At 35.7% G+C, this 57671-nt stretch carries 40 protein-coding genes, 1 tRNA gene, 1 pseudogene and 1 other annotated feature (2 of these 43 running past the window's edge); of the genes and pseudogenes, 5 read left to right on the forward strand and 37 right to left on the reverse strand.

Annotated features, from left to right (window positions below; genetic code table 11):
• The 10 genes from AC4BC3_RS08715 to AC4BC3_RS08760 form a co-directional block, all read right to left on the reverse strand.
• A protein-coding gene (locus AC4BC3_RS08715; protein WP_206909915.1) for a 4'-phosphopantetheinyl transferase family protein crosses the window boundary here: on the reverse strand, window positions 1-299 show its 5' end (the start). 358 nt of this gene lie to the left of the window's left edge; the window shows 299 of its 657 coding nt (coding positions 1-299); the start codon lies at window positions 297-299; its stop codon lies beyond the left edge, outside the window.
• Window positions 296-2722: a non-ribosomal peptide synthetase family protein gene (locus AC4BC3_RS08720; RefSeq protein WP_490466290.1), complete on the reverse strand. Its 2427-nt coding sequence runs from the start codon at window positions 2720-2722 to the stop codon at window positions 296-298. The genes AC4BC3_RS08715 and AC4BC3_RS08720 overlap by 4 nt, the downstream gene beginning before the upstream one ends.
• Before the next feature lie 63 nt (window positions 2723-2785).
• Window positions 2786-3697 carry a bis(5'-nucleosyl)-tetraphosphatase (symmetrical) YqeK gene (gene yqeK, locus AC4BC3_RS08725; protein ID WP_490466291.1) on the reverse strand — a complete coding sequence of 304 codons (912 nt, stop codon included), beginning with the start codon at window positions 3695-3697 and terminating at the stop codon, window positions 2786-2788.
• 2 nt (window positions 3698-3699) lie between these two features.
• On the reverse strand, window positions 3700-4095 hold the full coding sequence (gene panD / locus AC4BC3_RS08730) for an aspartate 1-decarboxylase (protein ID WP_206909918.1): 396 nt from the start codon (window positions 4093-4095) through the stop codon (window positions 3700-3702).
• A complete protein-coding gene (locus tag AC4BC3_RS08735; protein ID WP_490466292.1) occupies window positions 4096-19983 on the reverse strand; it encodes an amino acid adenylation domain-containing protein in 15888 nt (5295 codons plus the stop codon).
• A gap of 68 nt (window positions 19984-20051) precedes the next feature.
• Complete coding sequence (locus AC4BC3_RS08740; protein ID WP_067480490.1) at window positions 20052-20966, reverse strand: PTS system mannose/fructose/sorbose family transporter subunit IID; 915 nt, start codon at window positions 20964-20966, stop codon at window positions 20052-20054.
• Between the two features lie 17 nt (window positions 20967-20983).
• Window positions 20984-21793 (reverse strand): PTS mannose/fructose/sorbose transporter subunit IIC, encoded by an 810-nt coding sequence (locus AC4BC3_RS08745; RefSeq protein ID WP_206909920.1) that lies wholly within the window; start codon window positions 21791-21793, stop codon window positions 20984-20986.
• A 48-nt stretch (window positions 21794-21841) separates the two neighbouring features.
• A complete protein-coding gene (locus AC4BC3_RS08750) occupies window positions 21842-22807 on the reverse strand; it encodes a mannose/fructose/sorbose PTS transporter subunit IIA (protein ID WP_206909922.1) in 966 nt (321 codons plus the stop codon).
• Between the two features lie 97 nt (window positions 22808-22904).
• Window positions 22905-23396: a mannose/fructose/sorbose PTS transporter subunit IIB gene (locus tag AC4BC3_RS08755; RefSeq protein ID WP_206909924.1), complete on the reverse strand. Its 492-nt coding sequence runs from the start codon at window positions 23394-23396 to the stop codon at window positions 22905-22907.
• A gap of 205 nt (window positions 23397-23601) precedes the next feature.
• Window positions 23602-26415, reverse strand: coding sequence for a sigma-54-dependent transcriptional regulator (locus tag AC4BC3_RS08760; protein ID WP_490466293.1), 2814 nt, complete (start codon window positions 26413-26415; stop codon window positions 23602-23604).
• A 324-nt stretch (window positions 26416-26739) separates the two neighbouring features.
• Here AC4BC3_RS08760 and AC4BC3_RS08765 point away from each other — a divergent pair, with 324 nt between their 5' ends.
• Both AC4BC3_RS08765 and AC4BC3_RS08770 read left to right on the forward strand, forming a co-directional pair.
• A complete protein-coding gene (locus AC4BC3_RS08765; RefSeq protein WP_490466294.1) occupies window positions 26740-27603 on the forward strand; it encodes a leucine-rich repeat domain-containing protein in 864 nt (287 codons plus the stop codon).
• A 12-nt stretch (window positions 27604-27615) separates the two neighbouring features.
• A pseudogene (locus AC4BC3_RS08770) lies at window positions 27616-28248 on the forward strand (leucine-rich repeat domain-containing protein); the annotation flags it as partial.
• Window positions 28249-28328: 80 nt separating this feature from the next.
• Here the strand turns inward: AC4BC3_RS08770 and AC4BC3_RS08775 are convergent.
• Both AC4BC3_RS08775 and AC4BC3_RS08780 read right to left on the reverse strand, forming a co-directional pair.
• Complete coding sequence (locus AC4BC3_RS08775; RefSeq protein ID WP_490466295.1) at window positions 28329-28484, reverse strand: hypothetical protein; 156 nt, start codon at window positions 28482-28484, stop codon at window positions 28329-28331.
• A gap of 134 nt (window positions 28485-28618) precedes the next feature.
• On the reverse strand, window positions 28619-28846 hold the full coding sequence (locus AC4BC3_RS08780; RefSeq protein WP_206907649.1) for a helix-turn-helix domain-containing protein: 228 nt from the start codon (window positions 28844-28846) through the stop codon (window positions 28619-28621).
• Window positions 28847-29096: 250 nt separating this feature from the next.
• Here AC4BC3_RS08780 and AC4BC3_RS08785 point away from each other — a divergent pair, with 250 nt between their 5' ends.
• Entirely contained in the window at window positions 29097-29804 is a 708-nt protein-coding gene (locus AC4BC3_RS08785) for a GntR family transcriptional regulator (RefSeq protein WP_490466296.1), read from the forward strand.
• Window positions 29805-29882: 78 nt separating this feature from the next.
• Here the strand turns inward: AC4BC3_RS08785 and AC4BC3_RS08790 are convergent, their stop codons facing one another.
• The 8 genes from AC4BC3_RS08790 to rplU all read right to left on the reverse strand — a co-directional run bounded on the left by AC4BC3_RS08790 (window position 29883) and on the right by rplU (window position 38326).
• Window positions 29883-31961 carry a beta-galactosidase gene (locus AC4BC3_RS08790; protein WP_490466297.1) on the reverse strand — a complete coding sequence of 693 codons (2079 nt, stop codon included), beginning with the start codon at window positions 31959-31961 and terminating at the stop codon, window positions 29883-29885.
• The gene (locus AC4BC3_RS08795) at window positions 31958-34195 is read right to left on the reverse strand and encodes an alpha-galactosidase (protein ID WP_490466298.1); all 2238 of its coding nucleotides are present in this window, start codon (window positions 34193-34195) and stop codon (window positions 31958-31960) included. Before AC4BC3_RS08795 ends, AC4BC3_RS08790 begins: the two co-directional genes overlap by 4 nt.
• Before the next feature lie 22 nt (window positions 34196-34217).
• The gene (locus AC4BC3_RS08800) at window positions 34218-34664 is read right to left on the reverse strand and encodes a DUF3284 domain-containing protein (protein WP_206907640.1); all 447 of its coding nucleotides are present in this window, start codon (window positions 34662-34664) and stop codon (window positions 34218-34220) included.
• A 12-nt stretch (window positions 34665-34676) separates the two neighbouring features.
• Complete coding sequence (locus tag AC4BC3_RS08805) at window positions 34677-36008, reverse strand: PTS sugar transporter subunit IIC (protein ID WP_490466299.1); 1332 nt, start codon at window positions 36006-36008, stop codon at window positions 34677-34679.
• A gap of 126 nt (window positions 36009-36134) precedes the next feature.
• On the reverse strand, window positions 36135-37154 hold the full coding sequence (locus AC4BC3_RS08810; RefSeq protein WP_490466300.1) for a LacI family DNA-binding transcriptional regulator: 1020 nt from the start codon (window positions 37152-37154) through the stop codon (window positions 36135-36137).
• Between the two features lie 184 nt (window positions 37155-37338).
• Complete coding sequence (gene rpmA / locus AC4BC3_RS08815) at window positions 37339-37632, reverse strand: 50S ribosomal protein L27 (protein WP_010751514.1); 294 nt, start codon at window positions 37630-37632, stop codon at window positions 37339-37341.
• Window positions 37633-37644: 12 nt separating this feature from the next.
• A complete protein-coding gene (locus tag AC4BC3_RS08820; protein ID WP_206907657.1) occupies window positions 37645-37989 on the reverse strand; it encodes a ribosomal-processing cysteine protease Prp in 345 nt (114 codons plus the stop codon).
• Between the two features lie 28 nt (window positions 37990-38017).
• Window positions 38018-38326, reverse strand: coding sequence for a 50S ribosomal protein L21 (rplU, locus tag AC4BC3_RS08825; protein ID WP_206899971.1), 309 nt, complete (start codon window positions 38324-38326; stop codon window positions 38018-38020).
• 19 nt (window positions 38327-38345) lie between these two features.
• Window positions 38346-38421: a sequence feature (ribosomal protein L21 leader region), on the reverse strand.
• 149 nt (window positions 38422-38570) lie between these two features.
• Between rplU and AC4BC3_RS08830 the strand changes: the two genes are divergently transcribed.
• Entirely contained in the window at window positions 38571-39230 is a 660-nt protein-coding gene (locus AC4BC3_RS08830; RefSeq protein WP_206907636.1) for a uracil-DNA glycosylase, read from the forward strand.
• 43 nt (window positions 39231-39273) lie between these two features.
• Here AC4BC3_RS08830 and AC4BC3_RS08835 read toward each other — a convergent pair whose 3' ends face one another.
• From AC4BC3_RS08835 to AC4BC3_RS08860, 6 genes are all read right to left on the reverse strand, one after another.
• The gene (locus AC4BC3_RS08835; protein ID WP_206907634.1) at window positions 39274-40902 is read right to left on the reverse strand and encodes a SulP family inorganic anion transporter; all 1629 of its coding nucleotides are present in this window, start codon (window positions 40900-40902) and stop codon (window positions 39274-39276) included.
• 288 nt (window positions 40903-41190) lie between these two features.
• Complete coding sequence (locus tag AC4BC3_RS08840; RefSeq protein WP_490466301.1) at window positions 41191-41577, reverse strand: DUF1697 domain-containing protein; 387 nt, start codon at window positions 41575-41577, stop codon at window positions 41191-41193.
• On the reverse strand, window positions 41570-42013 hold the full coding sequence (locus AC4BC3_RS08845; protein WP_206907630.1) for a GNAT family N-acetyltransferase: 444 nt from the start codon (window positions 42011-42013) through the stop codon (window positions 41570-41572). Before AC4BC3_RS08845 ends, AC4BC3_RS08840 begins: the two co-directional genes overlap by 8 nt.
• 269 nt (window positions 42014-42282) lie before the next feature.
• Window positions 42283-42356: transfer RNA gene (locus tag AC4BC3_RS08850), tRNA-Arg, on the reverse strand.
• 273 nt (window positions 42357-42629) lie between these two features.
• Window positions 42630-43325 carry an O-methyltransferase gene (locus tag AC4BC3_RS08855; RefSeq protein WP_490466302.1) on the reverse strand — a complete coding sequence of 232 codons (696 nt, stop codon included), beginning with the start codon at window positions 43323-43325 and terminating at the stop codon, window positions 42630-42632.
• Window positions 43326-43437: 112 nt separating this feature from the next.
• Window positions 43438-43950, reverse strand: coding sequence for a signal peptidase I (locus AC4BC3_RS08860; RefSeq protein WP_347401433.1), 513 nt, complete (start codon window positions 43948-43950; stop codon window positions 43438-43440).
• A gap of 213 nt (window positions 43951-44163) precedes the next feature.
• Here AC4BC3_RS08860 and AC4BC3_RS08865 point away from each other — a divergent pair, with 213 nt between their 5' ends.
• Window positions 44164-45996 (forward strand): ATP-binding protein, encoded by a 1833-nt coding sequence (locus tag AC4BC3_RS08865; protein ID WP_206907624.1) that lies wholly within the window; start codon window positions 44164-44166, stop codon window positions 45994-45996.
• Between the two features lie 67 nt (window positions 45997-46063).
• Here AC4BC3_RS08865 and lplA read toward each other — a convergent pair whose 3' ends face one another.
• The 11 genes from lplA to AC4BC3_RS08920 all read right to left on the reverse strand — a co-directional run.
• Window positions 46064-47068, reverse strand: coding sequence for a lipoate--protein ligase (gene lplA / locus AC4BC3_RS08870; protein WP_490466303.1), 1005 nt, complete (start codon window positions 47066-47068; stop codon window positions 46064-46066).
• Between the two features lie 10 nt (window positions 47069-47078).
• Complete coding sequence (locus AC4BC3_RS08875) at window positions 47079-47819, reverse strand: MBL fold metallo-hydrolase (RefSeq protein ID WP_490466304.1); 741 nt, start codon at window positions 47817-47819, stop codon at window positions 47079-47081.
• A gap of 62 nt (window positions 47820-47881) precedes the next feature.
• On the reverse strand, window positions 47882-48694 hold the full coding sequence (locus tag AC4BC3_RS08880; RefSeq protein ID WP_490466305.1) for a DUF975 family protein: 813 nt from the start codon (window positions 48692-48694) through the stop codon (window positions 47882-47884).
• Window positions 48695-48697: 3 nt separating this feature from the next.
• Window positions 48698-49777, reverse strand: a complete 1080-nt coding sequence (locus tag AC4BC3_RS08885; protein WP_206907615.1) for a M42 family metallopeptidase — start codon at window positions 49775-49777, stop codon at window positions 48698-48700.
• A gap of 392 nt (window positions 49778-50169) precedes the next feature.
• On the reverse strand, window positions 50170-51429 hold the full coding sequence (gene dltD, locus AC4BC3_RS08890; RefSeq protein WP_206907614.1) for a D-alanyl-lipoteichoic acid biosynthesis protein DltD: 1260 nt from the start codon (window positions 51427-51429) through the stop codon (window positions 50170-50172).
• 2 nt (window positions 51430-51431) lie between these two features.
• The gene (gene dltC, locus AC4BC3_RS08895) at window positions 51432-51665 is read right to left on the reverse strand and encodes a D-alanine--poly(phosphoribitol) ligase subunit DltC (protein ID WP_206907612.1); all 234 of its coding nucleotides are present in this window, start codon (window positions 51663-51665) and stop codon (window positions 51432-51434) included.
• A gap of 50 nt (window positions 51666-51715) precedes the next feature.
• The gene (gene dltB, locus AC4BC3_RS08900; protein ID WP_490466306.1) at window positions 51716-52921 is read right to left on the reverse strand and encodes a D-alanyl-lipoteichoic acid biosynthesis protein DltB; all 1206 of its coding nucleotides are present in this window, start codon (window positions 52919-52921) and stop codon (window positions 51716-51718) included.
• Complete coding sequence (gene dltA, locus AC4BC3_RS08905; RefSeq protein WP_490466307.1) at window positions 52918-54432, reverse strand: D-alanine--poly(phosphoribitol) ligase subunit DltA; 1515 nt, start codon at window positions 54430-54432, stop codon at window positions 52918-52920. The genes dltB and dltA overlap by 4 nt, the downstream gene beginning before the upstream one ends.
• A 10-nt stretch (window positions 54433-54442) precedes the next feature.
• Window positions 54443-54592: a teichoic acid D-Ala incorporation-associated protein DltX gene (locus AC4BC3_RS08910; RefSeq protein WP_206907609.1), complete on the reverse strand. Its 150-nt coding sequence runs from the start codon at window positions 54590-54592 to the stop codon at window positions 54443-54445.
• A 317-nt stretch (window positions 54593-54909) separates the two neighbouring features.
• Window positions 54910-56994 carry an ABC transporter permease gene (locus AC4BC3_RS08915; RefSeq protein ID WP_490466308.1) on the reverse strand — a complete coding sequence of 695 codons (2085 nt, stop codon included), beginning with the start codon at window positions 56992-56994 and terminating at the stop codon, window positions 54910-54912.
• Window positions 56984-57671, reverse strand: partial view of an ABC transporter ATP-binding protein gene (locus tag AC4BC3_RS08920; protein WP_490466309.1) — the 3' portion only. The gene runs 80 nt beyond the window's last position; only the last 688 of its 768 coding nucleotides appear in the window; the start codon falls outside the window, past its right edge — the gene reads right to left on this strand; its stop codon occupies window positions 56984-56986. Before AC4BC3_RS08920 ends, AC4BC3_RS08915 begins: the two co-directional genes overlap by 11 nt.

Raw genomic sequence — 57671 nt, forward strand, 5'->3', positions numbered from 1 at the left:
TCGACGCCGATATTTTCATTTGAAATGCCGACACTCACCAATCCATTTGTATGAGAAATTGAAATCTGACAATCTGTCTCTTGCAAATAAGGCTTGCCATTGACACCTCTACTGATTTCACCTACTATTTTTTTATTTGCTAAACAAAGTAATACATAGGCTAACGCCGAACGGTATTGATCTTCTTTTCTATAAAAATGACAGACATAATCATATCGCATAGGTGCAACGACTCTTACAAAAGTCATTACTTCTTCAAACAACATGGTATTAATTGGAGCAATCAATATGCGTTTCATTTTTCAGAGTCTCCTATGGGAGTAAGTTGAAGAAGCTTTTTGATGATCGAAGCAGTCTCTTCCTCAACAAATAAATAATCATGTCTTGAAAAGACATCGATGATACGATTATTACTAAATAGTTGATCGATTTGTTCATCACTTAAAGGACGTTCTTCAACCATACTCCGTATAAAAATAGTTGGCACTGTCAATGCTTTAGGTTTATAGTGAACTAAATCTTGAAACACCTCATGGTTATTTTTAATTAAGCGTTCTGTTGTAATATTTTTTTGATCTTTATTTTTAAAAATGTGGGTTTCTTCAAAATATTTGCGATAATAGCCAGTTTTTTCTCTTGTTCGTGCCAAATCAATATCTTCTTGGCTTAAATAGAATGGCGAATCTAAAATAATCAACTCAGTAACTTCTTTATGATTTTTATTTTCCATCATTTGGTGACAAATTTCACTTGCAACCACACCACCGTAGCTCCATCCCATCAGTTTAATCTGACCGATCTTTTTTTCTGGAATAAAGGTTGCAATAAGTTCACTGTAGTACTTGGCAATGTTTTCAATTCCATCAATTCGTTCGTCTGAGGTAAGTAAGTTATGAGGTTCAATGACATAGATAGGAAAATCTGGCGCAATAATTTTTTCAAACAAAGGGCGATAGACATCACTACCTGTATTTCCTGAATGAACAATGAATAGGCCCGGATTATCCTTCATTTCAGCTGTTCTAGGTACAAAGGTATAAATCGATTGAAAATTATTTTCCTTTACTAATAATTTAGCCATATCACTGAGCTTACTTTGTTTATGCAATTCAACAAAGTTCACTTTTTGATTTCTATCTTGTAAAATTTTCACGCCTAATTCCATGATTTGTAAGGAACTAGCACCTAATTTTTTAAAGTCGCTTTCAAAACTAATGTTTTCTTCGTCTATATTTAAAATCTGTGCCCAAGCTGTTGTTAAATATGCTTCGATAGTTGCTTGGTTCGTACTAATGTGACGTTGAATGTCCCTGTCTACTCGTTCTGATAGCTCAGAAAAAAGTTGATTTTCGTCTGTTTTTCCATTGCCGTTAAGTGGTAACGAGTCTATTTGAATCAATCTAGTAGGTATCATCACATCAGATAAATATTGATTCAGTTGCTCAAGTATCAATTGTTCATTCTCACATTTTTCACTAGTAATCCAACAGTAAATACGATTCTTTCTGACGGTTACATAACTTTGTTGGAGCTGAGGAAGAACCTTTTGTAAAGCTTCTTCAATTTCTGCTAAGTCAATTCGTACACCATTTATTTTGTATTGTCGGTCGCGTCTACCAAGATAGTCGATTTCACCTGATGGTAAGATTCGTGCAAAGTCTCCTGTACGGTATCCTCTAACTTTTTCATTATTTGAATTTTCTACAGTTATAAATGTTTTTGAAGTAGCATCTGGATTAAAATAATAGCCTTTTGCAACTTGTGGACCATAAATAAAGAGCTCACCAACCTCTCCTATAGCAAGGGATTCATTCTTTTCCCCTAATATCAATGCGTTCATCCGATAGACTGGCTTACCAATCGTGATTTTTTTATCCGTAGATTTCATTTCTTTAATAGTTGCAGCCCCGCATTCAGTATTCCCATAAACATTGAAAATTTTATATGATACCTTACTTAAATCGATATTAGGGAATCTTTGACCTGAAAAAGTTAATATTCTTAAGCTAGGAATCGTCATGCGCTTAACTATTTGTTCCCCAATCACTGCTGTAGTGTTCATAAATGTAATTGAATGTTTGACTAAGTACGCTTCTAGCATATTTAAATCATGACGAATCTGCTCATTCACTACATAAAGTGTGGCACCAGAGTAAAGTGTCGAAAAAAGTTCAATATAACTGATTGCAAATGAATAAGGTGTATATGCTGCTACTCTATCCTTTATACTAATTTCAAATTCATTTTTTTCCCAAATCACTGTATTCATCACATTTTCTCTAGGAATCTCTACAGCTTTTGGGATTCCTGTAGAACCAGACGTAAAATAAATTGCCCAAGCATTGGTGTTTTTTATTTTATTTTGGTCAATTTTTTGGACATGATAGTTTCCGTTTTTTATAGAAATAATTGCTGTTGCTTGCGCTGTTTCAATCATTTGATTAAGTCGTTCTTTAGGTTGGGTGATATCTTGTGGGATAAAAGTCACAGACATTTTTGTTAATGCCAAGACTATAATCGGAAAGTAAACACCTCTTGTTACCTGAAGTGCGACACATTGATCTTCAAGTTGATATTCTTTTAGTAATCGAATCGTCGCTTCTATTTTTTCTTTCATTTCAAGATAAGTAAACTCATTTTCATCATCAACCAAGGCGATTTGATTGGGTATTGTATCTGCATAATCAAATATTTGTTCTAAAAAATCCTTTGATTCGGCCATCATCTATTTCCTCCTACTCGTTCGATCTTAACAAAAAATAGTTTTGGAGCTGATTTTCCCTGATTAGCTTCCGGTATTCATTATCATTTCTAAAATACGTGGATTTTTCACATCAAATTCTGTTTCAGCAAAATAATAATTGATTTGTGCTACTAGATTAGGTGCATTAGGATCTAGTTGTAGCGCAAAAGCCACTTTCGATTTTTCACTGTCAGAAATCGTATTACTTGCGTTCATCAGCGCGGCAGCAATAAACGCTTCATCTGCATCAACATTATTACTTTTGGCTAACTCTAAAGAATGATTTGTCCTGTCAAATATCTTTTCAAATTCGCAAATAATTTCATTTAGAAAATATTTTTTTCGTATTTCTGGTGTAATTTCGACAGTTTCTTCATTCGTTAGTGTATTCCGGTCTAAAAATGGAAAAGTTTGATTCTGTATATAATATCCGTAGCTTCTTCTCAAAAATGGATGGATCACATATAAATCTGATTGCCATAGCCATTCTAGAAAGTACTTGCAACCTTCGTCTAATGATTGTTCAAGTGCTTTTAATAATCCCGTCAAATATGGTGGTTTGCCATTTCGATCCCAATGTATTTTGTCAGCTATAAAAACGATTTTTACTAATGAAGAAGCCTCATCGATACAAGTCGTATGGTAAAGTATGGCATTCAATATTTCTGGATCTTCAATTTGAAATAAATTTCGAGCAAAAAATTCTCCTTGTTTTGCATGAACAAGCATTGGAACCATTTTTTCTTCTTCAAAAAGCGGAATATGATAAAGCTGGGCTATTTCAACTCGATCACTATCAGGAATAGCTCCCCCTAAATCATGGAGAACACCTGCGATAAAAGCACGTTTAGCATCCACTTCATATTTTTTTGCTAACTCATATGAAACTTTCCCCACGCCAATTGCGTGGAGAAAGTTTTCTGTCACTGGGCTCAAAAAACTTCTTTCTTTCATAGTTATTTTAGCTCCTCAGTCAGTAACCCATATTTTTCATATCTAACTTCCCGTTGAATTTTATTCTCTTCATCAACCAAGACAACGTATGGTTTGGCTTCTTTTGCCTCATTGATTTCTAGCTGACAGTAACTCATAATGATTATTTTATCTCCTACAGATACACATCTTGCTGCTGCACCATTCAAACAAATCATTCCTGAATCTCTTGGTCCTGCAATCACATATGTCTCAAATCTTTCACCATTATCAACATCTGCAATTTGTACTTTTTCATATTCAAAAATATGACTGGCTTCCATCAAGGCTTCATCAATCGTTATACTTCCTACATAATCAAGCTCTGCTTGTGTGACTTTAGCTCGATGGATTTTTCCTTTTAACATTTCAACTAACATTTAATTTTCCTCCTGAAAAATATCTTTTATTTGAATCATTGGCTCTTCAATTATTAAGTGAACGATTCTTTGATAAACAGTTATAAATAATTTTATTTGATCGGGTTGGAACAAATCTTTAGCATAATTGAAATCTAATGTTTGTCCCCAAACAAAGAGTGTTAAGTCGCTAAAAGCATCTTTTTGGGCTTGTTGGTTCATTTCTTTTATACCTTCAAATAATTTAGAATGACTCAATGCTTCTCCCTTAAATCCTTGGATTCCAAAATATAGTGTATTTCCACTTAATTGAATATTGTTTTCTTCTAGCATTTGTTCAAGTGGAATATCCTGATTATTTTGTGCTAAGACAACTTTTTCATTTATTTTATTTATAAACTCTATGAATGTGTCGTTCTCTTCTATATGAATTTGCAACAACAACTGATTGACGAATAAACCAATCAAACGATCGACTCCAGCAACATTTCGATTGAGTGTAGGAATGACAATAGCAAGTGTTGATTGCTTAGTGACTTTTGCACACATTAAGTAAAAAACACCTAACAAAATATTGTGCATCGTTAAATCATTTGTTTTAATCAAATGTTGAAGTTTTTCATATTGTTTATCATCAATATAGAAATACTCATCTGCACCAGCTACTTGACGCTTTGGAGAAGTAGCCTTCTCAGATAAATACACGCCTTCAAAGTCCTCCAATTCTTTTTTCCAATAATCTAGCTGTTGTTGTTTCTGATCACTATTTAAGAAATTATACTGACAAATGGAATAATCCTTGTATTGATAAGGCAGTTGTTCCAATTCTTTTTTGTCATAAAATGCTTCAATTTCTTTTAAAAATAGAGAAGTAGACCAGCCATCAAACGCCACGTGATCAATCACACAACAAAATTCCTCATTTGTTATATTTACTTTGATCGGAATTTCCTGGCTTAAATCAAATTCGTGATCAAAGTAACTTTCTACGTCAATTTCATCTGAAGTTACTATTAGTTTTTGCTCATCTACAACTTGGTAGTCTTTATAAATTTTGGTTCTAAGAACTTCATGTCGCTCAACTACTGCCACTACGGCTGCTGCTACTCGTGCTGGAACAATGTTTTCTTTCAATTTAAATCTAATTTTGATATTTCTATAAGAATTTTTGGGTGCTCTTTGATATAGCTGCTGAGCATACGACAATTTTTGCTCTTTGACATCATCAATGTGTTGCTTTGTTACTTCCAGATGATCTTCGCTCGATACCTGAGAGTGCCTGTTTTGATCAATAATTTGTGCAATTTTTTCAATCGTTTTGTTTTTGAATACCTGATTGATTGTTAGTTTATAGCCCAACTTCGCTTTTATTAAACTAATCAATTTAATTACCTTAATTGAATCACCGCCAATGCTAAAGAAACTTTCTAAGATTGAAATGTTTCTTGTTTCAAGTTCTAAAACTTCACAAACGATGTTTAGTACGCTATCTTCCACCAGATTTCTTGGTGCTACGAATTTCACGTGATTATCATAGGTAATGACTGGTAGGGCGTGTCGATCTATTTTTCCATTAATCGTTAAAGGAAATTCTTTTACAAATTGATACCCAGACGGCATCATGTAGTCTGTCAAATGCTTCGCAAGTACATCTTCAATCGTTTTACGTTCGATTTCTTGTTCTCCTTGATAATAAACACCAAGATATTTACTATCTGATTTTCCTAAAGCTAAAGCGAGTACCTGCTTAACACCTGGGACTTTTAACATCGCCGCTTCAATTTCACCCAGTTCTATACGAAATCCCCTTATCTTCACTTGGAAATCATTACGACCAATTAATTCATATTCTTGATTCAATAATCTTCGAACGACATCACCCGTTTTATAGATCCTGGCATATTCTGGTGAATCAGAGGCATTATAAGGATTTTCGATAAAGCTAGCTTTTGTTAAGCTTTCTTGCCCATAATATCCCGCTGAAAGTTGTGGTCCGCCTACATATAATTCTCCGGGTGCGCCATCTGGTAACAATCTCAATTGTTCATCTAAAATATAATGTGCATACTGAGGAAAAGGTGTACCTATATTTGAATAGTTGTCTTCTACTTTTTTCATTGACGTCCACACAGTTCCCTCTGTTGGCCCATAAATATTAATCAGGGTGATTGTTTTGAAGCGTTCAGCAAACGAAGCATTCATTTTTTCGCCACCTACTAAAATAGTCGTGAGCGCACTTTCTAAAATCTCTTCATCATTTTCTTGGAACAAATAGCTAATTTTTCCTGGTGTAGATTGTAATGTCGTGACTCGATTATGCTTCATAAACGTAAGGAAATCTTCTGGCTGTCCCGTAAATAAATGAACTGATTTTCCTCGCAAAATTTGACCAAAGACTTCTGTTCCAAAAATGTCGAACACAGGCTCAGCGATGCAACCAAATTCAATATCAGTCGTTCCATTTCTTTCTATCGAAGCAATCATGTTAGCCAAATAGCAAATAAAATTACGATGTTCGACCATTACACCTTTTGGTTTTCCAGTTGTTCCTGAAGTAAAAATAATATAGGCCAAATCTTGTGGCAGAATCTCTACATTAGGATTGCTATCAATTAAAGAGAACTCTTGTTGCATGAATTCTTCAGTAATTGTCAATTTTGCCTCGACTTGCCTTTGAATATAAGCAATTCGTTCACTTGGATAGGACGTGGACATTGGCACATAGACCGCGCCTGCTTTCAAAATGCCTAGCATCGCAATAATTATCTTTTCTGACTTAGGCAACAACAATGGAATCTTGTCACCAACTTTGACGTCATACCTTTTAATTAGTGTGTGCGCTAAACGGTTAGCCTGCTTATTTATTTCGTCAAATAAGTAACTACGCTGATTAAAGTTGATTGCTATATTTTTTGGTGTTTTTAGAACTTGTCTTTCAAAAACTTCAACGATTGTTTTTTGTGGATATTCAGCAAAACCAAATTCTGGTGCTTTTTTAACATAGTTAAAATGTTCTGATCCCTCCATAATTTGCTCAATCAAATAATGCATCAGTTGAAACAGCCGGTCGATCGTATGATCAGTAAATAATTCGGCTGCATATTTTATACGGAAATTCAGTTCCTTTTCTGTCTCATAAACAACAATCGTTAATGGGTAGTCTAGTTTTTCCACACCATTTGTCTTTGTAATACGAAGGCGATCATCCTTGCCATTATCTTTTGGCACTGGATAATTTTCATAAATAAAGAGTGTGTCAAACAATCGATCGCCATTTTTTTGTAATTCAGAGAGATTGACATGCCCATTTGTCATCCCTTCATTATTGATATCCTGAAGTTGGTGTAATTCCTTGATAATGTTTTCTTCAGAATGTTTAAATTGGATAGGCAAGGTTTGGATATAAAGACCTACGCTATTTTCAACACCAGCTATCGGTAAGTTTCTTCCTGCATTCACTACACCAACAGTCGTTTCTTTTATTCCACCATAAATGCTTAATACCTTATGCCAGACATATTGCATCATGATATTAGTTGTTATTTCATGGTTCGTTAAAAAATCATGTAGATTTTCTTGTTCATTTTTCGATAATTTGAATACCTTGTCCTTTGGTTTCTCAATCCGATTGAATGTTTCAAGTTTCGTTTCTCGCATGCCCTCTTTAAATATGCCAGAAAGGTCTGGATGTAACACTTCGTTAAGATATTTTTCCCAATAGGCTTTATCTTCATTGTTATGATCCACTAAATAAGATTGTGCTTCAATGTAAGCTTTGTCTTCTATGATATGGATGGGCTGTCTCTTAGTTAAAGCATGATAGATCGTATGAACCTCATTTAACAATACTGGGTTGGACCAACCATCAAGTATCGCATGATGATTCGTTAAAACACAGACATAATGTGTCGGATTCATTTTTATTAACCTAATCCTAAAAAGATTACCTTCTTGTAAAGAAAAAGGAATCTCTCTTTCTTTTCTAACCACGTCTTCAACTGTTTCGTTTTCCAGATAGTCAAAATCAAGTTGACCTTGTTTGGCAATAACTTGTAAAATCTCACCATATTCCGCATTTAACGATAGACGCAAACTAGGATATTTTTTTTGTGCATAAGACCAAGCTTTCTTGTAATTAGCCACATCGATTTCCTGTTCATATTCGAAAATAAACGAACATATATAGGCATCATCTTTCGTTAAGTTGTTTAAACTTTGATAGACAAAACCTTTTTGTAAGGAATTAGCAGCTAAAACTGTCTCTAGCTCCTGTGTAGCTTGCAGTTTATCCAGATTTTGTTGAGTAGTAACCTCTTGAATATCTTCAACAGTCAAATAGGTTCGACCGATTTGTTCAAGTTCAGAAATGAGCTTCTTAAGTTCTTTTTCATAATCGGAAATAATCTCAGTTAATCCAGTAATAAATCCGCTAAATTCTAATGTCAATTTTTCTTGAGAGATTGCACTATTGACCGTTAGAACATCATTGAAAGCTACATCTGTAAGCTTCCCTAATTCAGCGGGAATAATGGACCAATCCTTATTTTCCCCTGTATCAATTTGTCCTAGATAATTAAACATGATCGACGGAAGATCTTTTGAATGAATCCCTCTGCTTGCTACATAACTTACACCATGATCTTTTATTTTACGTCCAAATGTTTTTGTTTTAAGCAGATCAACAGAAATCACTTGTGGATATATTGTAGTGAACCAACCTACTGTTCTTTGAATATTCAAATCGTTCATTATCTCTTCACGCCCATGAGATTCTACTTTTACACTCATGCAATCTTTTTGATTTACGTTTTTTAACGTTCGAGCCAAAACCGTCAATAAAAGATCATTCATATTCGTATTGAAAACTTGATTTACCTCGTTTAGCAGCTTTTTCGTCTCACTAGCTTCAATAGTTAGTTTCATGCTGTGGTATTTATCTCCACATCTATATGTTTCAACAGAAAAGTCATCCACTTCAGCAGTATCTTTTTCTGACGCCATCGAACTAACTACTTCGGTCCATTGGCGATAGCTGGTCTGTTTCTTTATCAAACTTTTCCCTTCGTAAAGTTCTTTTAAATCAGAGGCAATGATTTGCCAAGAAACACTATCGATCACTAGATGATGACAAATAATGATCAAGCTCTTTTCTTTTATTGCAAAACGATACAACTTCCCATCTAGTTGAAAACTTTGCTGAATTCTATTAAGTTCATCCGTACTGTTCACAAATGAAACATCCACCGTTGAAATAGGTGAATCATATAGCTGAATACCATCTTTGAACGTTAAGCGCAATGCATCATGATAATTTACCAATTTAACAAGCGCACTTTTCAATTTATCAAGAACTACATTTTCTGGTAATTGAAGAGCAAACGCCTGATTAAAGTGAGAGGAGTGATATTCTTCAAAGAACCATTTTTGGATAGGAAGTAATTTGACTTCCCCTGTTAGCTCTCCTTCTTCAGCTCTGATTTGAACCTCGTCAGCTTCATCAATCAGTAGGGCGATTCCTTTAATTGTTTTAGCGTCAAAAATCTGTTTAATTGAAATTGTTTTATCTAATTTTTGTTTTAGACGATTGCTCAATTGAATGGCTTTGATTGAATCACCACCTAAATTGAAGAAATTATCTAATATACTAATTTTTACTTGCTCGCGACCTAATAATTCAGAAAAAATCGATTGTATTTCTAACTCAGTTTCATTTCTAGGACCTACAAAATCTTCAAGAGCTACATTCGAAGTTGGCAAAGAGCTACGATCTAGTTTTCCGTTGATCGTTAAAGGAAATTTTTTCATGTGTGTATAGATTTTAGGAACCATGTAATCAGGAAGTTTTGCCTTCAGCGCTTCTTTCAAAAAGTCTGGTGAAAGTTCTTTTGGACTCAAATAATAAGCAATCAACTGATCCGTTTTATTTACTACGATTGCTTGTTGGATACCATCTATTTCTGTCAGTTGTTTCTCTATTTCACTAAGTTCGATTCTCAAACCATGAATTTTTACCTGAAAATCATTTCGACCTAAATAATCGATTTCTCCTTGATTATTAACTCGGACAAGATCACCTGTGCGATAAATCCTTCCAACTTTTGGATGGTCGAAGAATTTCTCATTCGTTAGTTCTGCTTGATTTAAATAACCTCGTGCTAATTGAACACCACCAATAGCTAATTCACCAATTGCACCTGCTGGCAATAGTTGATTATTTATTCCTAGCACGTAACAATTTGTATTAGCTACAGGTTCTCCTATAAGAATCTTATTGATATTGACAGGATTACAATCATAGGCTGTGACGTCAATACTTGCTTCTGTCGGCCCATATAAGTTGTATAAATTTGCGTTTGGAATCATTTTTTTAAATCGCTGAACACTTGCTAAACTTAACGCCTCACCAGAGCAAAAAACATATTTTAGTGAAGACATATCAACTTGATCAGGCACAACACTGTAAGTTTCTACAGTATCTAAGAAAGCATCCAGCATACTAGGAACAAAGTGAACGACAGTAATCTGTTTGCTTTTAATCTCATTTGCAAGATACAGTGGATCCTTATGTCCATTTTCTTTTGCAAAAACAATTCTTGCACCTGTCAAAACTGCCCAAATTTGTTCCCAAACAGATACGTCAAAAACATAATTCGTCTTTTGATAAATCTTATCTTCTTTATCGATTGGATAAGTTTCATTCATCCATTGAATTCGGTTACTCAATCCTGCATGTTCAATCATTACGCCTTTCGGTTTACCTGTCGTTCCTGAGGTGAAAATGATATAAGCTAACTCATTGAGTGTTGGCCTCATTTTTATCGAAGATTGATTCCCAGCAAAAAAGCCCGCAAACGACTGAGTTACCACTAATTTACAATTTAATTGTTTAAGAATATAGTTTTTTCTTTCTTCAGGAAATTCAGGAGAAATTGGGACATAAGCACAGCCCGCCTTTAATACTCCCCAAATAGCAATTGCCATTTTTTCATTCCGCTCTAGAATTAGTGGTACCTTATCCCCACGCTTGACCCCATTATCCAATAAATAATTTGCGAATTGATTCGTCAATAAATCGAACTCTTCATAAGTAATCTTTTTATCTTGATATTCAATTGCAATTGCTTTTGGTGTTCTGATAACTTGATCGGCAAAAAGATCAACAACAGTCTTTTGAGGATACTCTTTTTTCACTCCTAGTGAAGTTTTTTCTGGTAAAGTTATAGTCGCTACTTTTACGATGTCATTTTCGATTACTTGTTCAATCAAAGCGATATAACTATCAAGCATAGATTGGATCGTATCTTCACAATAGATATCTGTGCAATAATTAAAGTTGATAAACCCATTTTCTACTAACACAGACAAATCATATTTGGCAGTTTCTATCTTTAATCCTTCATTACAATTCATAAACAAATCATTTTTTATTAAGTTAACTGGAGCAAAATTTTGGACACTAAATAGAACTTGAAAAATCGGATTTCTCGAAGTATCTTGTGCAACATTCAACATTTTTACAATCTGTTCAAAAGGAATATCTTGATTATTTTGAAGCTCCACGACTGCTTCGTTATTTTGTAAAAATAGTTCACTTAGACTAAGATCATTTGTCATTTTTGTCCTGATAGGTAATGTGTTGATGAAGAAACCAATCAAATCTTCAGTACCTTCGATGTGTCGATTAGCAAAAGGAGTTCCTACGACTACTTCTTGTTGATAACTATATTGAGAAAGTACAATATCCAATAAAGTCAACATAACTGTATAAAGACTTACTCCATATTTTTTAGCTATATCTTCTAGCGAGTTTTGCCATTCTGCCTTGAATACAGTTTTGACATCCGCCCCTTTATATGAGAATTCTTTTGGTCGTTTAAAGTCAGCTGGTAAATTCAATGGCTCATAGGATGACAAATATTCCTTCCAGTATTCCTTTTGTTTATCTAGTTGTTTCTCTGTTAAATTCTCTCTTTGCCAATGAGCATAATCCTTATATTGATTTTGTAATGAGGGTAATTCATTGTCATGATATAAATCATTTAACTCTTTTAATAAGATTTCTGTAGACCAACCATCAAAAGCAATATGATGGATACTAATCATCAGCTGATCATGGTAAATATTTACTCTTATTGGTATTTCTTTTTCTAAGTCGAATCGTTGTTCCACAAACTCTTTGGCATCAATTTTTTGATGTAAGATTTTAAGCTTTTCTGGTTGGATCACTTGATAGCCATCAATAATCAAAGTGCGTAACACTTCATGTCTTTCAACTATCTTTATCAGAACCTCTTCTATTTTCTTCCTTGATACATGTGGTCTTAAAGTTAAGATAATAGGAACATTGTAAGCACTACTACCTTCTTCAAATTGATCGATAAACCACAATCGTTCTTGTGCAAAAGATAATTCAATTTTTTCTGTTGCTTTTACCTGATAATTCTGAAGTTGTTTTTTTCTTGGTTCCATTTTTGCCATTGAAAAAATAGTTTTTGCTTGTAGGATTTGTTTGACTTGTAGATTTATTTTATTTGATAATTTCAACGCTAGGATTGAATTACCACCTAGTTTATAAAAATCATCCCTGATAGAAACTTTTTCTCTATTCAATAACTCACAAACGGCATTAGCTATTTCAATTTCTCTTGGAGTTTTAGGAGAAACAAATTCTTGTTGATCAAAAATAGGATCAGGTAATTGCTTTGTATCTACTTTTCCATTGATAGTTAATGGAATCGTTTCTAATTTTATATATTTATTTGGCACCATATAGTCTGGTAAAACATTTTCTAAGGAAGAAGCAAATTCGCCCGTATAATAAACGATGATATTAGATTCTTTAACAACGGCTACACATTGTTTAACAGATGCTATTTCTAACATACGAGACTCTATCTCTTGCAACTCAATTCGATAACCACGTAATTTAACTTGAAAATCATTTCGTCCAATATAAACAAAGTCTCCAGTTGGTAGCTGTTTGACTAGATCTCCAGTCTTGTATAGTTTTCCTTTTTCTGGATGTAAAATAAAAGCTTGCTTTGTTCTTTCATCGTCCTTAAAATAACCTCTCGCTAAACCATCTCCTCCAATATAAAGTTCTCCTATAGCATTATATGGAAGTTGTCTTAAGTTTTCATCAAGTACCCATGCGGTAACATTTTTTAAAGATTGCCCAATATTTCGATTATCCATCCCTTGCTCATAGAATTTTATCGTTGCACAGATGGTTGTTTCAGTTGGTCCGTAAGCATTGACTATTGTTGTCCCATTTTTATCATAAGCTTCATAGATTTCTTTTGGTGTCGTTTCGCCTGCAACAATCAATGTTTTTAGGTCTAATAGATCCTCTCCATTTAAGATAGCAGGTGGTAATGTAGCTAAGTCAATTTCATTTACAGTGACAAAATTTTTCAGATTTTGATAATCGGTTCTAATTTCTTGATCCAGTAGATAAGTTGTAGCTCCGGCTAATAATGTGTAAAACAATTCAAAGACAGATGCATCAAACACAAAATTTGAAAAATGGACAGCTTTCGTTTCTTTCGTAATTTCGTATAATTCGATCTGATTACAAATAGTATTGATGACATTTCGATGCTCGATCATTACGCCTTTAGGAAGCCCTGTTGTACCAGAAGTAAATATGATGTAAGCAAGGCTCCTATTCGTTAACTGAAGATCTGGATTTTCCACATTATGAGAAGAAACTGTAAATTCATCTGTGATGATCAATGGTGCATTTGTTTTTTCAACAATATAATCGATCCGTTCTTGAGGATATTCTGTGCTTAATGGCACATAACAAGCACCTGCTTTTAAAATACCTAGTATGGCAATCACATACTTTTCAGATCGTTCCATCAGGATCGGTATACAAGTTTCTGGTTTTATTCCATGCTTCTCAATCAATGTATGCGCAAATTGATTGGCGTTTCGATTAAGCTCCGCATAAGTTAATTGTTTATCTTTATATACAATTGCTAGGCCATTTGAATTTGTTTCCACCTGCTTTTCAAATAACTGGTGAATCAACTTATGTGGATATTCTTTTTCCACTTTTTTCGCACTATTTTCCGTTAACGTAAGTTCAGCAATTAATTGGTCAGGCTCATCAACGATTTCTTGTAGAATTCGTTCATACGTTTTGGCAATATCTGCAATTGTTTCTTGTTTAAATAAACTTGTAGCATACGTAAAATCGATTGCGTTATCTCTATGCATCATTGAAAAATCAAATTTAGTACTATCCAAATCTAATGCTTCATTGATTTCACGATACACATCTTTATAGGACAATACATCAGAGACATCTTGAAAACCAAACATAATTTGAAAAATTGGATTTTTTGATAAATCTGCTGTAATATTCAGCTCATTTACTATACTTTCAAATGGTAGATCTTGATATTTTTGTGCACTAATTACTTGTTCGCTATTCAAGTGAATGAACTCATTAATTTTCAATTCAGGATCTACCTTTGCATTCAAAGCTAATGTATTCACGAAAAAGCCAATCAAATCTTCTGTTCCTTTGATATGGCGGTTAGCAATTGGCGTGCCAACGACTACATTTTTTTGATTACTATAAATTGAGAGCAAGATCATAAATGCACTTAAAGTGACAGAAAATAAACTTGTATTTTCTCTTTGGGCGAGCTCTTTTAGTTTAATAATTAGTTCCTCATTCAACATATATGTGTATTCTTTTCCTCGATAGTCAAATTCTCGAGGTCGAGAAAAATCTGTAGGGAAATCTAATTCTTCATAGTCTGCCAACTGCTTGACCCAATACTCTTTTTGCTCTTTTAATGCATCGTTCGTTTGTACTTTCCTTTGCCAATTTGCGAAATCTTTGTATTGTAAGTTCATTTCTGGTAGTTTTTCACCACGATATAACTTAGCTATCTCATCTAATAACAAATTTGTAGACCAGCCATCAAAAGCAATATGATGAATATTAAAGGTCAAGACATTCTGATATATATTCACTCGTATTGGTATTTCTCGAGTCAAGTCAAACTTATAAGCAAAATATTCCTTATTTTTAATCGGTTGGTGCGTAATTTCAACTTCCGTGTGAAGCACTTTTTGATGGAAATCAACAATCACTGTTCTCAAGATTTCATGACGTTGAACTACTTCTTGAATAGCTGATTCTAGCTTTTGTAAATTGATCTTTGGATTTAAAGTAGTAACTATTGGTATATTATAAGCTTGTGTTCCTTCTTCTAACTGATCGATATAAAAAAGTCGTTCCTGAGCATAAGATAACTCTTGCGCTTCTTCATTAGGAAAATCTTGTTTCTCAATTTTTAAGTTTTTAACTGTTAGCTTCGCAAGGTTGCGAATCGTCTTATGCTCAAAGATTTCTTTTACAGGTAAATCAATTAGATTTGCTAATGAAATAGCCGCAATAGAATTTCCGCCCATTCTGAAAAAGTCGGTGCATACCGAAGCTCTTGGTATAGCTAACACTTCACAAAATGCTTGAGCAATTTCCACTTCTCTATCTGTATTTGGTTCAACATATTCTTCTTCGAACTGTGGCGCTGGTAGCTTGCTAATGTCTATTTTTCCATTAATGGTTAAAGGTAGATCAGAAATTCGGATATACGCTACTGGAACCATATAATCTGGAAGCTTTTGACTAACTTTTCTTCTCAATCGCATGGTGTCCAATACTTCATCGGCAGTATAGTAAGCAATCAAATTTTCTTTGTTGACTACTATTGCAACTTGCTTGATCTTTTTAATCGTCTTTAATTGTTTTTCAATTTCTGGCAACTCAATTCTGAATCCCCGAATCTTGATTTGTTGGTCTTTTCGACCGTAGTATTGATACGATCCATCTTCCAATTGACGAACAAGATCTCCAGTGTTATATAAAATTCCTGTTCCAAAAGGGTTCATGATATACCGTTGGCTTGTTTCTTCTAATTGATTAAGGTAGCCTCTAGTTACTTGATTCCCCCCTATATAGAGATTACCTACAGCTCCTGCCGGAAGTAAGTTTTGATCATCATCTAATACATAAGGTTTTACTCCACCAATCGGCTTCCCAATAGAAAGGTTCTTCGTATCATTATTTACAAAACTTAGAACAGTCGTTTCCGTTGGCCCATAACAATTATTTATTTGTATGCCTGTTTTGGCATATTTTTCAATCACCTCTAAGGTAATGGACTCACCACCACAATGAATAACTTTCATACTTGGAACTAAATTAAGATCGATCTTTCCAGCTAACGATGGTGTCATACCGATTGCCTCTACATGATAATGATTTAAGGTTTTAATAAAACGATCAATATCATAAATTAGATCTGTATCAAGCATCACGACACTTTCGCCCATCGTAAATGGACGTATCAAATCATGGATAGATGCATCAAACACATATTCAAAGAAGGCGCCATTAATCCTCCCTGTTTTCATTCCTGAATGTTCCATTTTTGGAACTTCTACCACAAAATTACTTAAATTCCCATGTTCGACCATTACGCCTTTAGGCTTTCCAGTAGTTCCAGAGGTAAAAATGATATAAGCTAAATCATTTGCATTTATGCTTTGATTTGGACGAGCTGTATTATTAGGAAAGTCTTGATGCATAAATTGATCATCAATGATGAAGCTTGATTTACAGGTTTCCACAATGTAATCAATACGCTCCTGTGGATATTTTGGACTAATTGGAACATAAGCAGCTCCTGTTTTTAAAACAGCTAAAATAGCAATAATCATTTTTTCAGATCGTTGAAGCAATAAAGGAATTTTTTGTTCCGAACAGACGTGATACTCACTGAGCAAGTAGTTCGCTACTCGGTTCACTTCATTATCTAATTCTAGATAGGTCAATGATTTGTTCTCAAACTGCAGTGCAATGCTTTCCGGATGGATGTCGACTTGTTCTTCTATCAAATGAATGACATTTGGTTTAGACGAAAATTGGGTATGTTGAATTAGTTTTTCTTGCTCTTCTTTGGAAACAAGAGACAAATCTTTTAACCGTTTATTTTCAGAATGCAAGTACGATCCTAATAATCTGAAAAATTGCTTACCTAATTTAGCAATTGTGGTTTTTTTGAAAAGAGAAGTGTCATAATTCAGGTATAAAGACATCGTTGAGTCATGATCTTCTACTTCAAACGTCAAATGAAATTTTGACGCTGAAGTTTTATACTCATTTCTTTTGGCTTCACCAGCGAAATACTCTTGAGAATTTCTTTGTTGATAAACATACATACAATCAAAAAATGGATTTCTTCCATCAGTTGCTACATTTAGATCCTTTGCAATTTGTTCAAACTGATAGTTTTGATTTGAAACTGCAGATAGAATATTTTCATTCATTCTTTTTAGAAATTCAACTGTACTTTGATTCTGATCGATTGTTACTCTGATTGGTAGCGTATTAACAAACATCCCTAACATTTGTTCAGTTTTCTCATGCACTCTACCATTAGCAACTGTGCCGAGGACAAAGTCATTTGAATAGTAGATTTTAGATAGTAAATAACTAATCGTCGAAAATAGAACAACATATTCACTCACTTTATTCTCTTTCGAAAATGTTCTTAATTCACGCAATAATATTTCATCAAAAACAAACAATTCTGTTTGCCCAACGGATAACAAATCTTTTTGATAATGATAATCGGTTGCCAACTCTAATCTTTGATACCCATCTAAATAATTTTTCCACCACTTAGCTTCATCAGAAACCTCTAGTTGATTAAACCAATTGCTGTAATCTTTATAATGGTATGCAGGAGTTGAAAGATGTTTATTTTCATAAGCTTTTGATAATTCGCTATAAAAAATGTCTTCACTAGTTCCGTCAGTAATAATGTGATGCTTATCTATAAATAAAGAATCATGACTGTCTCCTCTTAGCAAGCGGATGCGCATCGTATGACCTTTTTCTAAATCAAAAGGTGTGACTAACGACTCGAAATGTGAGGTAAAAGGTATGAGCTTAAAATCTACTATTCCTTCAGGCATTATCTCCTGCATATATTTTCCATCTTTTGTGAAAAAACGTGTTCTTAATGTTTCATGTTTGCTCACAACCAAAGAAAACGCTTTCTTTAATCTGTCAACGTCTACATGCCCGTCAAAATCTAGAATCGTTTGTTCATTATATTTCGTTTGTATTTTATCTAGTTGATAAAATACAAACATTCTTCTTTGCGCGGGGCTCATCAAAGTTTCTGTCACATTTATGGCTACGAGTGGCAATTCTTTCACTGACTTTTCATTACTCATAATAGCTGCTAATTCTTGGATGCTTTCAGTACTCAAAATCAATTTTGTAGTTATTTTTTTATTGGTTTTTTCCATTACCTGATTCGATAATTTGATTGCTTGCAATGAAGTGCCACCAAGCTCGAAAAAGTTATCTCGTACACTCACTTTTTCTATTTTCAATAATTTTTCAATTAGATCCACTAGTATTTTTTCATCGTAACTGGCAGGTGCTACAAATTTTTTTCTGCCAAGATTTACTTCTGGTAATTTTTTTCTATCTAATTTTCCATTGTCGTTCAAAGGTAGCTTCTCAAGCCAAATGTACATATGGGGTTGCATATACTCAGGTACACCCATATTAACGACTTTTTTTATTTGCTGTTCATCGATTCGATGGTCACTTACATAATAAGCAAGGATAAACTGGTCCTTATAACCTATTACTACCGAATTGCTGATACCTTCTACTTTGTTGATCTGAGCCTCGATTTCCCCTGGCTCAGTTCTAATCCCATTAATGTTTAATTGGAAATCATTTCTCCCTACAAATTCATACTCATTATCAGGCAATCTTTTCACTAAATCACCAGTTTTACATAATTTTCCTTTACCAAACGGATTTGTTACAAAATGTTTTTTGGTTTCTTCATCTAAGTTTAAATATCCTTTGGCTAATTGATCTCCTACCACACAAATTTCACCGATTTCACCGATCTCTACTTCATGAAATGAATCATCTAATACATAAGTAGTCATATTAGTTAACGTAGAACCAATGTTATTGATATCTTTTAGTGAATTAATAACTTTTGCAGTTACAGAATGAAATTCTGATTGTCCATATACATTAATAAGTTTCACATTGTTTGTTTTCGCATTTTTGACAAGATTTGGTGACAATTTTTCTCCTGCCACAGCGACAGTTTTTAAATGAGATAACTTTGAAAAATCTAAACTGTCTGCAAGTGACGGCGTGCTTTGAAAATAATTGATTCTTTTTTCGTCAATATATTGTGAAAATTTATTAATATCTTCTAGACAATCTGGTTCAGAGATAATTAGTTTGTGTCCGTTAAATAGGGCTGTATAGATTTGTGTTGTTGCAACTGAAAAAACATAGTTAACCAAAAACAGCATATTAAGTGGAGCAACTGTATCTATAGCTAAAAATTCAGTGTATGCCCTAATATGATTTAACACACTTTTATGTGTATGAACTACCCCTTTTGGATTTCCCGTCGTTCCAGAAGTATACACCAAGTATGCTCGTTCGTTTTCAGGTATTGTGATGTCTAGATTAGTTGGATGGTATTCAAATTTTTGGCTCATAAATTCGTCGTCAATAAGCAGTTTTGCCTTTGTTTGTTTTCGTACAAAATCAATTCGTGTTTCTGGATATTGCTTGGATAAGCCAGTATACGCTGCACCCGCTTTCAAAACTGCGAGCATAGCAATAACGATTTTCTCGTTTCGTTCCAACAATAAAGGAATAATGTCGCCGACTTTGATTTTTTCTTCAGTTACTAAGTAATGGGCTACAGTATTCGCTTTTTCATTTAACTCTTGATAACTCAATGACTCATCCTTAAATTCAACAGCTATGGCATTGGGACTTTTTACAACTTGTTTTTCAAACATTTTGACTAAATTATCAGTCATAATAACGCTACCTCCCTAAAAAAAATAGTCTGAAGCTCAAAATGAGCTCAGACTATCTGATTCTTTTTTTACATCAATCCGATTAAGTGGAAGACAATACCAACCACGAATAATCCAAGGATAATGATGATAGGTGATACTTTTTTCTTAAGTAACCACATACAGAACAATGTTAAACATAGAGCAGCAAGACCAGGGATCAAGCTGTCTAAGTTGTCTTGTAATGTAGTAACTTTAGAAGAAGTTAAAGATAAACCTGCTGCTTGTTGTTCCAAAGCAGATTTAATTCCTTCAGCACCAGCAGGTAATTTGTCCCACTCGATGTATGCACCTTTATCAAGTTTTACAGTTGAAACTGTAGGTGCAAAGCTGATTGATACCCAGCGGTTAACTAACGAACCTAAGATAAACATACCTAAGATTGAAGCACCTTTAGTGATATCTTGTAGTAATCCACCAGATAAATCTTCAGTGATTTTTGAACCAGCTTTGTAGCCAAATTCTTGTGTATACCACATGAAAGCCATACGAATAATATTCCAACCTAGGAAGTAAATGATTGGTCCTAAGATGTTACCACTCATTGCAAGAGAAGCTGCTAATGCACCAAGAATTGGTTTTACTGTGAACCAGAAAACTGGATCTCCGATACCAGCTAAAGGTCCCATCATACCAACTTTAACCCCTTGAATTGTTACATCATCAACAGGTGCGCCATTTGCACGTTCTTCTTCAAGTGCCAATGTAACCCCTAAAATTGGTGAAGCTACATATGGGTGTGTATTAAAGAACTCTAAATGACGTTCTAATGCAGCTGCACGGTCTTCTTTTGTTTTATATAATTTTTTGATTGCTGGAATCATTGAGAAAGCCCAGCCACCATTTTGCATACGTTCGTAGTTCCATGATCCTTGGATGAAAGTTGAACGCCACCAAACAGAAATACGATCTTTTTTCGATAATTGAATTCTTTCTTCTGCCATTTTCGTGTACGCCTCCTTTAGTAGTTATCTATGATATCGCCTAGTGGGTCACCAGTATTTGAGCTACCACCATTACCTGAGCCGCCACCTTGTTTAGATAGAGCTAAGTAGATAAGAGCAAGAGCTACACCGATTGCACCAAGTCCGATAAGAGTGATTTCAGAAACAGTTGCTAATACGAAACCAATTGCGAAGAATGGCCATACTTCTTTTGTAGCCATCATGTTGATAACCATTGCATAACCAACAGCTACAACCATACCACCACCGATTGCTAATCCATCTGTCAACCAAACTGGCATAGATTCAAGTAACCCTTTCACAGGTCCTTCACCGATTGCCAAGATCAAAGCAGCTGGAATTGCAATACGTACACCTTGCATACAAATTGCAATGATGTGCCATAATTCAACTTTTCTGAAGTTACCTTCTTTCGCAGCAGCATCCATCAAGTGAACGAAAGCTGTTGCGATTGTACGACAGATGATTGTTAATAATAGACCAGCAACAGCTAGAGGTACAGCGATCGCGATAGCTGAAGAAACTCCAGCTCTTCCTTGACCACCTAATACTAAAATAATTGCAGATGCAACAGATGCTAAAGCAGCATCGGGAGCTACAGCAGCGCCGATATTTGCCCAACCAAGAGCGATCATTTGTAAAGTACCACCTAAAATAAGGCAAGGTATTAAGTTCCCAGTAACTAAGCCGATTAACGTACATGCGATTACTGGTTGATGGAAATGAAATTCATCAAGAATTCCTTCCATACCAGCTAAAAATGCTACGATAACGACTAATATCATTTGAATAAAGTTTAATTCCATGATGTTAAGCCTCCATTTTTCTCTGATAGTTAAAACTATGTTTGTTTATTATTTTTTGTTTAATTCTTCTTGTGCTTTTTTCAAAATTTCATCCATATTTCCTTTTGAATCATTTGGTACTTTACGTACATCAAATTTGACGCCAGCGTCTTCAAGTTTACGGAAAGTATCAATGTCAGCTTGACTGAATGCCAAGACTTTATTTGGTTGCACTTTACCTGGTGAATGAGCCATAGAACCAACGTTAACTGTTTCTAATGGTACGCCACCTTCAACCGCTCTTAACACATCTTGAGGGTTTTCGAATAAAAGTAAAGCACGTTGTCCACCAAAGTGTTGGTCATCTTTAGCTAGCTTGATCATTTGTTCAATTGGAACAACATGTGCTTTTACACCTGGAGGAGCAGCTTGTTGAATCAATTTTTTACGAAGTTCATCTTTAGCTACTGCATCAGAAACAACAATAATACGAGTTGGATTTGTTGTTTTTGTCCAAGCTGTCGCAACTTGCCCATGAAGCAAACGTGAATCGATACGAGCTAAAACATAGCTGAATTTACCTGGAGTTCCAGATACAGATTGTTGTACTTCAGCTTTTGGTGCTTCTTCTGGTTCTAACTCTTCTGGTTTAACCTTCACACCTTCTTTTGCAGTTTCAATGATATGTGCTGCAATTTCTTGCGCAGATTCCATTGAAAAACGAGAAGCATATGCTTCAATTAACATTGGCAAGTTCAAACCACTGACGATTGCCCATTTGTCTTTGTGTTCTTCAAACAAAGTATTTGCTTGATTGAATGGAGTACCACCCCATAAATCAACTAAGAATAATACTTCGTCTTGATTGTCAAAAGAAGCAATTGCCTCTTCTAACTTGGCTCTCAAGTCATCTGGACCTTCGCTTGGTTTCAAAATAACTGCTTTAACGTTTTCTTGTTCGCCAAAGATCATTGAACCAGACTGTAAGATTCCTTCAGCAAACTGTCCGTGACTTGCTAGGATAATTCCTACCATACTTATACCTCCTATTTCTTTTTGTTGTAACAAAAATCAAAATTAAAAATAATTGCTAACCATTACAACAGATTATTTGACCGACCACAACATCCAACTATGCCTTTTTTGCTTTTGCTAGTAGCTCCCTTAAAAGAACCTTTCTGTCTGCAGGTACTTTGCGAATCTCTAATTCCACTTTTTGACTATCCAAATAGTTAAAAGCTTCTATATCGCGTTGGTTTACTGAAACAAAATTAGTAATCATTGTTTTGCCATCAGTAAAACTCATGCCGCCAATATTTAGTGAATTCAGTTGCACACCACAGCGGACAATTGCTTCTACATCTTGAGGGTTTGTGAATAACAGCATGACTTTCGCATTTGCTAATAATCCACTTTGATAAACTTGGATCATCTTTTGAACAGTTATCACGTTCGCATGAATTCCTGGTGGTGCTGCTTCTTTTAACAGAAACTTTCTCAAATCGTCTTTTGCCACCATATCGCTGACTACAATGATTCGTTCAACACCAGTCGATTTTGACCAAGCCGTCGCAACTTGTCCGTGGATTAAACGATCATCTATACGCGCTAATCGAATATCCATCTTCAAAACTCCTTTTTTCAAACTACTTCACAGAAACCCCTATCATTTCTGTGAAAGCAACCAATTCCTAGCACACTTATATAAAAGCAAGAAGCGTGCCAACTTTTAAGTGATACACTACTGGTTCTTTAAGCTTTTTTAAACAATACACAAAAAGGATACACTTATATAGTGTATCCTTTTTGTGTATTGTTTATTGAGTGTATCACACTTTAGCCAACTGATTATGGATTAAACGTAAAATATAATAGCTTTCAACCAAAGGAATCTTTAAGTTCACTCTTTCCTCTAATGGAACAATCGAACTTTGAAGCATTGTGTAAAACGGATCTTGAACCGTTTGATCCAATTCTGCTTTATCGGCAGTCAATGGTTCATTTAATACGATTCGTTCAATCATCCCAGCTGTGTGCATGACCAAATTGATTTTAAAGCCATATTCTTTGCTAGCTAATCCAATACTTTCTGTCACATGTTCAGCAAAATTCCAAATAGGATCGATCAGTTTTCTTCCATTAATAAAAGTAAAGTTATCTGATATAAAGTCCACACATGTTTCTTTCGCCGTTTCTTCGGTTAAAGAAACCTCTGGCGCGTCTTCTAAATCCGCTTCAAGTAACAGTTGGTCTAAAATCAACTCGATATTTTGATCAATAAAGCGCTCAAGTGGAATAAAGGGTGCCGCAATTTTAGGATCAGTGATTCCTGTAGTAGCAATCACTTGATATTCTGATTGAATACGTGGCAGTTCTTTTTCTAATTCAACAATGGATAAAGCTAAAACTGTTATCTCTGCTTCTTGTCGTTTACTTACCGCTCGTTCAATCAATTCCTTGATTCTCTTTGCCGTCCCTTCTCCCGAAGCACAAATAGCTAAAATTGCTTTTTGCTCTTGAGCTGGCTTTTCACTAGCTGGTGCAGGAGAAACAGCCGCGTAACCACGAAAGTTTTTTAAGGAATCATAAAGTGTATCTAGATCTGTTCCTAAAACAGAGACTTTTCGAACAGTTTCTAAAACTAACGACGTCGTCACCATATCAACTGTTCGAATTGGAATTCCTGTCTCTCGCTGAATTTGAGTATTGAACGAGGCCAACGAGCCCATATCAACTAACAGAATAACGCCACTACCTTCATCAACCTCTTGAACCTTTCGTTCAATTCGGCTAAGAGCCGTTTTAGGATCCATATCCAACGGCATATCAACTGCTCGAACATTTTCAACATCTAAAAGTTGTTTTACTACTTGAACCATGCTACTAGCTGTGCTATTTCCGTGAGCTGCAACCACAACGCCGATTCGGCCAGTTGCTTGATTTGCTCGTAAAGACACTAATAAGACTGTCAAGTAATAATCTTCACTTTCTGGAATACGAACTTGAAAGTATTCTTCAATATATTTACGGACTTCTTTTGCAACTGCATACTCTTCGGGAAAATCAAATGTCATTTCTCGAATGTTATCATTCGTGTGTCGTTCTTCCCCTAAATTGATTTTTTTCAAAAATGAACTGATATGCAAACTCATCGCATAAATAAAATTCTGTTGAAATTCATAAGGCAAAGAATTCTTAACCATACTATAAATTTGATGTGTTACTTCAATTACTTTAGGATCAACAAATTCAGCCAATTTGTTGTCAGCATTAAAAGAAAATCCATGATCTTTATAAAAAGATTTCAAATGAATATTGATATCTGTCGAAATAAAATGGTTGATTGCCTCTTGATCTAAGCCATCAGATTTCAACAAAGCCGCTTTATCTCCAATAATATCGTATAAGTTATAAGGCAATTCATACGAATCTGATTGGATTTTCATTATGTCATCATTTGGTATGATTGTTAATTTGGGCTCTAGAATTTTTGATAGCTCTGCCATTGCTACGCGGTTGCTAGCTAGCTGAATTAGCCCACTTCGAATTCCTTCTGTTAAATCACTAACGGTAATCGAAATTTCGGGTGAGTTCATATGATTTAGAAATCCACGTGCGCAAATCAGTTGGATATTTGATTTCAATTGTCCAATATTCCCATAAGTAACACTACCAATTAAGGCTTTGGCAACATCTTCCGTCAGAGAAATTTTTCGTTGGATCCGATTCGCTTCATGAGCAATCATGATCTTTACCAAATCGACTTTTTCATTAGCAGGTCGCTTTTCGAAAGACGGTAGTTGAATGTTGATTGGAATCCGTCTAACAAAAGTTTCCAACAAGGAAGAGCCGGGGTCTTCTGTCGTTGCACCAACGATACGGACGTTTGCTTCATGTGATTTCGTCGTCTCACCCAATCGGCTATAAGTTCCATGATCCATAAAATAAAAGATCATTTCTTGTCCTTCTGGCGGTAAACGATGAATTTCATCTAGAAAGAGCATCCCACCGTCTGCTTGGTCAATAATCCCCATTTTTTCTTCAGTTGCACCAGTAAATGCGCCTTTTGTATACCCAAAAAGATGACTCATCAATAATTCTGGATTATTTGCATAATCGGCACAATTGAACACAATCAATTCTTTTTCTTCATCAATGACATGATTTGCTTTGGCAAAATGAAACATTGCATGTGCAAAATAGGTTTTCCCAGAGCCAGTTGGCCCCGTAATCAAACAATTTAACCCTCTAGGTGGGTACAAGATGGCAGCTTTTGCCTGTTCAACAGCATTTTTCATACTGCCATTTTCACCAATAATTTTGGAAAAAATATCTTTTGTATCAATAGAAACGATTGGTTCCTCAATTGGTAGAACATCCTCTTTGTAACTAACGACATGCTTGCTTTCAGGTTTTTGATATACATCTGCCTTTTGATATATGTAACGGACTGGTCTGCCATCGGACTTGATTAATTTTCCTTCACGAACTAACTGGTTTAAATCTTTACTACTATTTGTTCGTTGAATTCCTAGTATTTCAGCAATTTCTTGAGTAGTTATTCCTCGATCAGCTTCTGCTTTTGTTAAATGAGCGGTTTTTTCTTTGACATAGAGATAAATTCGGTCAATACGCTTTGTCAATTGATACGCCCCTTCCTGTGTTTCAAAATTTCCTGCTACACTATTTTTCTTACTATTATATATAGAATATATATAGAATAAACATAACTAAAAATAGCTAACTACAAAACATAATACTATGGATTTCTAGAGGATTCGTCAATACCTTATGCTTTTTTTAAAATAAAAGAAACATTTGTTAAACAAGCACTTACTTTTACAAACCATTGTTCTTTTTTCATTTAAAAAACTTATTTTAAAAATAACTAAAGCTATCATTTTTATTTTTAGTATTTTTTATTAAGCTTAACTTGCAACACAACAAAAATTTTGGAGGTTTAGAAAATGAAAAGAAATCTGTTCTTTACAGTCACTTCACTTGTATTATTTAGTACCGCACTTGCAACGTTTTCACCAATCAGTTACGCGAATGAAAATGTGCCACAGCAAGAACAAACAATCAAAGTAAGTAACTATTTCACTGACATACTCGCTCCTTTAAAAGGAAATAAAATTGATTCCAAGATAACAACAGAACCCACTCAAGCAATCACGATCAATGATCCAGCTTTTGAAACCAAACTAAAAGAAATATTTCATTTGACCGCCGACGAATCACTCACATCGCAACATATGGAAAGCCTAGTTACCTTAGATATTTCTGGGTTGAGCATCAAAGATATTACCGGAATTGAATTCGCATTGAACCTAACAGACTTTCGTTTGAACAATAACTTAGTGACAGATTTAACCCCCATTCAAAATCTCACAAAATTAAGAATCATCGGTGCGACTAACAACAGGATTTCCTCCATTGATACTATGAATCATTTGCCAGCATTAGAGCAATTGGCATTAAGCAATAATCAGTTAACTTCTCTCGATGGTGTAAGCAAGTTCCCAACAATCAAGCAACTTTGGGTCGATAACAACCAACTCTCATCATTGGTTGATCTCTATTACATAAATGATTTACGTATGATTAATTTTAACTTTAACAACATCATCGACCTCGCACCTTTAAAAAAACATACAAAACTTCAAGGAATTTATGGCGCTGAAAATAAGATTCAGCGTGTTGACACTCAACTTGATTTTCCTAATTTAATTGCTCTAGAGCTAAGTGAAAATCGACTTAGCTTACCTGATAATAATTTTATCCAAATTGAAAATCTAAGAAAAATCGCTGAATTCAAAAATCTCCAATAGCTCGGTCTATCAAATAATGAACTCAACGATCTTAGTCCACTCGTTGAATTGCCAAACTTGAAACAACTGACTCTTTCAGGAAATGAATTGACTAGCTTAGAAGTATTAGAAGATGTACCTAGTCTTCAGAAAGTTGTCGCTTTAAATCAAACTATTTTTGGATCAAATACTTGGATCAACCATAAAACGCCTTTAAAACTCCGAACAATTCACGGTGAAAGACCGAACGTCACTTTTAATCAACCAGGAACTTACGATGGGACAAATATTTCATGGCTAGAAGCTGGAACAAATAATCTTTCTTGGTCTTTCAGCAATGCTAATTCAAGTGAGCAATTTTCTGGTACATATATTCAATATGCGGCTCCAGATTGGAATAATCCAGCCACACCAAGAAACCTCAAGGTGGAAAAATATGAACATTTTGGTACGATACTCAGTTGGGATGCTTCAACAGATGACTCTGGTATTCGTCACTATGAATATTATCGCGATGGTCGATTAATAACGACTACGACTGAAACTTCTTATTGTGATTATCAAATCAATGGTCCTGGACAGTGGAAAATCAAAATTCGTGCAGTAGATTTCACAGGTAAAACTTCTGATTACTCAGAAGAACTTCTCTTTTCACGTTGGTTCTAAAAAATAATAAAACGAGTGTGATTACCTCCACACTCGTTTTATTATTTTAGCAGTTACTTTTTAAAAACTTACTCATTCTTCTACCAACCTGCAAAGTAACCAATGACCACTTGCATCAACCGTCCAAACCAAACACTTACCAACAGGCAGGCAACCAGCCCAAATAAGACTTCAGCTACAAACAACAACACCTGCAGCAATGGATGCCCGTTTAGATTCACTAATCTTCCCTTCATTAAAAGCCCCTCTTTTGTCCTGTGACTTATTCACTCCCCCATCTTTCCTTCACGATACAATGTATCTCAACCATTTACTATAGACAAAATTTACAAACTGTTTGGTTCCGCTTTCTTTCTATTCGTTCTTTCCATTATTTTTTTCTTCTTGGCTCTGGCAACTTCTTTGAAAAATCCGTGCGCCCTAACAAAAAATCTAAATTTGTCTCAAAAAAATCAGCAAGTTCAATCAAAATGTATAGTGGAACTTCTCGCTCACCTCGCTCATATTTTGAATAGACAGAATAATCACAGTGAAGATGTTCAGCTAATTTTCGAATCGTTAGCTGATGCTGCTTGCGTAAATAATATAATCTCTTCATAATGAAATCCTTTTTGTTAATTATATACTGCGCTTTTCTCAATCGGTCAATTGTGGACAAAAAGACCACTTTTTTCAGTATGTCAGAAAACAAAACCATTTGAAGTAGTTGATTGAAACTTTCTCTTCTTCCTTCTTCATTTTTTTACAACTGCTGTGTTTCGTTATTATCCCTTTTATTGCGAAAGAAAAATGAACATGCTATTCTTAAAATTGATACCAATACACCACTATTTTCGGAAGGTGATCGAATGATTCCTAAGTATGAACAAATCAAACAAGACTTACTAACTGAAATCAAAACGAATAAATTTGTTCCTGGCGATAAATTTTATTCAGAAGCTGCGATTAAGAAAAGATATGCTGTCAGCTCAATCACGGCAGTTAAAGCACTTAATGAATTAACGAATGCTGGCTACCTCTACCGGATTCAGGGAAAAGGAACCTTCATTTCAAGATCAAAAATAGCAGAGACTGTCAAATTCTCAGATCTCGAACGTAATTCTTTTGATAAAGAACATGTCACTGTTTTATCCATCGAAGAAAAACATGATGCTAAGATTCTGCATGAATTGAAATTAGCTAGTAATGAAACATATTATAAAATTAAACGCGTTCGTTACTTTGATGATATACCTTTCTTGGTTCATCTTACTCATTTACCAAAAAAACTGATGAAACAACCACTTACAGATGATTTATCAGCCTACACCAGTGTCTACGAACAAATCCGCTTAGATTTCGGCATTGATCTTTTTTCCTTAGCATCTGTTGAAACAAATGAAATTGTGTTTCCCGATGATCCCGAATTACTTCGTTTGTTAAATCTAAGTTTTCGAGAACCTGCCGTTAAACAGGTCAAACATTCTTATTTGCCAGATAAAAGTGTTGCAGAATACATTATTAGTTACAAGCATTGGAAATATTTCAAAACAAAAATAGAAGTAGAAGCTAAATAAGCCACTACTCCTATTGAAAATTAAATTCTATTTATCCTTCACAAATATAAAATCATTTAAATAACTAACTTCTGTTACCTAAGGGAGCATTGATACTTTCTTAGGTAAATTACTTTCCACTAGCACTCGTACTTCGTAAGCAGCAAGGACGATCGTTTGACCGGCGCTTTTCTTTGTTTCAACATCGATACACGGATGATTCAACTTGATTTTTTGCTGGTTCGTTGAAAAGTTCATCAAGAAATGGTAAGTTTCTCTGCCATTCGTCCGACTTTGAACTGAAACATCAGTCAGGGGCTCATTTACTAACGGATTTTCTAATTGAAGTTCCGTAATCAGCTCTTTGTAAAAAACCCGTAAAAAATCGACTCCTGTTCGTGCTGCGAAATAATAGGTAGTGCCTTTTTCAACATTATTTTTAGTAAGTGCCGGCGTGCCTGCATAAAAATCCTCGCTATATTCACCACAAACAACTGCAGACGTTTTTTCGATTATGTTGCAATAGTCTTTGATGCGATACAAATTTCCAGCATAAAGTATTTGATTGCTTTCCTCTGGATAAAGCATTTCTAATTCTTTCGGAATAAGCCCAAAAAGATTTTGTAACGTTTCAGGCCATTCGCCTAAATGAAGCACATCATTCTCATTCACTACACCAGTGAAATAACTTGCAATCAAGCATCCGCCTTCTCTAACGTATGTGTCAAGATGAGCCATCGTTTTTTTCGTCATCAAATAAAGCATAGGCGCCACAACCAGATCGTAATTCGTAAGATCGTCATCCGGGTGTAAGATATCTACGGCGATGTCTTGTTCCCAAAAGACTTGATAATGTTCCTGCAATGTCTGCGGATAACGCCTTGAAGGACGCCCAAATCCACCACCACGTTTTAAAGCCCAATTGCTTTCCCAATCAAACAGAATCGCTACTCTTGCTTTTTTATCGAGCCCCTTTATAGGAGTAAGCGAACGTAAACGATGACCATAGGTGGCTACCTCTTGATAGACACGATTCTCCTGTGAATTATCATGCCCGACCACAGCTCCATGGAATTTTTCAGAGTTAGCTAACGATTGACGCCATTGAAAATACAATGTACTGTCTGAACCATGCGCGAGTTGTTGCATAGCACTTAGTATATGAACTCCTGGTCGTTTCGATTTGTTGTATTGATGCCAATTCACGACGCTAGGTGTTGATTCCATCACTAAAAATGGTTGCTTTTTCAACGAACGAAATTGATCATGAGCATACGCCGACTTCATTGCGGTTTGTACAAGTGATTCATAGTTATTATGCCAGTCAGGATAACTATCCCAGCTTACAATATCAACAGCTTGTGCAAATTTATGATAATCAAGTCCTTCTAAAGGAAAAAAATCATGTTGATCATGTCCTTCTGCCATAAAATTCGTCGTGACGGGAATGTCCGGTGTAATTTCTCGAATAGGTTCAATTTCCGATAAAAAGAAATCAATAGTTCGTTGTGTAACAAAACGTTTCCAATCAAGATCCATTCCATGAACTTTTGTTTCTCCTAAAGGGGAGGGTGGTACTACTTGTGACCATTCGGAATAACGATTACTCCAAAAAGTCATCCACCAAGCACGATTAATAGCATCTAATGTCTGATATTTTTCTTTTAACCAATCCCGCCAAGCTTTTGCACACAAATCACAAAAACATTCACCGGAATATTCATTGCTGATGTGCCATAAAATAAGAGAAGGTCGTTTTCCATAGCGTTGTGCAAGAAGTCTGTTCATTGCTTGAACTTTTTTACGATAGATTGGTGACGTGTAGCAATGATTATGTCTAAAACCATGATGATGTTTTTGTCCATAAGCATTTGTCCGATTAACTTCTGGATATTTTTCGCTTAACCATTGTGGGCGTCCACCACTTGGCGTAGCGAGGATAACATTTCCGTCCATTGCTTCCATTTGATCAAAGACCTTATCCAACCATTCAAAGTGATACTCACCTTCGCGTGGCTCTAAACTACTCCATGAAAAAATACCAACAGTAACCGTATTTATATTCGCTTTCTTCATTAATTCTAAGTCTTTTGCTAAGATTTCAGGATGATCTAGCCATTGTTCTGGATTATAATCCCCGCCATGTAGAATACTTTCTCCAGCTACTATTCGTTTCATTTTTTCGCCTCTTCCACTGCTTTGATATGATAGATTACGGATTGGAAGTCTCCTCCCACTTGATAAGTTCCATGATTGGCACCATTAAACGCATATGGTTTTCTGATGCCTACTGCTTCTAAAAATTTCCCGCTAAGCTGTTCTTCTCCTACTTGATAAGTCAGAGCAGGAGTTAAGTGCGTAATTTTTAGAAATTCTTGCGCACTTGGGTTCGCCTGAGCGAGTTTTTGATAATAGCCAACAATAGCTTCTGTCTTTTCTTGATTGATGACACCCCAACACACTTGATTGGGAGTTGGATAGGTAGGTAGAAATTGGATAAATTGACCAGAGGTGAGCAAGGATCGATGTCTTTTATAAAAGGCAATCGTCGTTTTAATTTGCTCTTTTTCTTTTGCTGATAATTGTTGCAAATCTAATTCGTATCCTAACGGTCCAAAGATAGCTACATCTTGTCTAAATTTTAATGAGATTTCACGTAATATTTGGTGATTTGGACTGGCAGACACATGATTACTAAAGCTAGACAATGGATAGCCTAATAATGTGCCACTTTGAATGGTTAATCGTTCCACGGCATCACTATCATCACTTGGCCAAATTTGTGGACTATAAAATAATATTCCCAAATCATAACGTCCGCCTCCACCTGCACATCCTTCAATCAAAATATTGGGAAAATCTGTCAAAATTTTGGTATATAGCTCATACACACCTAAGATATATCGGTGGAAAAACTCACCTTGGTTACGCGAAGTATCTGCCAAATAATTTGAATAAGCTTCTGTAATATTTCGATTCATGTCCCATTTGATATAATCTAAGTTTGTTGCCTGTATGATTTTCTTCATTTGAGTATAAATAGCATCGACTACTTGCGGATTTGCAAAGTCGAGAACATATTGACCTCTTCCCATCGAAAAACGTTCATAAGGATGTTTGACGACCCATTCTGGATGTTTCTTATATAAATCACTGTCTGGAGAAATCATCTCGGGTTCAAACCAAATTCCTAATTGCAAATCCATTTGATGGATCTTTTGTGAAAATGCCGTTATTCCATTTGGAAACTTGCGTTTATCAACATACCAATCTCCAAGAGAGGACCGATCACTATCTCTTTTACCAAACCAACCATCATCAATCACAAAGCATTCCATTCCAAGTTCTTTTCCAGACCGAGCGAGTTCGAGTAATTTTTCTTCGTCAAATTCAAAATAAGTAGCTTCCCAATTATTAAAGACAATGGGCCGCACTGTGTGTTGCCATTTTGGATCAATAATATGACTTTCAACAAACGATCCCATCGCTGTACTTAAGCCATTCGTTCCTTGATCAGAAAATAATAACACCGCTTCTGGTGTAACAAATCGTTCATTTATAGCCAATTCCCAACTAAAATGCGCTGGGTGGATCCCCAACATTCCACGAGTATGTTGCCATTCATCAACTTCTGCCTGTGCTAGAAAATTTCCTGAATAAATAAAATTCATCGCATAAACGTCTCCATTGTCGAGACCGGCTTCTTCATGCACAAAAGCTACGAACGGATTGTGCTGATGACTGCTGGCACCTTTCAATGAACCAATTGCTACTGTTCCTTGTTCCAACTTTCTTCTTTTTTCATGTCGCTCTTTCAGCCATGCCCCTGAAAGGTGCGTAAACGCATAATTTGAAGTAGGCAAATGCAATACACCGGAAAGCATTTTATCAATTGTAACGATTTTGTTTCCTTTATTGATTAATTCTTGATTTTGCACAATAACTGGACTATCTTCAAAAATCGTATAATTCAGTATCAAGATTAACTCTCGTTCCTGATCCTCCAAGATTAGCTGAAGCGTCTGAGCATTCTCCCCATAAGTTGCGGGAACAGCCAAATTTCTAGGTTTACTTGTTTGAATTTGATTAGAACAAAAAGAAAAGTCAGTATAAAGAGGATTTCCCTGACAAGTTAATTCAATCGCTCCTTCTTTAAAATCGGTTGTTCCATATACAGGATAGGCTTGAAAGTGATCCGTCAAAGTAAAATCTCTTCCATCTCTAAAGTATTTGACTGTTCCAGCCGATTTATTTTCTTTTTTCGTAAAATAATCGAGTTCTGTTTTCGTAAGCTTTCCTAAAGCTTTTCCGTAGTAAAGCTGCTCAATTTGCCCGTTTTCCATCACATGCAGAATATAGCTAATTGCTTCATTATGTAGATGGAATAAGCGATCGTCCAATTGTTCAATCATCTGTCAACACCCTTGTCATCCGTTAATTATTTTGTACAATCATCTCAAGATATTGCATTCTTTTTTTCGCACTTTTGTTATAAATAAGTTTATATATTGGTAATGTGAACAATAAACTCAACTGACTTTTCATCTGTTTCAGCTCATTCGTTTCTGAATAGCTCACAAAGTTTGTTCCATTTTCGGTTGTATGAATCTGATAAGTTTGAAGAATTTTTCCATGAGCATGTTGGGTAATCAATTCCAATTTTTTATTGGGAATAATCGTCCCAATTTCAATAGTGCTTTTTACCACTTGCTTATTCACCTTTGTTTGTAAGTATGAATGCACTCGTGTACCTGATTCGATTGTTTCAATCGAATCATTTTTGGACTGAAAATAGCGGAGCTGTTCATTCAGTAAAGCTGAAAAAAAATCAGTAACCTGAGATTGCAATTTCCACTGGTAAGTTAACGTATCTAATCGCATCATTTCACCTACTTAATCAGTTGTTATTGTTTTATCTACATGAATAGCTTCATCCATTTCTACGTCTTTTATTTCTTTTTCTTCACGTAGATATTCATTATCCATTGCCATCAAAAATGGAATCCAAATAGCGGTCATCACAATAACTGTTACAAATTGCAAGATTGCGCCTCTAATCGACCCTGTCCCTAACCAACCAGATAAGATGATGGGAGTTGTCCAGACGACAGTCGCACCTGTTGGTCTTGGTACAAGTCCAGAATAAATCGCAAAATATGAAATAATCGTGGAAACCATTGGTGCAAGTACCCATGGAATGAAAGCCAATGGGTTCATAACCACAGGCAATCCAAATGTCATCGGCTCGGAAACGTTAAAAATAGCGGGTGCGATAATTGTTTTCATTGTTTTCTTCATCCGAATTGATTTTGCAATAAAAAATGCCATAGCAATGGAAACACCTAGCTGCATTCCTTGATTTACGAATACACCCATAAATGTAGTGTTGATAATATGTGGTAATTCAGTTGCTCCTGCTTTATATGCTTCATAATTTTCAATGGCCAAAGCACTCATAATTGGATCAATGATAGCATTGACCACCAATGTTCCATGAATACCAAACCACCAGAAAAACTGTGTGAAAAATACTGCAACTAATACAGCCGGTAGCGTTCCGCCTAATCCCATCAAAGGTTGTTGTAAGATTTGGTAGATAAAGTCGACAGCATTTCCCCATTCGGTAAACGTAAAGAGGTAACGAATTAAATTAAATAAGAACAAAGGGACAGCACCGGGAATAATGGCAACAAACGATTCTGCAATCATCGGAGGAACCGAATCTGGCATTTTAATGGTAAAACCGGAACGACTAATTCTTGAATAAATTTCTGTAGCAATAATCGCGGTCAAAATTCCGACAAACATCCCTTCAGCGCCCAGTTTAGATACTGGAATAAACGAACCTGCCACATCATCTGTACCAAAAGGCAATAACATAATAAAACAAGAAAGTGAAATGGCTCCTGCAAATACTTGCGGTTGTTTATAATGACCAGCCAATTGATAGCCAATCCCGTAAACAATAAATACAGCAGAAATACTCATAGTTGCATTTCCAACTGGGCCAAAAAAATCATTCAAAAATGCATTAAAACTATCCGGTAAATACTGAGCAAAAGCAAATGTTGTTGGGATATTTTGAATAATAATCATAATTGAAGCAAACATTGTAGCTGGAAATGCCATCATAAAACCATCGCGCAAACTAAGTAGATATTTGTTATTGGCAATCAATGTTGCTGCTGGCACCATTTTTTCTGCTAACTTGTCAACAAATTTCATTTTAGAACCCCTTTTCTTTTTTCTTTTTTGTAAACGTTTACCAAAAACAGTATATCTGTTTAGTTAACGTTTACACAAGTGCAAAATAAAAAAAGATTCAGATTTTCGAATCTTTTTTTACAAGTTTTACAAGGAGTCTCTTAAAATCAATTCACTACTACAGATAACACGAATCGGCATGGTTCGTTCTTCAAGCATCCTTTCTTTTGCTAATCTGACCGCCATACGTCCCATTTCCTCTGGATTTGCTTTGACACTCGACAAGCTAGGTGTCATGAATTTTGCCATTTCAATATCATCAAAGCTAGCGACCGCAATATCCTCCGGTATTTTCAAATTTGCTTCATTAATTGCTTTGTAAAGCCCTAAAGCCATTGGATCACTTGCAACTATTACTGCTGTCGGACGTGGATCGCTTGCTAACAATTTTTTGCCTAAAGCTAATCCTTCTTCTGGCCCCCAACTTCCTTGATATATTTGACTATATTTTTCAAGATTATTTAACCGCATCCATGTTTTATAGGCAGTAGCACGTACTTCATCTTTGCTTGTCTGCACCTGTCCTTCACTGTCCACTTTCGTACTAAGTCCACCCACAAATGAAATATTTCGATGTTTTTTCTCATACATAGTGTCAAGCAAACTAGCCGTTTTTTGTGCAAAATCTGTTTGGATGCAATCAAAAGGTTGAGTATTGGAATAATTGTCGACTAAAATGATGTTCTTATTAAACAAAGCTAACCGTTTTGTGGCTTCTTCAGTCATTTCTCCAATGACAATGACTGCACCATATTTTTTCAATTGATCCCAATCTTTATTTTTATCCCTCATATAAAAAGCTTTGACTGTACGGAAGCGCCATCTTGCTGCTTCTTTTTCAATTCCTTTTCGTATTTGTCCAAAATAAGGATCTTCCTGTTCGTCAGCTTCTTTATGTCGAACAATTAAAGCAATTGTTAATTGATCCCCTTTGTTGCGCCCGCCTTTTTGATTTTTCTTAGGTGAGTAATCTAATTGATTCGCGATTTCCAACACTCGAACACGGGTATTTTCATTGATGCTAAACGTCGCATCTTTATTTAAAATCCTTGAGACACTCGCTGCAGAAACACCAGCCAATTTTGCAATATCCCGAATCGACGTCATATATTCCACACTCCTCCATACATCTGTTTAGTAAACAGTTTATCATAAAAACGATTTCATTCAATACTAAAATTGTCTGTTGAACATCTGTCAAATTTAGAGTGGTAATCAAAAATTCTATAGATTTATCTAAACAAAAAAAAGCTCCATCCCTTGTTAAGCAAGGGATGGAGCTAGCCATTTATTAAGCTTCTTGAGCAACTGGATAAACAGATACTTGTTTTTTGTCGCGGCCTTTACGTTCGAAACGTACTACGCCATCAACTTTAGCAAATAAAGTGTCGTCTCCACCAATACCCACGTTTACACCTGGATAGATTTTTGTACCGCGTTGACGGTAAAGAATTGATCCACCTGTAACAGTTTGTCCATCAGCACGTTTAGCACCTAAACGTTTTGATTCTGAGTCACGGCCGTTAGATGTAGAACCGCCACCTTTTTTATGGGCAAATAATTGAAGATTCATAGATAATAACATAGTCTGCACCTCCTATTTATCAGTAATTGTTTTAATTTGGATATATTCTGAATTATCAGCTTCTATGGATTGTAAACCTAGCAAAAGATTTTCCAATAGAATTTCGGCAATATTCGTTTGTTCCTGTGTCATGATTGAGCTAACTTCGGTATAAAGATACCCGCCATCTTCTTCATTCACGTCAACAATCGGATCAAAACCAGCTAATGAAGCAATCCCGTTGACTGTGCTGATTGCTAATGCAGAAACACCTGCACATACAATGTCACTTCCATAAGGACCTGCATCAGCATGCCCTGTCAAAGTAAATGAAACGATTTGACCAGCGTCATTTCGCTTAAATGTTCCTTTGATCATCATTCAGGCCTTCTTTCTCAAACACTAATTAAGCGTTGATTGCGTCGATAACCACTTTTGTGTATGGTTGACGGTGACCTTGTTTGCGGTGTGAATGTTTTTTAGGTTTGTATTTGAAAGTAACGACTTTCTTTTGTTTGCCGTGTTTTTCAACAGTTCCTTCAACAGTTGCACCGTTGATTGTTGGAGCGCCTACTTTTGTAGATTCGCCACCTACTAAGATAACTTCGTCAAAGACAACTTTTTCACCTGCTTCAACGTCAAGTTTTTCAACGTAGATTGCTTGACCAACTTCAACTTTTACTTGTTTACCACCAGTTTTAATAATTGCGTACATGCTATAAAGCACCTCCTTATTTTATACTTAGACTCGCCATCCTAAGTGACAGCTAAGCTGTGCTTACTACTTACTCTGTGCGGTTGTAGCTGTGGAGTCCACAATTACAACGTTACTAGCTTAACAAAATAAATACAATTCGTCAACTATAATTTCTGTTCACACGCACCTATTTTAGTCGCAATTTTCAGGCACTCACTTTATACTAAAAAGAGGAAAATGAAAAACGAAAGTAGATGAATCTATGAACTATCCTACTGAATTGATCAAAGAAGCAAAACAACGAATGAATAATCGACCCGTTGAAGGGTTCGTCGCAGGACAGGGTCCTCTTGAACCAAAAATAATGTTTGTTGGTGAAGCGCCTGGAAAAAACGAAGTTGAGAATCACATTCCTTTTAGTGGACAAGCTGGAAAAGAGTTGATGACTTGTCTTGAAAAATTAAGTTTAACTAGAGCAGATGTTTATATTACTAGTGCTGTTCGTAGCCGTCCTTATAGTACTGTTGAACGAGTAAATAAACGTACCAAGCAAGAAGAAATCGTTTATCCAAATCGAACGCCTACTAAAGCTGAAGTTTTTGCTCACGCACCAATTCTGGATTATGAAATTGCAACAATCAAACCTGAATTGATTGCTACTTTAGGAAATATTGGTCTTCAACGTTTGCTCGGAAAAGACTATACTGTTTCAAGAAATCATGGGCAATTATACGTGGGACCTATTTTAGAGTTGAACAAGCAAAAAACACAATACGAATGGTCAAAAAACACTTATCGTCTTCTTCCTTTATTCCATCCTGCTGCTATTTTTTACAATCGTTCTTTAACTCCACTTATTGAGCATGATTGGGAAACATTAAAGACACTCATCGACGAGACAAAAAAAGGAAACCCTGAGTAATTTCAGGTTTCCTTTTTTATTTTAAGTTGAAGTTTTTTCTTTTTTATTGATTCGTTTCATAGCGTGCATGCAATGCAGATAAGGCGTGTGCTACAGTTTGATGTTGTTCCGTGCCGTCTCCTTGCCATAAATGCTTCATATAATTTTCTACTTCTGGTTGCAGCGAAGTATAAATGACTAGTTGCCCTCTCTTGTCAGCATTCGCTTGAAATTCATCAAAAACAGACAGCGCAGTCAAGTCAATACTCGGAACCCCACGCATCGAAAAGATAATACCATCTTGGTCACTCAACTCAGCTAATTTTGATTTTAATTTTTCTGACGACATGAAAAACAATGGGCCACTGATGTAAACAACTGTCCAATCTTTTAATTTTTCAGTTTCAGGTAAATCCATTCGTTTCCAATCGATGGTTTCTAGTGAAATCGTAATCGCTGCACTTTTCATAACAAAGAAAATGCACCCACCGATAATTCCAATGACAATCGCAATACTTAAATCAAAAATAACCGTACAAATCATTGTTAGGATAAATAGAAGAATAGACGTCCAATATTTTTTTGAAAACAACTCACGGATTGTCTCCCATTCATTCATCCGCCAAGCAGTAACAATCAAAACACCTGCCAATGCAGGCATTGGAATTTGTGACATCACTGGTGCAAAAACAAGCATAGATAAAAATAAAACACCCGCATGAATGATTCCAGCTAATCGCGTTTGAGCACCTGATTTAATTGCCACACTTGTTCGTGCGATTGCTGCTGTCGCAGGAATTCCACCAAAGAAAGGTAATAATAAATTACCGATTCCTTGCGCTACTAATTCTTGATTACTATCTAATGGCTTGTTAGCCATCCTACCAGCAGATGCTCCGCATAATAAGCTCTCTACCATTCCTAAAAGCGCAATACTTACTGCTGGAACCGCTACTTGTTGGATATCTGCCATCTGGAAATCGCTTAAAACTAAACGATTACTACTAATTATTGTTTGCGGAATCTTACCCACTGTTGCCACTGGCAAATGAAAAATCAACATAGCGCCAGTTGCCAGAATAATTGCTAAAAGCGAGCTTGGCATTTTTTGTGCCCAACTTTTCGGATAAAAAGTCATCCCTAGAATCACTAAACTCCCCATGAACAAGGCACTCCAATTAACCGTAAAGCCTAACGACTGATAACTGCTTAATTTTTCAATCACATTTGCTCCTTGTGAATGTACACCAAATAAATTATCCACTTGTCCCAATGCAATAATGATCGCAATTCCTGACGTAAAACCGGTAATTACCGGTGCTGGAATAAAAGAGGTCAATGTTCCTAATCGAAAAATTCCAGCAATCAACAAGAAAATTCCAGCTAAGAAAGTCGCTAGTAACACCCCATGAATTCCTTGCGTCGCTACAATAGACATTAGTATTGCTGCCATTGCACCAGTTGGTCCAGAAATTTGATAAAAACCACCTGACAATCCACCAATGATAACACCTGCTAAAATTGCAGTAATCAGCCCTGCCGCGGCATCAGCACCACTCGAAACTCCAAACGCTAACGCAAGAGGCAGAGCAACTGCTGCAACTGTTACACCTGCCAACAAATCTTTTTGAAACTTTGCTAAATCGTACCCTGAAAATTCTTTTTTTAACAACAAACGATAATTTTTGAACAACCTACAAACTCCTTTTCATGAAAATTTCTTAAAATACAATCATTAGAATAGCATAAGTTTAGTCTAAAAGTAAGAACATTCACAAAGTCCTTTATTATTCATCAGCTTTTCTATTCCTATGACTAAAAAATTGTAAGAAAACTAATTAGAAAAAATAGAGCAAGAGAACGACCAACAAACTTCTTTGTTGATTGTCCTCTTGTTGATTTCAATTTTTTACTCAATTGTTTGCCTTTTGCTGTGAAAAAGTCAGCTAGTCAATAATTCGTTGATTTTATTTAAGGTTTTTCAATTACGGACAGTGAAGGACTCATCGAGTTTTATCAATTTTGTTTCTAATTTAGAATTCCGACTACTCTGCGCGCTCAAAAAATAAATTTCTCTTTTTCCAACAAAAACTTTATCTTCCGCTAGAAACTCCTCAGCCAGTTTTTCTACAACAGATACATCGACTTCGTTATTGCCATGAAAATACACGTGCTCGACCGCTGGCAACTGCTTACTCACTGTCTGGATTTCAACTGCTGTAAATGGAAAATCAGCTAAAATAGTCGCTAATTCCTCAGCTATCCGTAAAACAATGTTGCTCTTCAAACCAAATCGTTCAACAAAAGCTTGGACAAGTTCAATCTTAAACATTGTTTCTTGTTTATTTGAGTACTCCTTCTTACTCATTCTCCCTCTGTTTAACCAAATGAAGGATGGGATAATTTTTTCCAAAACCATCTGTTTCATCTTCTGAAGCAATTGTAAATCCATGTTTCAAATAAAATGCTTTGGCGTTTTTATTTTGTGCATTTACGTCTATTTTTTGAATATTTTTATTTTCTAGTAACCAACTCAACACTTTACTGCCAAATTTCTTTCCAATAAATTCTGGATCGAGAAATAGCATCGCTAACTCTTCATCCTGTGTACCGCTGAATCCTATCAACTGTTCATCCTCGTACCACAATAGTAATTCCACAGCATCCAAGTAATTTGGAATAGCTGCTTTATAAAATTCAAGATCTTTTTGTGATAAAAAATCATGTGTTTTTTTTACTGATTTTTCCCAAACTTCTAACACTTTAGTGTAATCATCTGGCACAGCTTTTTTATACTTCAACATATTTTTTCTCCTTATTTTAATAATATTTTTTGGTATTCTGAATGGATTATTTTTGTATCTATTTTCTCAAAGACATCTAGCTATTTGTTAATAATACGAATTATTTTCCGCTAAATTCTTATCTATTTTGAAGTATCAAATAAACATATAAAAAAAGCTAGCTAACCCAACTTTTTCTAACTTTAACTGAGTAAAAATTTTTTTGCCACAAGTTTGGCACAACAATAAAGAAAAACCGTTAGAAACAAACGTTTCTAACGGTTTTTCTACGTCACAGGAGGGATTCGAACCCCCGACCGTCCGCTTAGAAGGCGGATGCTCTATCCAGCTGAGCTACTATGACCTCACATGTTCATTACATGAATTAGCGCAACAAGGTAATTATAGAGAAACAAAAAGATTCTGTCAATAAGAATTCAGTTATTTAATTACAAAAATTTTTTTTTAAAATTAACGAAATCATAAAACCCAAATTAAACTTTTTTTCTACCGATCTTTTTATGAAGAATCACATTCGAGAATTAGCTAAACTATTTTCATAAAAAGGCTGGGAATTCAACTGCCCAGCCAAGTAATTCTTTTATTTTAACACCAACAGTTTCTTAACTTTTATCGCTTATTCACCTTTGGTTAAGAAGACATCATCGGATTCTTTAGTAATCAGAATTACCCCATCACCCAATGGCAAGATGCTCGATGTTAGTTCCGGATGATTCATGACGACTTTTAGAAACTCATTTAACTTACGATGAATTGCTCGTTTTCCTCTTGGAATTTCTTCATCAGGTAGTAAAATTGTGCCACCTTGAAAAATATCATCTACCATCAGAACGCCACCTTTTCTTAATAGACGCAAGCATTCCGGAAGAAATTCAATATATTTTGACTTTGCACTATCCATAAAAATGAAATCGTATGGACCCGTCAATGTTGGTAGAATTTCGGCTGCTTGTCCCTCAAGCAACGTTACTTTTTCCGTCAAACCAAGACGTTCATAATTTTTTTTTGCTTTTTCAATCATCACATCAAAGCGATCAATCGTTGTGACATGGCCTACTTCACTAATAGAAGTTGCCATCAAACTAGATGAGAAGCCAATGGCAGCACCAATTTCTAATATATTTTCTGGTTTCATTTGACCAAGGAAAAATTTCAAAAAGAGTACCGTTTCATGAGGAATAACAGGAACGCCTGCCTCATGCGCCTCTTCTTCAAGCTGTCCTAACTCACCAGGTAATTTTTTTTGTTGTGTTCGCATAAAATCCAGTAATTCTTCCTTGATAACTGGACGATGCATCATTTCATTGCGCATACTTCTCCTCCTCTTTCCAACATTATACTTAGAACAAATTTATTGTACAAGTTACTAAAAGTTTTCTAGGCAAAAAAAGTTCGACAGAAATTCTGTCGAACGAAGTTCTTTATCAAATGATTCTACAATTTTTCTTTTTTCGAAATTCATCTATCGTGTTCCATGTCGTAGCTGCAGTTAAACAAATTGCCACGCCCCAAAATAAAAAATTCATTTTTGAGAAACTGTCTTTAGACAATAAAGCACCTATATAAGGAATTTGAAAAACTGGTTTTCCGATCACACTCCGTGGTTTTATCCTGCCTGATTCGACTTGTGTTTGTGTATCTGCTTTTGTATAAAAATATTCTTGGTTATCACCTACCGCAATCACACGCCGAGTTTTCACTCGCTCACCAGAATTTTCATAATAAGTGATCACATCACCAACTAAAATATCTTCCGCATTTTGTGGTCGCACATAGACGACGCTTCCATTTGAATACAACGGAGCCATATCTTTATCATTGATGATTTGTGGCGTCAAACCAAATAAATGTGGCAATAAAACAACGCACAAGATAATGGCTAAAAATAGAATCAATATGGTCGAGCCAACAAGAGTTATTTTTTTGTTAAAAGGCACCGTTTTCCACCTCATTTTTCTAATTTACTTAAGCAACAATATAATAACATAAAATTTAATCTATTTTTCTTTTTTATTAGAAAAATGATATTTAAAGCTTATAATTTTCCTTATTTTCTTAATTAAATATCGATTTATGTGTTATAAAAGCATTGACTACAAATAAAAAAAAGTTTAACCTAAATGTACTTCAATCAGAAAGGACCGCTACATATGATTCCTTTAAATAACACATATAATAAAAAAGATTTTTTTTCAACAAAAATGAAATGGTTTTCCATAATAATATTATCCTTGTTATTTTTGTTTAGCATTAGCTATTTCTTCTATTTTATCCTTTCGCCAGCAGATAGTGATAAAACAAAAGAAATCCAACAAGCTTGGGATTTTTATTCAAAAGATGACCCTGAAACCCGCTACAATAGTGATTATTTGGAGAAAGTCCCACAAGTTTCTAAAAATGAAACGTTCGTGATGGAGACTACCTTAACAAGAAAACTCGACCAAGCGAATATTTTGTTAAAAGGAAATCATCAATGGATCAAAGTTCAATTAGATCAACAAGTTCTTTATGAACGAGCGGGCGACGCGACTAGCAAAAACCCTGGTTTATCATTAGCGGTCATTGATTTACCCGATAATTATGCTGGAAAGAAATTATCCATTGAAGTTACCTCTCCTTACGTAAATTTTGCGGGAATCCCACCAAAGGTTTATATTGGCACAGCCTCTTCAATGGTCACTTTCATCTTTTCTAAATCAGTCCCACAATTTTTGACTATGATTATTGCAATTTTATTAGCAGTTGGAACATTGATTATGGCGATTTATATCATGTACAAGCAGCAGCGGCTTGATCTTTCTTTGATCTTTTTAAGTTGCTTTGCATTAGTTGTTGGCTTTAGCGCAATGTCTGAAGATATTTTGAGTGGGTTGTTATTTGATCCAATCGTTCACTCTACTCTTTCGCATCTTTTTACCGTTATAAGTGCATTACTCCTGATTTCTTATTATGCGTTGCGCATGGAACGTTATCAACGACTGTTTGGCATTTGGTGCCTTCTTCAGATTTTCTTCTCTTTCTTGCCAATTTTATATGCGCTCTTCACACCAGAAGAGCTTCCTGAGATGATGCAATGGATCAGTATCATTCGAGTTTTCAGCACATTGGTAACTTCACTTGCCTGTATTGGTGAAGCATATCATGGAAATCGCTTTTTCGTTTCCTGTACGCCTTGGATCATTCTGATTGCAATTAGTCACTGCTACTTATTTATTCAAAGTACTTTGGGGAATTATGTCAGCACACTTAACTGGTCGACAATCCTTTACATGATTATTTTGTTAGTCATTGTGATTGACAATATTTCAGAACATATTCGTGCCGTAGATCAAAATATTCGAGAAGCGAATTTTTTGAAAACCAAAACAGATCTTCTTGAAGCACACTATGAATCTTTACGCACACATATGAAAGAAATCAGTACCCTTCGTTTAGACTTTTTAGATCGAATGACAACGATTCAAGCGATGCTACAAACCAGTCAACCAGAACAAGCAGAAAATTATCTGAATGAACTACTTGATGAAGCACAAAAGTTTGAAATCATGACTTCCCTATCGGGACATTCATTGACAAATTTGATTTTGGCACGTTACCAAGAAATCGCAAACAAACAAAGTATTGAGATCCACTTTAATGCCGAACTTCCAAGTGATCTATTTGTTCACGATGACGATTTGACCCAGTTATTGATTCATATCTTGGAGCATTCTTTCAGAGAATCGCATGCAATCGAAAATCCATTACAACGAAAGATTTTTCTTTCGATGCGTGTCAATGATGATGATTTAATTATTCATTGTGAACACAACGCACATTATGATACAAATATTTTTGATCGTGGAATAACAACTGAATTAGAAAGTCAAGAACGCTTTGATTTAATGATGATAAAACTTGTTACTGATAAGTATTCTGGTAAATTGACTCAAGAAAAAGATGAAATTTTTGATCGAGTGACGATTCAACTTTCTCGCATTTAAAAAATGCTAAAAAAAGCTTCCGGAAACAGGTTCCGGAAGCTTTTTTCTTATCGATTTGATCACTCTTTTAATAAAGTAATGAAAGCAAGTCTTCTGACTCGATTGCCCCAAAGTATTTTTTGACGTCGATTGCATCGACTGTTTTTTCTAATGAAGATTTCTCATATTTTTGACCAATCAACGCATGTTCAACATCAGCGATATTCCCTAAACCAAAAAAATCACCATAGATTTTTGCATCATCAATCAATCCATCAGCAACATCCAGATGAACTTCAATTGAACCAATTGGAAAACGTTTTTGACGTGAAAAATTGAAATCAGGTGATTTACCATAGTTCCAATTCCAATTTCTGTAATAGTCTTCAGAAATTTGATTGATTTTTTCCCAATCTGCTTCGGTTAATTGATATTCTTTAATGTCGGCTTCAGACTCCACACCAAAAATTTTCAACAAGATTTCTTGACGAAACTCTTCTGTAGTCATTCCTTGTTTCTCTTTTGGCAAGAATGGTTTGATATTTGTTACGCGTGAACGAATAGATTTGATTCCTTTTGATTCAATTTTGTCTTTTTTCACTTTCAAAGCATTAACAACTTCATTGATATCAGAGTCAAACATAATCGTCCCATGGGCGAACATTCTACCACTTGTTGCATACATTGCGTTCCCAGAAAACTTCATTCCATCAATCACTAAGTCATTTCGTCCTTTTAACTCGGCGCCTGTAACACCTAATTCATGAAGTGCTTGAATGATCGGTTGTGTAACTTTTGCAAAATCGCGGAAAGAATTTCCATCATCAGGCATGATAAAACTAAAATTCAAATTACCAAGATCGTGATAGACAGCTCCTCCACCACTTAATCGGCGAACCACATGGATTCCCTGTTCTTCAACATAGTCCCGATTGATTTCTTCAATCGTATTTTGATTGCGTCCGATAATGATCGAAGGTTCATTGATATAAAAAAGTAGAATCGGTTCATCCAATGGCATTTCTTGTAATAAAAATTGTTCAATTGCTAAATTTACTCTTGGGTCGTGGTTTTCATTCGGTACAAAAATCATGGTCGTCCTCCTAGATTTCAAATACTTTATCAACAGCTGCCAATTCAACGATCACATCTGGACCAGCAGCTTTTTGTGCTTCATTTCTTAGTTGTTCCAAATCGCCAAATTGAGGTAAATGTGTCAAAACAAGTTTTTTCACTTGTGCTGCTTGTGCCAATTCGCCAGACTCTTTTGACGTAAAATGCGCATGATGCCGTTCATTTCCTTCAAATAAATAAGTGTCTGCTAAAAATAAATCAGCTTCTCGTGCAAACGGAATAAAACTTTCCAAATAACCAGAGTCCCCAGTGAACACGAATACTTTTCCAGTAGCTTCCTCTACGATTCGCATCGCATAGCATGGAACTGGATGGATCGTCTTCATAAAAGTAATGAGAAACGGTCCCACTTTTAATTCTTCTGGTTCATAATAAGCCATTCCTTTTGAGACATTTGGCATACTTAATTCGGCAAAATGAAAAGCATCTTCTGTATGACCATAAATCGGTAATACTGCCTCTGGGTCTTTTTCAGGATGAAGTTGCCAATAGTACTGCAACACACCTAAATCTGCAATATGATCATGATGATAATGACTCAAGATCACCGCATCCAACTCCAGCGGTTCAAGATGTTCTTCCAGTTTGACTAACGTTGCACTTCCTGCATCAATTAGTAAATGGAACTTGTCAGATTGTAATAAATAACCGGTTGTTCCTTGATTTTGATAAGGATAGGCACCTAAACAGCCCAAAACCGTTAGTTTCATCGTACATTCCTCCTCAAAAACTTATCCTACCACAAAAGTAATCTTTTCGATGAATAAACTGCTTACACCTGTGCAAAATATTCTGCAGGCGTGCCTTTTTCATTTCTTGCATGATCATAAAATCCAGCGGCAGTTACGTTAACATAAGCAATGACCCATAATAATCCAAAGACCAACGCCAACGCCCCTAAAATATACCAACCAACGAATGACAACTGCAATAAAATATAAGTGATCCAACGATCCTTCATCAAATACCAAGCATATCGAAGAGCTTGCATCACCGTTAATTCTGGATAATCAAATTTTGCCCAGACAGCAAACTGAAATAAGCCACCCACGATGTTCATTACGATAACTGAGACAAAAAGTAACAGTAACATGCCAAGAATGACACCAAAATCAAAAAAACCGTTCTCCGTCACACTAACTGCTACTGTTCCAGATGAATTTAAAATCAGATTGGCATATGAACGAACACCAGACATTAAGATTGTCGGTAAAAAAATCAATGAATTAATCAACCAATTGACTACAGTATTCAATAAATGGATCAGCAACAATGGTACAAAGTATTCCTTTTGAAAAACAACTAATAATAGATTGATTTTTGCCTTCCCACCACGCATCACAAACAAAGCAATATACAAAAGCGAATAAGTAAATGCAAATAGTAAAAAGTTATCTAGCAAAAAGCCGAGAATATTTTCTTGCGAACTCTCAGGAGCAAAAGAAGTAATATTCCCAAAAATCATATCAATGATACCTGAGATCAAGCCAGCCAAGAAGATTAACCCAGCATTAATGCCCCACTGTTCTTTTAACGCTGTACGCGCCTGCGCACGATAGTCTGAGATACTTACTGTTTTATCCATCGATTAATAGCTCCGAATCTTTTCAACAGTTTCATGATCGAGACGTTTGACTAATTCAGTCACCAATTTGACTGTATTTAAATAGTCATCTTCATGAATAACTGACGTATGGGAATGTAAATAGCGAACCGGAACAGTGATTGCAACGGAAGGAACACCATCTCTTGTTAAATGCATTTGACCTGCATCTGTTCCACCACCAGTAATGACTGTGTATTGGAAAGGGATTTCCAGTTCTTCTGCCACATCGATCACAAAGTTCAATAATTTTTTATGTGGAATCATTGACGCATCAAAAATCAAGATTTGTGGTCCTTTTCCTAAAATAGAATCTGCTTCTTTCGGTGTCATTCCTGGTGTATCACCAGCTGTTCCCGTGTCTAATGCAAAAGCAATATCTGGATTCACCAAATGAGTACTTGTTCGTGCACCACGTAAGCCAACTTCTTCTTGAACATCACTCCCCGCAAATAAAACATTCGGATGCCCTTCTTTAGCTAAGTTCTCTAAAACACGTAAAGAAACAGCTGTGCCGATTCGGTTATCCCAAGCTTTAGCTAATAAAAATTTGCCACCATTCAATCGTTTATATTCAATATAAGGTGTAATCATATCTCCAGGTCGAATGCCCCACTCTTTGGCTTCCTTGTCACTGGTTGCACCAATATCAATAAACATATCTTTGATGTCATATGGTTTATTTCTAACTGCGGGGGTTAAAACGTGGGGCGGTTTTGAACCAATCACACCGTGGATCACATCCCCTGCTTGCGTTTTGATTTCAACTTGTTGTGCAAGCATGACTTGTCCCCACCAGCCACCAAGTGTTTGAAACTCTAGGAACCCTTTTTCTGTAATTTTTGTAACCATGAACCCTACTTCATCCATATGACCAGAAATAAATACTTTTGGCCCCCCACCAGCACCATGTTTTGCAATGACACTTCCTAAGCCGTCAAAGAAAATATCATCTGCAAATGATTGCGCGTATTCTTTGAAGACTTCACGCACTTCTTCTTCATTTCCAGGGACACCTTTAGCAGATGTCAATTTAATTAGTAATTCTTCTTCCTTTTTATCCAAATTCGTTCCCTCTTTTCTTATTTAGTAAACTAAATTATACCATTTCTCTATAAGAATGGAGAAAAAGGTTTTCAAGAAAATCGTACAAAAAAGAAAAAGGGGCATGACAATAGTCTTGTCAAACCTCCTTTTTTGTTCAAGAAGTAACTCCTTCAAAATAAATCTGAATTTCACAAAAAAATTGAGAAGCAAACTTCGAAAATCCATTCTTGTTTATTGAAGCTAGGCACTTCGTTCGCCACCTTACTCATGGTGTTATACAAACAACCTCTTCAACAACAAGTATTTTTTTCTAAACACGAGTAGCAATTTTTAGAAAAAGCATTTCTTGTTGCTTGGAGCTGAACGCTTGGTGCCACAACCTTTTTACAATACTTAATAATGAAACTCCATTAGTTTAACTTATCTGGTTCTTTTTGTTGCCACTCTTTACTATAAAAAGCATTATCCAACTTGTAATGGGTTGGCGCTTGCTTTTCTGCTAAAAACGGTGCAATTTTTTGGTCGGCAGCTAGCCAACCTTGCCAACCTAAATGAATCGTGTCTTCCATAAAGTAGGGTGTATTTGCTTGTTTGGTTAGATCAACAATTTGTCTAAATCCTTGACTGGTTAATTGGAATTTCACTTTTTTCGCAAATTGTTGTAACATCTCTTGAGACAATCCAGTGTAAGCACTCCATTTTTCATTCACCGGTGGAATGATAAACAGCACTTGCATTTTTTGTTTAGCAAGTTGTTCCAAGACTAACTGAAAATCAGAAAATTCTGGTGAATAACAATAATCCCAATTTGTCTGTGACTGCTTTAATTTTTCAATTTCTGGACGCACTCGACGCGTATAAAATTCATTTTTTAGTCCATATGGATTATTGTTCGTTGATTTTTTTCCAATTTTAGTGGCTAATTTTTTCAATTGTGCATCTTGATACACTTCTGGTAATTGTCCAGTTGCCTGATCAATTCGTTTTTGTTTTCCAACTAGACCAATTGGACTAAATAATTCGTCTTCTCTTTTCAATAGTTGCCAAGCAGGATAAAGTTTCTTACGATTTTTCTCAGTAGGTAGCCGACCTGCTTTGATTTCTTGGAGCAATTCTGTCAGCGTTTGATTTTCTGTTACTTTAGGAAAGCTTAACAATCGACGAGCGACATAGCGATCAGCTGGTGTCACCTTTTTCAATCCAAAAAGCCAATCATAGGTTTGTAACTCTGAATAATACATATTGAAGTAATCTTTACTTACACCATTCTTAACAAACCATTGAGGAGAGATAATAAAAACTGCTTTCTTCCCTTTCAAACGACTTCCGGCAGATTGCATCAACATAAATTGACTAAATGATTGGGTACCTGGTGCGCCTAATAAAAAGGGCTCATAGTCACGATGATATTTTTTTGCTAAAACACTAGGATGAAAAGGACTGATTCGACTCAATTCACTTGAACCAAAAAAGGGGACATATTTTTCTTCGGCTAACGCTTCGTTTTTGATAGCATCTCCCTTCAATAAATTACCAGACATTGAACTAGCTGCTTCATGAATAACTTTTGGATCATGTACATTCACACGAAAGGGCGAGATAAATAAGAAAACTAATAATGCGATTGCCAAAACAACTGGTCCAAATATAGCAAAAAGTTTCTTTTTCATCATTAATCCTTTAAGTTTTCTACTTGTGCAATAATCTTATTTGGAGTCGCCCACTCTTCCCGTACAAATTCAGAAACGGGTACTTGAATTCCTAACTCGCCATCTAATTCTACTAATAGCTGAACAGTTGCAAGTGAGTCAAGTAATCCTTCATCAAATAAATTCATATCACGATTGTTTCGAACCTCATCTGTCCCTGTAATATCTGTTAAAATTGTTAAAATTTGTTCTCCCATGTTTATTCTCTCCTTTTAATAAATGTCATTTTCATTTTTTCAATCAAAGATCAAGCAAAAAGTAAGGTATTTAAAATTCCTGAAAAAATCAATAAACCAAAACAGATTGCCTGAAATGTCAAGAAGACTGCAAATGCGTGTGTCAACTTGTTTGCAGGTAACTGACCTTTGTGCTTGCGCTTGAAACGAATCCACGCGTCGGTTAGGCAAATCAAAGTTGCATGGTAAATCCCATAAGCAATGTAAAACCAAGTTAACCCATGCCAGACACCCATGATTAGAAATAGCACAAAGTATCCAACATTAGAGGCGACGATTTTACTTTTAAAAACTTTATTCTTCATCAAGAAAAACATCAGGCGCATATAAATATAATCTCTAAACCAAAAAGATAACGTCATGTGCCAACGATTCCAAAACTCTTTGATATTCCAAGATAAAAACGGTTTGTTAAAGTTGATTGGTGTTTCATAGCCCATAAGATAACTCGTACCAATCGCAAACAAACTGTACCCAGCAAAATCAAAGAATAGGTACAAACTATAGATATACATGTAACCAAGTAACGCCCACGAAATCCCGCCATTATGAATCACCATATGTTTCAACTCTGGTTCGAGGATTTGCCCTAAGTAATACCCAATAATAAATTTGTAAAGAAAACCAACAAAAATGTTTTGGACACCTTTTCCTAACAGTTCAACATACTTTTCAACATTTGGTGCTTGCAATTCGTCTTTTTCAAATCGACGATAGCGGTCGATTGGTCCTGATGAAATAGTTGGAAAAAAAAGCAAAAATTGAATATAACGTAGCGGATGATACTCTTTGATCATGCCATCGCGAATTTCCATAATCATCTGAACGGATTTAAAAGTTAGATATGAAATCCCTAAAAATCCGATGAATGAAATTGGTTTGTTTGTCAGTAATGGCATGATTTTAGTAATCGTCAAAGGTGCAATTGCCAAAAATACTGCCAAGTAAAACCAACCTGTTTCATTCTTTTTCTGTCGATAGTTGAAATAAAGCCACACTAAAACGACTTGCCAGATAACATAGCCAAACAAAGCCACTCCTTGCCGCCAATCTGCCCCACCAAAGCTAATGAATAAGAAAAAGAAAGTGACAATTGCTTGATAAATCGGTAATCGCTTGTTCCGCACGAGTAAAGAAAAAATGATCGGTGCTAATGCCACCAACAATAGCAAAAAGTAGAGTGGTTGCGCATAAGGAATCATGTGAGGGATCGTCATGTTGGATTCACCTCAGCAAGTAATTTCTTACGATCGATTTTATCGTTTGGTGTTTGTGGCAATTGTTCAAGATAGTTGATTTTTTGTGGAATCATGTACTCCATCACCGATTTTCCTAGCTCTTGCTTGATAGCTTTCGTCAACTGAAACGATGGCTCGATTTCTTGTTCTAAAACGATGAACGCTACCAACTGCTGAACCTTGGCTCCTTGATATTTAGGTACCACTACTGCTTGTTTAATAGTTGGATTCATTCCTAAATAATGTTCAATGTCACCAAGTTCAATTCGATAACCATGTAACTTGACTTGAAAATCCAAACGGCCTTCATATAAAAGCATGCCATCTGCAGTCAAACTTCCTGCATCGCCTGTTCGGTAGCTTGCCTGATTTTCATATTCAAAGAATGCTGCTTCCGTTTTTTCTGGGTTATTCAAATAACCTTTTGAAACGCTCGGCCCTGAAATAATGATTTCACCTGTTTCTCCAACTGTACAAGGCTGATCTTCTGCAAAAATCGTAACTTTTGTATCTGATTTCACTTTTCCAATTGGAATCCGTTCATACATATCCAACACCGCTTGCGTAACTTGAACACTGGAAATCGCAACTGTAGCTTCAGTTGGACCATAGGTGTTGTAAATTGCTGCGCTTGGGAATCGTTTCAATAACTCTTGCGCTGTTTTTTTCGTCAGCTCTTCTCCACAAAAAATAAATTGCTTCAACTCAGGAACATGCTGTTCATCAAATTGCGGTTCCATCAAACAAATATCCATGAAGGAGGGTGTCGAAACCCATGTTTCCAATTTTAACTGTGGCAAAGTCTGGAATAATTGCTTGAAATCTTGAATAATTGCTTTTGCCAATGGAACAAGTATTCCGCCAGAAACCAATGCAGGATAAATGGAGAAGACTGATAAATCAAATGAAAAGGGTGCTTGTGCTAAAAAACGCATGCCAGGATGGATAGTAAAATCAGTTAATGTCCATTCCACAAAACTTTTTAAATTATCGTGACTGATTTGAACGCCTTTTGGCTGTCCCGTTGTTCCTGAAGTAAAAATAATATAAAAGTTTTCTGTCATTTCTACTGGATGACTAGGCTGAAATGAAACTTTTTCCTCAACAATAGAAACAAACTCTTTTTTTGTTAAAACTGGCTGTTGATTCAACACTTCTGGCCACTCACCTAAACCTACAACCAAGGTCGGTTGCGCCACCATTAAAATGGCTTCGATTCGTTCTTGGGGTGTCTGCTCTTCAATTGGCAAATACGCGTGTCCCGCTTTGACAGCTCCTAAAAAAGCAACCAGCATTTCAAATTCTAAATTACCAAATACGACGATTGGTTCTCTATCATCTATATTGACTTCCAAATAATGTGCAAATGCATCAGATGCTGCTTTCAATTTTCCATATGTGTACTCTTCATGCGCTGTGCGATAAGCCACGCGTTCAGGCTCAGTTATGCCCCAGCGATCGATTGCTTCAATGATTGTGCTAACGTTCATGATGTCCCTCCTAAAACTCATTGTAGATAAAGGATCCTCCTTGGATATTTTTATAGTGATACAAATAAATCAATGCAAGGAATATCAAACCATAAAAAAGGGTGCGAATGAAAAATTTCCCCCAATAATTAACTTGAGGTTGTGCCCACCACTTCTTCATCAAAACACCTCCATATCAAACTTCTACAGAAATTTTAACGATTTTTCGTCTAAGGGAACATCTATCTAGCTTACGATAAGCGATTTCAGGCTAACACTTTTGTCACAAGATTGAAAAATAAGGATTCTGTACAAAGAAATAAATAGCAATTGACAGCAATTTTTTCATTTACTTCAAAAAAATTTAATTTTTGTCTAAATTTATTTTTGTCATTTCCCACACGAACAGTTTTTTCCTCTTCTTCTGTTCGTCGAGCAAAAAACAGCACTCCTACCGACTGTCCATCGATAAAAGTGCTGTGAGATTCGTTTTATATTTTATTCTTTGATAATTCGATAGTACCAACGACAAGTAATCACATAGAGCAACATATAGACAACTACTAACAATCCACAGACAAGATAGGCAAGCCAGTAATCCGCCGTCTTAATATATTGAGCGAAGACATTGATTGCAAAAACAGCATGTAAAATACCTAAAATCATTGATGGGAAAAAAGTAATCGCATTTTGACCATAGATCATCAAACTTACTCTTTTTTGTGGAATACCTAATTTCGTAAGTAAATGATAATTACCTTTTTCTTCCTCCGCTTCTGCTAACTGCCGGACCATTAAGATACTACCAGTCGTAATAACAACAATCATCCCAACAAATAGCGAAACAAACGTGTAACTACCCGTTTGACGATAAACTGAACGCATCTGTGGATACCTTGCTGTAAAATTCAAGCGCGCGGACTGCCCTGTTTCTTTACTTGTATCAGTAAAATCTTCCGTTGAACTATCCTCAAATCCCTCGTCATCTTCTGTCGTTTTTGCAACGATTTCTCCAGACAATTTTTGCTGCTCGATCTCATATTGATACTCAACAGAATGATTCCAATTAATTTCAACTTTCCGATCCAAAATCTCATTGATTGCTTCATTATTTCCACCAGTTACATTCCAATGAACAACTTGATACGCTGCGCCTTGCGTTGCTTGATAAATTTTTTCACTGACAATTAGCGTTGGGCCACTATAGCGCATCATGCTTTCACCTAGCATGTCCGGACGAATCGATTGGATTTTCAAAGCCGTTTGATTCGGTAGATAGATTCTTTTCCCGTAAATCGAGATATTTCTCACTAAAGACTGGATCTCATCCAATAATATAGTGTGGTTATCTGACTTCAACTGGATCTTTGGTAATCGAGGATTCATTTTTCGGAAGTTTTGATATTCTTTTTCTGTAATTAAATTTACCAATTGAAACTCTTGCCCGTCTTCTACCTGCCCTAAACGAAAATCATGTACACTTCCAACTACTTTATAGTTCAAAACCATTTCTTGGGTAATTTTTTGCTTTTCTTTGGCCAAAATCGGCGCAATAAACTCCGCTGTCTGAGCGTCCAATTGATAATCTGTTGCATTCTCAATATCCGTTGTATGAATAACTAAGGTAGCTAAAGAAGTTACACCACCAATAGTTGCTAAAGAAACACCTAAGATCAATGTAATCAAGGAACTTGTTCGCCACCCCTTCATCAAATGAATCTGTGTATTGCCAATCATCAACAAATTGATTCCACGGTAACCAACCCTCCATTTGCTCAAACTATTCAGTAAGAAACGTAATGAAAAACAGAAAAAGAGATACGTTCCAATCACACATAATAAAAAAATTAAAAATGGATAACTAAAAATCAAGCCAAACTGAGCACCATTTTCTACTAACCACGTTAAATACTCGCGAAAATGAATTGCGCCAAAATAACCGCTTGTCAATAGAAACAATCCGATGATGCCCAGCAAACGGTGTCTGGTTCGTAAACGCATTTTTTTACTAACTACTCGCTCTGCATTTCCAAAACTTTGGATCATTGGGTAACGCCAAATTTTCCAAGTAGAGTGCACCGATACAATCAAAATAATCAGAAAAAATACAACCAATGTATCAACGATGGACGACCAAGCAACAAAAAATGGACTATCGATTTGCATTCGCATCATTCGAACTAAAATCATTTGAAAAAGTTTTGAAAAAACAATCCCTAACAAAATACCTGTCACACAAGAGAATAGACCAATCACCATCGTCTCAATCAGATAGATCGAAGAAATTTGAAACTTACTTACCCCAAACAATTGATAGATACCAATTTCTTTTTCACGACGATTTAGAAAAAAACGATTCGCACTATAAACAAAAAATAGTAACACCAACGTAATCATAAACGTTCCAAAACCGAGTGCACCATCAATCGATCCGTCTTGACTCGCACGGCGAACTAACGATTGATCGTACGTCATCGAATTAAAAGAATAGTAAATCATGACTGAAAAAGTCAGACTAAAAAAATAAATCAAGTACCCCCGCGACTGTCTAAATAAACTTCTGGCAGCCAACTTATAAAGCATTGATCTTGCCACCTCCCCCGATTGTCGCTTGCATATCGATCACTTTTTCAAAAAATTCACTTCGCGAGCCGCGACGAACAACTTCAGAAAAAATCACACCATCTTTGATAAATAAAATGCGATTACAATAACTTGCGGTATAAGGATCATGAGTTACCATTAACACAGTTGCCTTTTCTTTTTGATTCATCAATGTTAAATAATTTAATAATTCTGTTGCTGACTTTGAATCAAGTGAGCCTGTTGGTTCATCTGCAAAAATAACTTTTGGATGAACAACTAAGGCACGTGCCGCCGCAATTCGTTGACGTTGCCCGACCGATAATTCATCTGGATAGCGTTTCATGATTTCTTCAATGTCTAGCAATTGTGCAACATGTAAGACACGCCGCTCCATTTCTTCTTTTGGCATCCGTTCCACTGCTAAAGGCAATAAAATATTATCTTTGGCATTCAATGTATCAACTAAGTTAAACTCCTGAAAAATAAAACCTAATTGCTTTCGTCTAAAATCACTAAGCTGACTACTCTTCATTTTAGTGATTTCTTTTCCTTCAATCGTGACACTTCCCATAGTTGGCAAACTGATCGTCGATAAGATATTCATCAAAGTTGTTTTCCCTGCACCACTTGGACCCATAATTCCTACGAATTCTCCTTCGTCCACAGTAAAAGAA

The sequence above is a fragment of the Enterococcus sp. AAFC-DPL-6103 genome, assembly GCF_058216595.1.

Excerpts from the sequence above, each read along its gene's own strand:
- AC4BC3_RS08845 (WP_206907630.1), bottom strand. The coding sequence starts at position 42,013 with ATGTTGAAGTATAAAAAAGCTGTGCCAGATGATTACACTAAAGTGTTA.
- AC4BC3_RS08745 (WP_206909920.1), bottom strand. The coding sequence starts at position 21,793 with ATGGAATTAAACTTTATTCAAATGATATTAGTCGTTATCGTAGCATTT.
- AC4BC3_RS08775 (WP_490466295.1), bottom strand. The coding sequence starts at position 28,484 with ATGAAGGGAAGATTAGTGAATCTAAACGGGCATCCATTGCTGCAGGTG.
- AC4BC3_RS08830 (WP_206907636.1), top strand. The coding sequence starts at position 38,571 with ATGAACTATCCTACTGAATTGATCAAAGAAGCAAAACAACGAATGAAT.
- AC4BC3_RS08750 (WP_206909922.1), bottom strand. The coding sequence starts at position 22,807 with ATGGTAGGAATTATCCTAGCAAGTCACGGACAGTTTGCTGAAGGAATC.
- AC4BC3_RS08735 (WP_490466292.1), bottom strand. The coding sequence starts at position 19,983 with ATGACTGATAATTTAGTCAAAATGTTTGAAAAACAAGTTGTAAAAAGT.
- rplU (WP_206899971.1), bottom strand. The coding sequence starts at position 38,326 with ATGTACGCAATTATTAAAACTGGTGGTAAACAAGTAAAAGTTGAAGTT.
- AC4BC3_RS08915 (WP_490466308.1), bottom strand. The coding sequence starts at position 56,994 with ATGCTTTATAAGTTGGCTGCCAGAAGTTTATTTAGACAGTCGCGGGGG.
- AC4BC3_RS08880 (WP_490466305.1), bottom strand. The coding sequence starts at position 48,694 with ATGGATAAAACAGTAAGTATCTCAGACTATCGTGCGCAGGCGCGTACA.
- AC4BC3_RS08740 (WP_067480490.1), bottom strand. The coding sequence starts at position 20,966 with ATGGCAGAAGAAAGAATTCAATTATCGAAAAAAGATCGTATTTCTGTT.
- dltD (WP_206907614.1), bottom strand. The coding sequence starts at position 51,429 with ATGAAAAAGAAACTTTTTGCTATATTTGGACCAGTTGTTTTGGCAATC.
- AC4BC3_RS08805 (WP_490466299.1), bottom strand. The coding sequence starts at position 36,008 with ATGAAATTTGTTGACAAGTTAGCAGAAAAAATGGTGCCAGCAGCAACA.
- panD (WP_206909918.1), bottom strand. The coding sequence starts at position 4,095 with ATGTTAGTTGAAATGTTAAAAGGAAAAATCCATCGAGCTAAAGTCACA.
- yqeK (WP_490466291.1), bottom strand. The coding sequence starts at position 3,697 with ATGAAAGAAAGAAGTTTTTTGAGCCCAGTGACAGAAAACTTTCTCCAC.
- dltB (WP_490466306.1), bottom strand. The coding sequence starts at position 52,921 with ATGACGATCCCTCACATGATTCCTTATGCGCAACCACTCTACTTTTTG.
- dltA (WP_490466307.1), bottom strand. The coding sequence starts at position 54,432 with ATGAACGTTAGCACAATCATTGAAGCAATCGATCGCTGGGGCATAACT.
- AC4BC3_RS08755 (WP_206909924.1), bottom strand. The coding sequence starts at position 23,396 with ATGGATATTCGATTAGCGCGTATAGATGATCGTTTAATCCACGGACAA.
- AC4BC3_RS08795 (WP_490466298.1), bottom strand. The coding sequence starts at position 34,195 with ATGATTGAACAATTGGACGATCGCTTATTCCATCTACATAATGAAGCA.
- AC4BC3_RS08765 (WP_490466294.1), top strand. The coding sequence starts at position 26,740 with ATGAAAAGAAATCTGTTCTTTACAGTCACTTCACTTGTATTATTTAGT.
- dltC (WP_206907612.1), bottom strand. The coding sequence starts at position 51,665 with ATGGGAGAACAAATTTTAACAATTTTAACAGATATTACAGGGACAGAT.
- AC4BC3_RS08910 (WP_206907609.1), bottom strand. The coding sequence starts at position 54,592 with ATGAAGAAGTGGTGGGCACAACCTCAAGTTAATTATTGGGGGAAATTT.
- AC4BC3_RS08810 (WP_490466300.1), bottom strand. The coding sequence starts at position 37,154 with ATGACGTCGATTCGGGATATTGCAAAATTGGCTGGTGTTTCTGCAGCG.
- AC4BC3_RS08720 (WP_490466290.1), bottom strand. The coding sequence starts at position 2,722 with ATGGCCGAATCAAAGGATTTTTTAGAACAAATATTTGATTATGCAGAT.
- AC4BC3_RS08875 (WP_490466304.1), bottom strand. The coding sequence starts at position 47,819 with ATGAAACTAACGGTTTTGGGCTGTTTAGGTGCCTATCCTTATCAAAAT.
- AC4BC3_RS08790 (WP_490466297.1), bottom strand. The coding sequence starts at position 31,961 with ATGAAACGAATAGTAGCTGGAGAAAGTATTCTACATGGCGGGGATTAT.
- lplA (WP_490466303.1), bottom strand. The coding sequence starts at position 47,068 with ATGATTTTTGTACCGAATGAAAACCACGACCCAAGAGTAAATTTAGCA.
- AC4BC3_RS08855 (WP_490466302.1), bottom strand. The coding sequence starts at position 43,325 with ATGCGCAATGAAATGATGCATCGTCCAGTTATCAAGGAAGAATTACTG.
- AC4BC3_RS08785 (WP_490466296.1), top strand. The coding sequence starts at position 29,097 with ATGATTCCTAAGTATGAACAAATCAAACAAGACTTACTAACTGAAATC.
- AC4BC3_RS08800 (WP_206907640.1), bottom strand. The coding sequence starts at position 34,664 with ATGCGATTAGATACGTTAACTTACCAGTGGAAATTGCAATCTCAGGTT.
- rpmA (WP_010751514.1), bottom strand. The coding sequence starts at position 37,632 with ATGTTATTATCTATGAATCTTCAATTATTTGCCCATAAAAAAGGTGGC.
- AC4BC3_RS08780 (WP_206907649.1), bottom strand. The coding sequence starts at position 28,846 with ATGAAGAGATTATATTATTTACGCAAGCAGCATCAGCTAACGATTCGA.
- AC4BC3_RS08840 (WP_490466301.1), bottom strand. The coding sequence starts at position 41,577 with ATGAGTAAGAAGGAGTACTCAAATAAACAAGAAACAATGTTTAAGATT.
- AC4BC3_RS08865 (WP_206907624.1), top strand. The coding sequence starts at position 44,164 with ATGATTCCTTTAAATAACACATATAATAAAAAAGATTTTTTTTCAACA.
- AC4BC3_RS08820 (WP_206907657.1), bottom strand. The coding sequence starts at position 37,989 with ATGATCAAAGGAACATTTAAGCGAAATGACGCTGGTCAAATCGTTTCA.